A 57,671-nucleotide genomic window follows, 5' to 3' on the forward strand; every position below is an offset into this window, starting at 1 on the left:
ATGGGCGAGGCTAACCCCGTTGCCGACAACTCGACCGCTGCCGGCCGCCAGGAGAATCGCCGGGTAGAAGTATACCTCTACGCCAGCCAGCAGATGATTCAGCAGGCCGAAGCCGGAACGCTTTAAGCCGCACCTCTCACAGCACGAACCCGGCCCTCGAAAGCCGGGGCTTGTTTGCCCCACAGCATCGGCCATACCTACCGACGGGATGGCCGACAGGGTCTTGTGAGCCTCTATAAACCTATATTGACAATAAAAAAAATCGAAATAATGAAAACTGTTTATTTATTTCTCGCTACAGGATTTGAAGAAATGGAAGCCCTCACGGTTGTAGACATGCTGCGTCGTGCCGGAATCGACATCACCACGGTTTCCATCTCGCGCAATCTTCAAGTCGAGGGATCGCATGGAGTTACCGTAACCGCCGACTGTACCTGGGTAGAGCTGTCGGCCGATGATGTAGAATGGCTTGTCCTGCCCGGTGGAATGCCCGGCACCAAACACTTGAGCGAATGCAAGCCCCTCGTGTCGCTGCTGCAACGCCAGGCTGCCGCCAACAAACACATTGCCGCCATCTGTGCAGCCCCCTCGGTATTGGGTCAGGCCGGACTGCTCAACGGCTACAAAGCCACCTGCTACCCCGGTTTCGAACAATTCCTTACGGGTGCCACCGTCACCGGCGAACTCGTAACCATCGACCGCAACATCATCACGGGCAAGGGCCCGGCTGCTGCCATCCCCTTCGCTACGGCCATCATCGCCCAAATTGCCGGCGAAGAGAAGGCCAAAGAGGTGAGAGCCGCCATGCTGCTGTAATCGGCAGAAATAAATCACCGCATAAAAAAACTCCGGTCCTTTCGAGAACCGGAGTTTTTTTATATCGCGCGAATCGCAGGTTGCGGGAGATTTAACCCACAACCAGCGAAACCATCTTTTCCAACGCATCGGACAGGTGCTCGGCATTCTTACCGCCGGCCTGTGCGAAGTAAGGCTGTCCGCCACCGCCACCCTGTATCAGTTTGGCAGCTTCGCGCACGATAGCCGACGCATTCTTGCCATCGGCCACCACGTCGTTGCTAAACATCACCGTCAACAACGGTTTGTCGTTGTCCTTGGTAGCAGCTACAAAAGCCAATCCCTCGGCCACCTCATTGCGCAGCATGAAGGCGATGCCCTTCACGACATCGGCAGGCATAGGCCCGATGAAACGAATCAGCTTCATACCGTTGACATTCTCGGCCGTCTTGAGCATGCGCTCCTTCATATCTGCCATTTTCTCCTTCACATACTCCTCGGTCTGCTTGCGCAACTCGGCATTCTCGTCGATAGCCTTGTGGATAGCCTGCATCAGGTTGGGGGCATTGTTGAAGAGGACGGCAATCTCCTTGAGCGTATCTTGCAGCGAGTTCATCGACTCCTCGACGCGGGCTCCCGTGATGGCCTCGATACGGCGGATACCGGCCGCAATCGAACTCTCGGTCACAATCTTGATCATACCGATGTTACCGGTATTGGCCACGTGGGTACCGCCACACAACTCGACCGACGACCCGAAACGGATTACCCGCACCTCTTCGCCGTACTTCTCGCCGAAGAGAGCCATGGCTCCCATGGCCTTGGCCTCGGCAATAGGCACGTTGCGGCGCTCGTCCAGCGGAATGGCTTCGCGCACCTTGCGGTTGGCCAAAATCTCTACCTGGCGCAACTCCTCGTCGGTCACCTTCTTGAAGTGCGAGAAGTCGAAGCGCAGCGACTGGGGCGATACATACGAACCTTTTTGCTCGACATGCGTACCCAGCACCTCGCGCAGGGCCTCGTGCAGCAAGTGGGTGGCCGTGTGGTTGCAGGCCGTAGCCTGGCGGGCCTCCTTGTCGACAACGGCATGGAACTGAGCCGTCACCTCCTCGGGCATGTGCTCGGTAATGTGTATACCCAGGTTGTTTTCCCGTTTCGTCTGCAGAATCTCTACCGTCTCGTTGGCCGAAATCAGTTTGCCGGTATCGCCTACCTGGCCACCCATCTCGGCATAGAAGGGGGTGCGGTCGAGCACAATCTGGTAATATTCCTTGTTTTTCTGTTTTACCTTACGGTAGCGCAGGATGCGGCAGTCGCACTCCAGCATGTCGTAGCCCACAAACTCGGGCTCGCCCTCGCGCAGCACTACCCAGTCGCTCGTCTCTACGGCAGCGGCATTGCGGGCTCGCTCTTTCTGCTGCTGCATCTGGGCGTTGAATCCGTCGAGGTCTACCCCCATGCCCTTCTCCTTGAGGATGAGCTCGGTCAGGTCGATGGGGAATCCGTAGGTATCGTAGAGGGTAAAGGCATCTACCCCGCTTATCTCGTTCTTGCCGGCAGCCTTGGCATCGGCTACCACCTTGTCGAGCAGCTTGATACCGGTCTCGAGCGTACGCAAGAAGGCATCTTCCTCTTCCTTGATTACCTTGCCGATGAGCACCTTCTGCTCCTTCAGTTCGGGATAGGCATCGCCCATCGTCTCGATGAGAATATCGAGCAGCTTGTAGAGGAAGGCCTGTTTCTGACCCAGGAAGGTGTAACCGTAACGCACGGCCCGGCGCAAGATACGGCGGATTACATAGCCGGCCTTGGCATTCGAAGGCAACTGTCCGTCGGTAATCGAGAAGGCGATGGTGCGGATGTGGTCGGCAATCACACGCATGGCGATGTCGACCTTGGGGTCTTCGCCGTAGGTCTTGCCGCAGAGGCGGCCAATCTCCTTGATGATGGGCTGGAACACGTCGGTATCGTAGTTCGAGGTCTTGCCCTGCAAAGCCATACAGAGGCGTTCGAAACCCATACCCGTATCGATTACCCGGGCAGGCAGCGGCTCGAGCGAACCGTCGGCCTTGCGGTTGTATTGCATGAACACGAGGTTCCAGATCTCGATTACCTGCGGGTGGTTCTGGTTCACGAGCGTGAGGCCATCGACCTCGGCCCGCTCGGCATCGCTACGCAGGTCGATATGAATTTCGGAGCAGGGACCGCAGGGACCCGTATCGCCCATTTCCCAGAAGTTGTCGTGACGGTTACCGTTGATAATGTGCTCCTTGGGCAGATGAGCCTCCCAGTACGAGGCAGCCTCGTTGTCGCGCTCGAGCCCTTCGGGAGCATAGCCCTCGAACACCGTAGCATACAAGCGGTCGGGATCGATTTTGAGCACATCGACCAGATATTCCCAGGCCCAGTTGATGGCCTCTTTCTTGAAGTAGTCGCCAAACGACCAGTTGCCCAGCATCTCGAACATGGTATGGTGATAGGTATCGAGACCCACCTCTTCCAAATCGTTGTGCTTGCCGCTCACGCGCAGGCACTTCTGTGAATCCGCGACTCTCTTGTATTTGGCAGGAACATTGCCCAGGATAATATCCTTGAACTGGTTCATGCCCGCATTGGTAAACATCAATGTAGGGTCGTCTTTAATGACCATAGGAGCCGACGGCACAATCTGGTGGCCTCGTTCCCTAAAAAAATCCTTAAACGATTCACGAATCTCTTTTGCTGTAAGCATAACAATCTAAATTAAATTAAGTTCTTACGACGCTCCCGCTCCGTTACCGAAGCCGAAATCGCCTGTCTGGTATCTTAATATTACCAAAAACAATTTGCAAAAATAGCTCAATTTATTATTTTTGTGACCATGTGCAGATAAAAAAATGTTCAACAACATCTTTTTTTTGACAATTTACCCCGACGGGTGCCGATAGGACCGGCCTGTTAGTTATATCCATGAGTAAAAAGGTTTTCTACATATACAACCCCAAGACACTGACCTACGAACGGGTGTACCCCTCCCTGCGCCAACGTATCGCCGTGGTGCTGCGCCACCTGCTCGTCGGGGGAGTCATCAGTATCGCACTCGTGGCCGGCCTCTACTTTTGGCTGGGCTCGCCCAAAGAGGAGATTCTCAAGCTCGAAAACGAGCAGATGAAGACTCAATACAAACTCCTCTCCAAACGGGTAGATGCGGCACTGGCCGTGATGAGCGACCTGCAACAGCGCGACGACAACATGTACCGCGTGGTGCTGCAAGCCGAGCCCGTGAATGCCGAGGTGCGCGACAACGGCATCTACAACCCCAGCCGGTATGCCGACCTGCTGAAGATGAGCGATGCCCAGCTGGTTGTATCGACCAGCCAGAAGGTCGACAACCTCACCCGCCAGGTCTATGTGCAATGCAACTCGATGAACGAACTCGTGAAGCTGGCTCAGGGACAGGAGGAGCGCATCAAGCACCTGCCCGCCATACAGCCGGTAGCCAACAAAGACCTCAAGCGCACCGCCTCGGGCTACGGCTATCGGGTCGACCCGGTATACAAGACCACCAAGTTTCACGAAGGCATGGACTTCTCGGCCAACATAGGAACCCCCGTCTACGCCACTGGCAACGGCAAGGTGATCGAGACCGGCTGGCAACAGGGCTATGGCAATACGGTCGTCATCGACCACGGCTACGACTACAAGACCCGCTACGCCCACCTGAACAAGATTCTGGTACGACAAGGTCAAACGGTCGTTCGCGGCGAAGAGATTGCCGAGGTGGGCAACACCGGCAAATCGACCGGGCCTCACCTTCACTACGAGGTATTGTATAAGGGGAAGGCTCAGAACCCCATCAACTACTATTTCTTCGACCTATCGCCCGAAGACTACGACCGCATGATTCAACTGGCCGAAAATCAGGGCCGTGTCATGGACTAACCTAATACGCTATCGCATGAAAGAGACAGATCCCGAAAAACAAAAGCTCTACTACACCATCGGCGAGGTTTCCGAAATGCTCGATGTGAACCCCTCGCTCCTCCGTTTCTGGGAGTCGGAGTTCAAGACCATCAAGCCCAAACGCTCACCCAAGGGCACCCGATACTATTCGCAAAAAGACATCGAGGAGATCAAACTCATCCACTACCTGCTCAAGGAGCGCAAGCTGAAAATCGAAGGGGCCAGGCAAATCCTCAAAAACAAACGCGAAAGCGTGACCCGCACCCAGCAGGTGGTCGAGCGACTCAAAGCCTTGCGCAACGAACTTGCCGACATGATTGCCGACATGGATTAGCGGCGGGAGTGCCACCGCGTCCAGAGACGGGGCAACACATAGAGACTCAACAGAAATCCCAGCAGGGCTCCGCAACTGTTGGCGGCAAAGTCGAGCCAGTCGGCACTACGGCCCAGCCCCATCGCCCCTTGCAACAGCTCCATCACACCACCCCACATGACGGCCACAACCATCCACCCGAGACGGCCTCGTACCGACGGGCGCCCCACCCGATACAAATCGTAGCTACCCACCACGACCAAAGCCAGATACATGCAGCCATGCACTACCTTGTCGGCCCCCTCGAAGAGGTGCAGCCCCTGGGTATGCACCGGGTCTTGAGCCAACGACAGATAGGTAATGGCCACCAACACGACGATTGTGGGGACAAAAGCCCCGCGCTTGAATAGTTGCATAGATCTCGTTTTTCGTTTTTCCATATAACACCTGTGAGCCGGGAATATCTCAAACCCTCGGGCCGAAGTAGCCGGCGCGGCAACAAAGTTAACACTTGCTCCCGGTAAAACCAAATACCTCCGTTGCGGCTTATCTGCCTCAAAGCCATGCGACTCGGTGCAGCCTCGAAGACTACACTTTTATACCAAAATCGTCAAATCTCCTTTTTATCATTACTTTTGCAGTCGAATAGATTAAAAATTTATATTTTTGCAATCATATTCCGAAAATGTCATAACGATGGGAGAACAAGCAAAATTTGCAACAAAACTGGGGATTATCGCCACCACAGTGGGCTCGGCGGTAGGATTGGGAAACATCTGGCGATTCCCCTACGAAGCCGGTATGAACGGCGGCGGAGCCTTCCTGATGGTTTATATTCTGTGTGTACTGATACTGGGCATACCGGTCATGTGTGCCGAGTTCATCATAGGCCGGCGCTCCAAGAGCGACACGGTCGACGCCTTCCGCAAACTGGCACCGGGCAGCCGCTGGCACTACATCGGCTACATGGGCATATTGGCCTCAGTCCTCATTCTGGGCTACTACATAGTCATCTCGGGGTGGACCCTCGAGTACCTCTTCCGCGCCCTCGGCAACGACCTGGCCGGGAAAACGGCCGCCGAGTTCAAAGCCGAACAGAATGCCTTTATCCAGAGCGATTTCCGCCCGCTGCTGTGGACCTATCTGTTCTTGATAATCAACTACGTGATTCTGTCGCGAGGGGTACAGAAGGGCATCGAAAAGATGTCGAACATACTCATGCCGCTGCTCTTCGTCATTCTCCTCGTCTTCTGCGTACGGTCGCTCACCCTGCCGGGCTCGAGCGAAGGGCTCGCCTTCTTCCTCCACCCCGACTTCTCCAAAATCACGCCGCAAGTCATCATCCGGGCCATGGGGCAAGCCTTCTTCTCGCTGAGTCTGGGCATGGGCATTCTGGTCACCTACTCCTCCTACTTCACCTCCAAGACTCATCTGATAAAGACCGCCTCGACGGTAGCCGTACTCGACACCACAGTGGCTATTCTGGCCGGGGTCATCATCTTCCCCGCCGTATTCTCCTGCGGTCTCGACCCCGTGGCCGGCCCCGACCTCGTGTTTGTCACCCTGCCCAATGTCTTCAACCAGATGCCGGTATCGGCGCTGTGGTCGGTGCTCTTCTTCCTGCTGCTCACGGTGGCGGCGCTCACCTCTACGGTTTCGCTCTTCGAGGTGGCAGTCGCTTTCCTCATCAACTACATGCACATGAGCCGTAAGAAAGCTACCCGGATAATGATACTCGTCATCGCCCTGCTGAGCACCGTCTGCTCGCTCTCCATCGGGTCGTGGAGCCACATCCGGATTTTCGGGAAGACCATCTTCGATGCCTTCGACTACTTCTCGGCCATCATCCTGCTGCCCGTGAGCGGACTGCTCATCAGCATCTTCATCGGCTGGGTACTGAAGCGCAACATCTCGCGCGAGGAGCTCACCAACCGCAACAAGTTGCACGAGCCGCTGTTCAATGCCATCTTCTTCTCGATCAAATACATTGCGCCTGTCATTATCATACTTATCTTCCTGTCGGGATTCGGCATTCTGTAAATGGCACTCAGACGCGACAGCTTCTTCAACCTCTCGAGGGGCGAACGACGAGCCGCCCTGTGGCTGACAGGCATGCTGGCCGTGCTTGCCGTCGCCCGCATGGCCAAGTCATACCTGTTTCTGCACAAAGTTCCCGACACACCGGTACAGGTAGAGGCATTCCGGAATGACTTGAACGTGCTCGACAGCCTGCACCAGAGCCAGGTCGATGCTACCGATGCACCCGTTACGACCGACCCGAAACCCGGCCCGCCCAAAAAGCTGGATGCGGTTCCGCGCGAAGAGTAGCCAGCCGGACGAAGTTTTTCGTCCAATCATGCCGTGCCATTCAACAAAAAGCGTTATCTTCGCTTAGTTAATCGGCACCCTCGACAGGCCGGTGCCACAAACCGGCCGGGACCGAAACCCGACACCTGCAAGAGATTGTCTATATGATATTTCGCAACGTACCGAACAAACCGCTATCGCTGAATCTGGGAGGAGAACTGGTCTCCCTCTCGAGACCTCTGGTCATGGGTATACTCAACGTCACCCCCGACTCGTTCTACGCCGGGAGCCGCACCCCCGCCCCCGAACAAATTGAGGCACGGGTGCGCCAGATTGTCGACGAAGGGGCCGACATCATTGACATCGGGGCCTACTCGTCGCGGCCTCAAGCCGACGACATCGCCCCCGACGAAGAGATGCGCCGCCTCGCTTCGGGGCTCGAAATCATACGCAAGCTCTACCCGCAGGCTCACGTATCGGTCGACACCTTCCGGGCCGACGTTGCCTCACGCTGCGTGCGGGAATACGGGGTGCAGATGGTCAACGACATCTCGGGCGGCGAGCTCGACCCCCGCATGTTCGAAACCGTGGCCGACCTCAAGGTGCCCTACATCCTCATGCACATGAAGGGCACGCCGCAGACGATGATGCAACAGACCCACTACGACCACCTCATCGCCGAGATGCTCTACTACTTTGCCGAGCGCATCGCCCGGCTCGAGAGCCTCGGCGTGAACGACATCATCATCGACCCGGGATTCGGGTTCAGCAAGACCCTCGACGACAACTACCGCCTGATGAACCGGCTCGACGAGTTTGCCCACATGGGCCGCCCGCTGCTGGTGGGCATATCGCGCAAGTCGATGATATATAAACTGCTGGGCACATCGCCCGACGAGAGTCTGAACGGCACCTCGGTACTCAACACGCTGGCCCTGCTGGGGGGCGCCCATATCCTGCGGGTACACGACGTGAAAGAGGCCGTAGAGACGGTAAAAATAGTTTCAAAAACCTTACAATCTGGAGATTAACATGTTTTCATTCGGCATAAAAGATATTATCGACATACTCATCGTAGCCCTGCTGCTCTACACCCTCTACAAGATGATGAAGGAGTCGGGCACGATAAGCATCTTTACCGGTGTACTGGCCTTCGTGGGCGTGTGGATTGTGGTGAAGCAGATACTCGACATGCGGCTCATCGGCTCGATTATGGACAAGTTCATGAGCGTGGGCCTGCTCATCCTCGTCATTCTGTTTCAGGACGAAATCAAGCGATTCCTCGTGCAGCTGGGCTCGCACAAGCGGTGGCGATTCTTTTTCAACTTCTTCCTCAAGCACAAGGACCAGGGCGAAAAGCCCTATATCATCCCCGTCGTGTATGCCTGCATGAACATGGCCAAGACCAAGACCGGCGCCCTCATCGTCATCGAACAAGGGGTGTCGCTCGACAACTACAAAAACACCGGCGACACCATCAATGCCAACGTGAACGCCCGCCTCATCGAAAACATCTTTTTCAAGAACAGCCCCCTGCACGACGGTGCCCTCATCATCGCCGACAACCGCCTGGCCGCAGCGGCCTGCATTCTGCCGGTATCGCACAACAACAAGATTCCCAAGTCGATGGGGCTTCGCCACCGCTCGGCGCTGGGCATCACCGAGGTGACCGACGCGCTGGCCATTGTCGTGTCGGAAGAGACGGGCAACATTTCGCTTGCCCACAACGGCAAAATCACCACCAAGATTTCGGGTAAAGACCTGGAGCGCATGTTGGTACAGGAGTCTATCGACTAATACGAAAACACTGCGAACGGGCCCGATGCAAGAGACTCGTACCCCACGGTTCCCATCCGCCGGCTGCAATCGAAATCGTCTTACCAATATCTGCAAATAAAAGTCAGGTAACCGAACTGCCCCGATGCAAGGCAGTTCAATCTTTGTCGTGCGGTGTCGCCGGGCGCGACTTCTGCACGGCCAGCGTATTGCGCTCCCAGAATACCCCGTCGGCATAACCCTGTATCGACGGGTCGCTCTCGGCCAGACACAACCGCTTGGCCGCCCACAGGCAATACTCCTCGTTCACCTCCACCCCCAGATAGCGGCGATTCAGCTTCCTGGCCACCACGGCCGAGGTGCCGCTCCCCAGGAAGGGGTCGAACACGAGGTCGCCCTCGCGCGACGAGGCCAGAATGAGCTTGGCATAGAGTTTCTCGGGTTTCTGGGTGGGATGGTCGGTATTCTCGGGCATCGACCAGAAGGGGATGCTGATATCGTCCCAGAAGTTAGAGGGGCAGGTGAGGCGGAAGTTTCCGGCACTCGTCTCCTGCCAGTCCTTGGGCTTGCCGTCCTTCCGATAGGGGGCTATCACCCGCCGTTTCTGCTTGACCGCCTCCACATCGAAATAGTAGTGCCGGGCATCCTTCACGCCGAACCAAATATCCTCCATCGCATTCTTCCAGTTGTGCAGGGCCCCTTTGCCCTTCTCGCGCTGCCAGGTGATGCGGTTGAGCACCGTAAGCTCCTCGTCCATCACCGTCTGTAAGGCCGCCGTACAACGCCAGTCGCCGCACAGGTAGAGCGACCCGGTGGACTTCAGCTTCTCGCACACCCGGTGGAACCAGCTGCGCAGATAATCCAGATAAGCCTCGTGCGAACGGGCCTGAAAGCTCATACCGTGAAAGTTTTTCGACAGATTATAGGGCGGGTCTACGATAATAAGGTCGGCCACACGGTCGGGGATACGGTCGAGCACGGCCAGCAGGTCGCCTTGGATGATGCGGTTGTCGAAGTCGAAATCCGCCGTCACCCGCCCGGCCGGGGTGATGAGCGGGCGCAACCGCTCCACCTCGTCGGGTTCGACGGTCAGGGTCCTGTTGTTTTTGGCTCGTCTCTTTTCCATACGACAGAAACAGGCAGCGTCCATATCGCCGCCCCGAAAGATGCGTGAAGATACGCAATTTTCTGCAGAAAGCCCCGCCCCACCCCCAAAAAAAACGGGATGCGAAACAAATCCGCACCCCGCTATATCATACAAAGTTTTATGGCTCTTACGAACGGTTGGCCCGCTTGCGCTCGGTCTCGTCGAGAATAATCTTGCGCAGGCGCAGGTGGTGAGGCGTCACCTCTACATACTCATCTTCCTTGATGTATTCGAGGGCCTCCTCGAGGCTGAAGATAACCGGCGGCACGATACGGGCCTTGTCGTCGGCACCCGACGCACGCATGTTGGTCAGCTTCTTCGATTTGGTCACATTCACCACAATATCGTTCTCCTTGGCATTCTCGCCCACTACCTGACCGGCATAGACCTCCTCTTGCGGGAAGATGAAGAAGCGGCCGCGGTCTTGCAGCTTGTCGATGGCATAGGCATAGGCCGTGCCCGACTCCATGGCGATGAGCGAGCCGTTGGTACGGCGCTCGATATTCCCCTTCCAGGGTTGATATTCGAGGAACCGGTGCGCCATGATGGCCTCGCCGGCCGAAGCCGTCAGCACATTGGTACGCAGACCAATGATACCGCGCGAAGGTATCTGGAACTCGATGTGGATGCGGTCGTTCTGGGTCGTCATCGACACCATCTCGCCCTTGCGGCGGGTAACCATATCGATAATCTTGCTGGCATACTCCTCGGGCAGGTTGATGGTGAGCAGCTCGATGGGCTCGCACTTCTGCCCGTCGATCTCCTTGATGATAACCTGCGGCTGACCTACCTGCAACTCGTAGCCCTCGCGACGCATGGTCTCGATCAGGACCGACAAGTGCAGCACGCCACGGCCATAGACTGTCCAGGCATCGTCGCTGTCGCCACGCTCTACACGCAGGGCCAGGTTCTTGTCGAGCTCGCGTTTCAGACGGTCGGCAATGTGGCGCGAAGTCACATACTTACCATCCTTACCAAAGAAGGGCGAGTCGTTGATGGTGAAGAGCATCGACATCGTAGGCTCGTCGATGGCGATACGCGGCAGCGGCTCGGGCTCGGCAGCATCGGCAATGGTGTCGCCAATCTCGAAATTCTCGATACCCACGAGGGCGCAAATGTCGCCCGAAGCTACCGACTGCACCTTGGTACGGCCCATACCCTCGAACACGTCGAGCTCCTTGATGCGTTGCTTTACGGTCGAACCGTCTTTCTTGCACAACGAAACCTCCATGCCCTCTTTCAACACGCCCCGGTGCACACGGCCCACGGCGATACGGCCTACATACGACGAGTAGTCGAGCGAGGTGATAAGCATCTGGGGAGTACCCTCGAGATACTGAGGTTCGGGGATGTATTCGATAATGGCATCGAGCAGCGCCGTAATGTTGTCGGTAGGTTTACGCCAGTCGGTCGAGAACCACCCCTGCTTGGCCGAACCGTATATGGTGGGGAAGTCGAGCTGGTCTTCGGTTGCATCGAGGCTGCACATCAGGTCGAAGACCATCTCCTGCACCTCGTCGGGGCGACAGTTGGGCTTGTCGACCTTGTTGATAACCACAATCGGCTTCAGCCCTATCTCGATAGCCTTCTGCAAGACAAACCGGGTCTGGGGCATCGGGCCCTCGAAAGCGTCGACCAGCAGCAGACAGCCGTCGGCCATGTTGAGCACACGCTCCACCTCGCCACCGAAATCGGCGTGCCCCGGAGTATCTATAATATTGATTTTGTAATCCTTGTAACGAATAGAAACATTCTTGGAGAGAATCGTGATACCTCGTTCACGCTCCAAATCATTGTTATCCAATATCAACTCTCCGGAGTTCTGGTTCTCGCGAAAAAGATGTCCGGCCAAAAGCATTTTGTCTACCAGCGTCGTCTTGCCGTGGTCGACGTGAGCGATAATCGCAATGTTTCTGATTTTCTGCATATAACCTATTTTAACCAAGTAGAGAGACCCAACCGCCACGCGAGTTGCGCATGCGCTTGCCTCTACGTTTCAAGGTGCAAAGTTACTATATTTTTTTGAAATGATACATCACTCTATTACTTTTAGTAATGACTTACCCCACTCTTCACGCCTCAGATACACCTCACTACCCCTGCACAACCACCCGGATGGACCACCTTTCAAAAAAAGAACAGCCAAATGTTTGTATACTCAAAAACAAATAACTACCTTTGTGCGCTCAATAATTTATTAACAACAAAACTCAAAGAAATGTACTTAGATTCTGAGAAAAAGAAAGAGATCTTTGGGAAATACGGAAAGTCCAATACTGATACTGGCTCACCCGAAGCGCAGATTGCATTATTTTCCTACCGTATAGCCCATTTGACTGAGCACTTGAAGTCAAATCACAAAGATCATAGCACCGAACGCGCTCTTAAAATGCTGGTAGGTAAACGTCGTCGTTTGCTCGACTACCTCATCAAGGTCGACATCAACCGCTACCGTGCCATCATCGCACAAAAAGAGCTGGGTATCAGAAAGTAATTCTTTACGCTACACAGCAAAAAGAAAAGCGATTCGAAAACGAATCGCTTTTTTTGTATCCTTACCGAAGGTGCCGGCCCGCTCAATCGTCATAACGCTCCATTTCATAGCCATAGCTGGACGAGCTATAACTGTCGCTGTAAAGAATCAGCGTAGTGGCATAATCCTCGTCCCGACCATAGGCCCACAAATTGGCCCGATAGTGGAACATCTCGCCATCGCCACTAAGATCGACCCACTCTTTGTAGAACTCGTGATAAGCGCTGCCTTCTTCCGACTCAAAACCAAACACGAAGCCGACGAAGCCGTCGCCATCGAGGTCGCACGGGCAAGTATAATCGGTAATCATCTCCGACGGGAGGGTGCCCCCACCCAGACTTTGACGGTTCAAAACCACCTCACTCGAGAAATGGAAATGTGCCTGGCCGTTGGAAAACTCAATCCACTCAATCGAACAGGGCAGTTCTTCACCCACATAGGCCATCTCGCCCGACGGGTTCTCGACATAACCGGCTTTTACTACCCGCCACTTACCGGCCAGAGCCGTGGTATAATTCCTTTGTATGGGTTCGTCGTCGCCCCCGAAAAGGTCGTCCATCAACTCGCTGCACGAGGTCAGAGAGACTACCGTCAGGGAGACCAGCAGCATCCGCAATATACTATCTTTCAGTCTCATATTCTTCTTTTTATTAAACTCACAAACTCATAGCTTGTACAATCAGTCGTCGTAACGCTTCATCTCATAGCCAAAGTCGACACACTCGGCATTGGTGCCATAGAGCACAAGCGTGGTGGCATAGTTCTCGTCCTTGCCATAGGCCCACTGACGCACCGACGAGTAGAATATCTCTCCGGTATCGCCCATATCATACTCGGTATAGGTCTCGACATAGCTGTCCCGATCGCTGTCGTATCTGAACCCGAAGACGAAATTATGGAAACCACTCCCGTCGAGTTCACACGTACAAGTATAATCGGTCATGGTTGTCGAGGGTCTCTCACTCCCGCCAAAGACGAGGTAATCGAGGGTTACCGGCTGTGAAAAGTGAAAATGAGCCTGACCGTTGGAAAATTCGATCCACTCGAGCGAACAGGGCACTTCACCCCCTTCTCTCACATGAGCCATCTCTTCCGGTACATTTTCAATATCCCCGGCAGCTACGACCCTCCACTTCCCGGCGAGAGCCGTCGAGAAATTACACTGAATGGAGTCCTCCTCTCCATCTCCAAAAAGTTCCTCCATCAATTCGCCGCACGATGTAAAAGAAAGCAGCACACTCAGGCACAACAAGATACCTGTCAGATTCCTTAATATTTTCATTGCTATTATACGATAAGAGTTTATCTATTCAGTCCTGTATTTACGTATATTCAGTTTCTACGCCTCAAAGATAACACTTTTTTACAAGTTCAAGATTGATGAATGGACATTTTTTCTCGCCTCGCCCTCACCCGCCCCCTCTTGCGCCCTCCTATTAAGCCACAGGGCCGCGGCTGTCGAATACAGCCGCGGCCCTGCCTTTCTTTTATCCCGGGAAAGGGTCTATATGCGTTCCAGAACGGTCTGGATAAGATCCGAGACGGCCGTCTTGTAGTTGGGGTTGGCATGGTGAGCCACCCGGTTGGCGATGATGCTGCACACGGTCATGGCCTTGTGCCCCATCAACTTCGACAATCCGGCCAGAGCCGAACTCTCCATCTCGTAGTTGGTCACCACGTAGCGGCCATACTTGAAGGCCTCGATTTTCCTGTTCAGCTCGGGGTCGGCCAGAGGCAGACGCAACTCACGGCCCTGCGGCCCATAGAAACCGTTGGCCGATATGGTCACGCCACGCACCATGTCGTCACCCCCGATACGGGCCACCAGCTCGGGGTCGCTGTCGACTACATAGGGAGCGGCCCACAGCGGATTCCACTTGACCGACTCGCAAAAGGCCTTCTCAAACTCGAGGTCGCACACCTCGTTGCGACGGGCGTAGAAGTTGAGCACACCGTCGAAGCCGATAGACTTCTCGGCAATGACCGGCGTACCGATGGGCACATGGGGTTGCAACCCGCCCGAGGTTCCCACCCGCACAAGGGTCAACTGGCGGAACTGGGGCTTTTCGTAACGCGTCGTAAAGTCGATATTGGCCAGGGCATCGAGTTCGTTGACCACGATGTCGATATTGTCGGTACCGATGCCGTGCGAGAGGCACATCAGCGGTTTCCCCTTATAGGTACCGCCTATGGTATGAAACTCCCGGCTCGAAACCTCGAAATCGCGGGTGTCGAAAAACGAAGCGACCAGATTGACCCGACCGGGGTCACCGACCAGGATTACCTTGTCTCTCAACTGCTCGGGGAGCAAATGCAGATGGAACGCACTGCCATCGGCATTGATAATAAATTCAGACTCTGGGAAATGTTTCATATTGCTAAAAATTTTACCACGCCGCCCGATTGGGGACGGCGTGGTACGAATATACGGATTGTGAGTGAATCGGCGAAATTGTTTCCTCTAATTTTGTCTAAAAGGCTCTGATTCGCCCTGGCAGATGTCCGTTGTACTCCGAGGAGAGAACCTCGGCGGCACCACCCCCATCACTCTTGCTTCTCGGCAGTCTTCTTGGGAGTCTCGGCCTTAGCCTCTTTCTCCTTCTTGGCCTCGGCTCGTTTGGAGTGGCGCTCGGTGCGTGCCGACTTCAACTCTTTCTGCAACATCTCAATCTCGGCAGCCTGGTTCTTGATGGTTGTCAACAAGGCGTTCAACTCCTCGTTTTCAATCGACTCGGGATACTGGGCCTCGACGCGTACGATAAAGTCGCTCAACACATTCATGTAGTTGGTGAATGCCTCGTAAGGACTGTCGTAGGGGCTGTAATGGCTGTGCACGGCACCGTCGGAGAGATACTTCGTGCACATGTAGTAGAAGTGGTCGCTGGCCTGCAGATAGTTCCAGTCTTGTTTCAGGCGGCGGTCGTCGCACAGGCGCACCCGCTCGGCTACCGAATAGAGTTTCTTGAAGGCTTCGTTTTGCAACGTGTTACCCAACCAGGCACTGGTATCGCGAGCCTCGTCGGCCCACGACATGGGATAGGGAACCGACAGTGCGTCGACCGGTTTGAGTTTGCTGATGGCTTCGGTAGGCGTGCAGAAACCTATGCCCTCTTGCTCGGCAAAGCGAGGCAAAGCCTTCATAAACTCGAAGATGCCCGACTCGCGCGGTTGCAACTCGCCCAGCGTCTCGTAGTTCATAAAGAGGTTGACGATAGGCTCCTCGGCCGGGGTATTCTTGATCCACGAGATAAACTTGTCGGCAGTGAGAGGATAGTCACTCCACTCGTAGTTGGAGAAGCGGAACGAAATGTCGTCGCTCATCTTGTAGTTCTTCAGCAACATTTTCAGTTTGGGAGCCGCAGCCGAGCAGTAAAGGTAGTTGGGACTCTTCCAACCCAGGATGTGCTTGGCCCCCTCGGTGATAACACCCTTGAAGCCCATCGAGGCAATCATCGAGGCGATGTCGTCGGAGAAGATGAGCTCGGTATTGCGGAACACCTTGGGTTTCACGCCGAAGAGCTGCTCGATTTTCTCGTCGTGGTGCTTTACCTGAATCTTGAACTCCTCGGGGTCGGCCAACGAAGCAAGCGAGTGGGCGTATGTCTCCGAGAGAATCTCCACGCAATCGGTCTTGACCAACTCTTTCATGCTGTCGATAAACTCGGGCACATAAATCTCGAGTTGCTCGAGAGCTACACCCGATATCGAGAAAGCCACCTTGAACTTGCCGTTGGCATTCTTGATCATCTCGAGCAGCGTGGCATTGGCCGGCAGATACGACCGTTGAGCAATGCGGGTGATAATATCGTCGTTGGCAAAGTCGTCGTAGTAGTAGTGGTCGTTACCTATGTCAAAGAAACGATAGCGTTTCAATCGAAACGGTTGATGAATTTGAAAATAGAAACAAATTGTTTTCATATAAGGTTGTGTTTTTTCATTTATTTATAATTGCGCAGCACATTGTGGTAGATGTCGAGTACCTTCTGGCCGGCATACTTCCACTTAATCTCGTTTACTTCACGCTCGCCCTCTTCGCGCAACTGTTTATAGATGGCGGGATAGGTGATGATCGAATAGATAGCGTCGGCCATAGCGTCGATGTCCCAATAGTCGATTTTGATGACATTGGTCAAAATCTCGGCACAGCCCGACTGTTTCGAAATGATCGAAGGCACGCCCACCTGCATGGCCTCGAGCGGCGAGATACCGAACGGCTCCGATACCGACGGCATCACATACACGTCGCTGGCCTTCAACATCTCGTAGACCTGACGTCCCCGCAAGAATCCGGTGAAGTGGAAGCGGTCCGATATGTTGCGTTGTGCCGACAACATAATCATCTTGTTCATCATGTCGCCGCTACCAGCCATTACAAACCGCACGTTGTTGGTCTTGCGCAATACCCGGGCAGCCGCCTCGACAAAGTATTCGGGTCCTTTCTGCATGGTGATGCGGCCCAGGAAGGTAACCACCTTTTCCTTCGGATTGTGCGGCACCTCTATCGACTTGATTTCGTCGCTCAACGGCTCCACGGCATTATGTACCGTAGTCACCTTGGCCGGGTCGATGTGATACTTGTCGATAACCGTCTGGCGCGTGAGGTTGCTCACCGTGATGATGTGGTCGGCATGCAACATACCGTCGCGCTCGATGTTGTAGACCGTAGGGTTCACATTACCCCGGCTGCGGTCGAAGTCGGTCGCATGCACATGAATCACCAACGGCTTGCCGCTCACCTGCTTGGCATGAATGCCGGCCGGATAGGTGAGCCAGTCGTGCGAGTGAATGATGTCGAACTGCTCGGTGCGGGCAATCACACCGGCTACGATAGAATAGTTGTTGATCTCTTCCATGAGGTTGTCGGGATAGCGCCCCGAAAACTCGATACAACCCAGGTCATTGGTCTTCAGATAATTGAAATCTGCATAGATATGACTGCGAAGGTCGAAATACTCCTGCGGGTCCATGCAGTAGCCGTAGCGTTGCTGCACGTAATCCCAACTTACATCGCGCCAGGCGACAGGGGTATTGGCGGCCCCGATTATATGAGCAAAAGTTTTATCCTCATCTCCGTAGGGTTTAGGTATGACAAAGGTGATTTCAATATCGCCACACTCGGCCATGCCTTTGGTCAGGCCATAACTGGCCGTGCCCAAACCTCCCAGAATATGAGGGGGAAATTCCCAACCAAACATTAGCGCTTTCATAGATATAGGAATTAGGCTTTACATGTTATACTTCTTCAATAATTTCAACACTCTCAATATTTCACCGACGTTGGCGGCATAGCTGATGGCTCCACGACCGGCGAAGGGCGGGTTGCCGTCGAACAGCTCGGAGATGGACCCGATACAGGTTTGCGACATCTCGTCTTCAAACCCGATGAGCATCCGCTCCAGGAACGAGACACCACTGATGCCGAACACCTTCAGATAGGCCTCGGCATAGGCGCCCATCAGCCACGGACGTGCGGGCCCCTGGTGATAGGCATACTCCCGCTCGGTCTGCGAACCTACATAGGTGGGGTTATAGCCGTAGCTCTTGGGGCTGAGCGTGCGGATACCCTTGGGGGTAAGCAACTCGCGCGTAACCACCTCGAGAGCCCGCTTGCGCTGACGCTTGTCGAGCGGCGAGTAGTCGAGCCCCAATGCTATGAGCATGTTGGGCCGTACACTCCAGTCTGACATCGAGCCGTCGACATAGTCGATCAGGTAACCATAATCGTTCAGGAAGGTAGCTACAAACGTCTCGCCCGCCTTATCGGCAATGGCATTCCACTGTTCTACCCTCGAAGCCAATTCCATATCTTCGGCAAAAAGGGCGGCGGCAAACTTCAAAGCATTGTACCACAACGCATTGAACTCTACCAAATAACCGCTACGCGGGTTCACGGGGCGACCGTCGACCACGGCATTCATCCACGAGATCACCCGGTCTTTGCCATTGGAGTAGAGCAGCCCGTTGTCGTGCAGGAAAAGGTTGGGATGCTTGCCTTTGACAATGTAGTCGAGAATATCGCACAGGAAACGGCCATACTTCTCGCGACAAGTCTCCATACCCTTCTCCTTGGCATACTGATAGATAGTCCAGGTAGCCCACAGCGGAATATCGGGCAGGTCGAGTTCGCCGATGTTTTCGTCGAGTTCGCCGGTAGTCATAAAGTGGCGCAGGGCCTTCTCGGCCGAAGCCATCACGTCTTCAAACGTCTGGTCGTCGCCAATGGCCAGCGTACACCCCGGCAGGGCAATAAACTGGTCGCGGGCCCGTACCCTGAACCAGGGATAACCGGCCAACAGATAGTGCCCCTTCTTCTGCTTGAAGTAGAACTGCTGAGCCGAGTTTTTCAGGCAGTTGTAGAAACTCGAGCGGCACATGTGGCGATTGGCCAACTCTACTTCGTAAGTGTGAGCCAACGAGCGGGGTTTGGCCTCGACGGTTCCCGCCGAGAAGATGATGCTTTCGCCCTTCTTGATAGGTATCTCGAAGTAGCCCGGCACATAGAGGTCCTCCTGATAGGGATAGCCTCGCTCCTGGTCTTTGATATACTCGATGCCCTTGTACCAATGGGGGTCAAATACAAACTTGGGGGCCTTGTTGAACTGCATGTACAACCGGGGATAGCCCTGGTACAGACAGCAGCTTATGCCGTTGGCCGCCTCTTCGTAACGCTGGTCGAGCGCATAGTTTTCCACACACAGATCGTTGGCATTGCGGAAGGCAAGAAACGGACGGAATTGCAGAATCGTCGGGGAGTGAGCATCGACGAGCGTATACTTGATAAGGATACGGTTCTCGTGCGAGATAAACACTTTTTCTTTCGTCAGAATCACACCGCCCACCCGATACATCGTCTGGGGCACCGACTCGCAATTAAACTCTCGAATGTACTTGTGTCCGTTCGGGCTGAAACAGTCGCCCTTGTACTTGTGCAAACCCAAGTTAAACGCAGCGCCGTGCTGAATCACTGTCTCGTCCAGCGACGACAACATCACGTGATTGTCCTTATCCAGCTCGGGGATAGGAATTACCAACAACCCGTGTTGCTTGCGGGTGTTGCAATCGACGATAGTCGTACAATGATACGCGCCCGACTTGTTGGTACGCAGCATCTCCTTGGGCAGCGACCACTCGAGGTTTATCATCAGGTTCTTGTCAAATTTCAGATAACTCATATCTCAATTAATTTCTCTTACTTGTGTCTTTTTCATAATTTTTTCAGACTCTTCGGTCTATTGCAAATCATCCGATCCCTTGCCCTATTCCAAAGATTCCGAAATGCGCCATTCATATTTGTTTCGAATTTAACATAAACCGAAATAAAATGCAAACATTTTATCGGCGAAAAAGGCATGTTCTTCAACATACCTCCACAAACAACAATATATCAACGCATTAGAACGATTATAAAATCAAAAAGGTTCCGGCCGAAACCGGAACCTTTTCTGATTTATCGCTTGATGATTCGTTCTACCCGATCGCCACAGCGCACCAGGTAGAGCCCCTGAGTCAACTGCGACATCTCTACGACGGTCAATCCTTCGGCAGGCTCGACAATCGAGACCGTGTGGCCCGACAAATCGTAGAGATAGATTGTCTGCTCGGCCCCGCTCACATAGAGCTGATGGTCTACTACCGTAGGATAGATGCGTACCTGGGCCGACATCGTCGACTCGATTGCCGAATAGCCGGGGTCCTCCTCGGTCAGCACGGGATAGCCCTCGTTTTGTGCGGCATCGACCATCCAGTAGAAGGCCTTATGCTCTGGATCGGCCGCGTTATATGTGCGGGTCCAGTTGTTCAAGCCGGCGGCAAACGTGCGGGTCTTCATTTCGTCGGAACCCAATGTACTGCCCAGATAATCGCCGGCAACCACGCAACCCGACTCATAGTAACTATTCTCTACATTGGTACCCTGTGGAGCAATCGGGGCAACGATTCCACCCGTCGTCGACACAGCACCCACATTGTAACAGTTGGCTACCCGAACCGCTATAATCCAGTGACCCGATATACCACCCACGTACGCCAACTCATCAGCAGATATTCGCCCGGTATTGTAACAGTTTACTACACTCGATTCTTGACTGGAATAACCCAGAATACCTCCGGCTGAAGAGTAGTCGTGCGTTGAACCCTCGACTGTTACATCAGCGCTATTGGCACAATTCAGAATCGTCGAACTGTCCAAATATCCTCCTATACCCCCCGTGTAGGCTATATAGACCGAGTAATTGCCCGTTATCTGTACCTGGCCTGCTACCGGGCCCCTGTTTTCACACTGGTCAACGACCGAACCAGTCGCATAACCCACAATGCCACCCACATAGCCATAGGGAGCCTCGAGTTCGACCGAAGCCCGGTTGATGCACGAGACAATCGTCGAGTTGTAGGCATACGCGGCAATACCACCGCCATAGGTCGAACTCTTTACGGTACAGTCGTCGGCCAGCACCACGTGGGAGATGTGAGCTTGCGCAATCTGCCCGAAGAGTCCCGCAACGGCGGTATAGGCCGAAATTACCTCGCTGTGCAGATTGTGAATCTCGTAACCGCCACCGTCAAAGGTACCACTAAAGGCATCGGTTACCGAACCTATCGGTTCCCACTTGAGACCGTCCAAATCGATATTGCCGGCCAGTGTCACCGTCTTCCCTTCGAAGGTAGTACCTGTCTTGACCAGGTAGGACAAACCGGCCAACTGGGCCGGGGTCGAGAGGGTGAACTCGGCTTGCGACTCGTCGTACCACGAAGCATCGTAGTTACCTTCCGAGGTCCACCAGCCACCTACCTCGATATTCCCACCCAATACGGGATAGCCGTTATTCTCACCGGCCTGGATTCTCCAGGCGGAAAGAGTGGGCGAATAGGGATCGCTATCCATAATGGCCGTAGCATTGGCGGTAAGCAATTCGGCAAATTCGGCACGCTTCATTTCGTCGGGTTGCATGGCCACACCTTTGATATTCAAGCCGGTCGTATCGGCCATGCACGTCACATCGTAGTACCCGTTTTCCAAAGCGAACTCTGTCGGGTTACCCAGAGGCGAAATCTCTACGGTGGCCGGATTGCCATCCACCTCTACACCCGTGGCCGATAATTTGCCTGCATGATATACATTCGTCTGATTGGAATAGGAAGCACAAATTCCACCCACATGCACATCGGGTCCGGTTCCCGATATGTCGCCTACATGGAAACAATTTATGATACGGGCATTTACACCTGCCAAACCAGATACCCAGATAGTTGCATGATCAGACACGGCAACGATACGGCCACTGCTCGACGAGTTGTAGATGGGGTTGTAGGATATGTCGAATCCCACCAGTCCTCCTACGAACGACTCGGTATAACCCACATGGTTTACCTCTATCGAGGCCTGGCTGTGACAGTTATTCATACTTACTCCGTCAAATACACCGGAGACCGCACTTACCATTCCCTGCAACGCAGCGACTATCTTCACGCGCACCGAGCAGTCATCGGCCAAGGTAATATTCCTGACTTCGCCAAAAGTATACCCTATAAATCCAACCAGTACCGCACTTCCTACTCGACCGCTGGAATAAGACTCTACATCCACATCCATGTGATGAATCGCATGGCCATTGCCATCGATGTTACCCCGGAAGATTCGGTAATTGCAACCGATAGGCACCCAACGGTGGCCGCTCAGGTCTATATCGTTGGCCAGCTTCACCGTTTTACCCGTGAAATCATAAGAGTGATAGGCCAGATAAGAGAGGCCGGCCAACTGTGCCGGGGTCGAGAGGGTAAACTCGGTTTGCGACTCGTCGTACCACGAGATGTCGTAGTTCCCTTCCGAGATCCACCAGCCGGTAGCCTTCTGTTGCTCGGTACTCAACTCGGGGCCATTTGCACCCTGGCGCCACTGCGACAACGATTCGACCCACGGGTCTTTCTCCAAAATGGTCATGGCAGCCTCGTTCATCGTGGCCACCTGAGCCTGGGAGAGCAACTCCCCTTGCGAGAGGGCATACTCGTTATCGCTCACTCCCTCGGGCAAGCAACCGGCCCGGTAGTAGCCATGTTCTACAAATTCGTTTTCAAAAGTACCGGCTAAACCGCCAAACCGGGGAGCCTCAGCCACTCTGTCGGCAGTAATCGGCAATCGCCACCCATCCAGATACCCCACAGATTCTCCATTTTCATAAGCAGAGATGAGTATCACTAAATTTTCGTCCGTGAAAGTAATTGCATTCCCATCCGTCGAAAGCGTTACCACAAATTCACCACTTGCACCCGTCTCATTTTCCAAGGTCAACGAATAGCGGTTGGAATACATTCCTACCATCTGTCCCAGGGGAATATGCAGCTTTCCATCACTTTCCAGACTTCCGGTCATCGAATAGCTCATCTCGGCACGAGTAGAATATAACGACAAAATATATTCATCGGCCGAATCAATCGAAGGCGAAATCGTCACGTCTAACGGAATTTCAAGATCCTCTTCTCCCTGGAAAGGCGACAAAGCCGAGGCGTGATACGTGCCCACCCATTCACTGTCGGCACCTTGTGCGGCTACCCGGCCATTAAATATCGACGACAACAGCATGGCATTCATGCAGTTGCCTGCCAAACCGCCGGCCGTATTGCCATATACCGTAGCATCGGAGCGACAATTCGTAATCGAACCTGTGCTTATCAAGCCCGCTATCGAACCGGCCGTCAAGCCCGATACCATACACGTAGAGGAGAGCATAAGGTTACAGATATCGGCACCCTCAGCATATCCAAACAACCCGGCATAAGCAGCGCCGTCGACCCGCATTCCCGAGATGGTATGGCCACAGCCGTCGAACAGTCCCACGAAAGAGCGAGCCCCATCCTGGGTTTTATTGCCAATCGGTATCCACCGATAGGCCGACAAGTCTATATCGGCTCCCAAACGAACCGTTACACCATTCGCAAGGCCTATGTGATAGACCAAATAGGACAAGCCCGCCAACTGTGCCGGAGTCGAGAGGGTAAACTCGGTTTTCGTATTGTCGTACCACGAGGTATCGTAATTACCCTCGTCCCACCACGAGGAGGTGGGGCACACCTCGGTACTCAAGGCAGGGCCTGAAGCCCCCGATGTCCACATGTTCATACTCTTCTCGGCTTGTGTCGGAGCCACCTCACGCACATACTCATTCAGGTCGTCGACCAACTGCGACGATTGCATCTCCTCATCGGTAAGTGCCGTACCCACTACCTGATTGGCATTGGTTACACTGTTTTCGGAGTAGTAGCAATACGCCCAGTCATATCCGCCGCTACCGACAAGCGCTCCACTCACGTCATCGCTCAGTAACCGGGCCGAAAGGGGCATCAACAAACTTTCACAAAGATATAAAGACTCTCCGTCTTCGGTCATCAAAACAGCAAACGTATTACCCTGCGATGTGGTCAAGGTCACCGTCCTTCTATCGTCGGAGAGCGTTCCCAAAAATTCACCCTCGACAAAGGCCGTATTTCCATCCAAAGCACACAAATAGAGCTGCCAGGTATCGCTCGAGCCTACATATTGGCCCAATGGAATGTGCAGCAGGCCATCGCTCCCGACCTTTCCACCAAACTGATACGACAAAGCTTGTACCCCGGCAAACGAAATATCCAGGCTGTCGGGATAATCGGTACGCGGTACAAATCCTATCTGAAAGCCTTGCGAAACCGAGCTGTCGGATCCACTGGGTGCATATCCAAGATAATTACCCGACCATTTCTCGGGGAGGAACTTCGAAACCCGGCCATTGAATACACACAGGCGAACCCGCGTACCATTGCAGGCCCCGACCAGTCCGCCTACCGTATGGCCCGAAACAGTAGCTTCGGAGTAGCAATTCTCTATCACTCCCTCGTCGTCTATCGAACCAATTATGGAACCGGCGGTATTGCCACTTATCTGACAATCGGAGGCCAACATCACATTGCGTATCTCGCCCCCTCGCACATACCCGAAGAGTCCGGCATACTCCTGACCGGTCACATGCAGGCCCGAAATCGTATGCCCGCCACCGTCGAATGTACCTCTAAACGAGATTTGAGAGGTGCCAATCGGTATCCACTCGTGGGCCGACATATCCAAATCGGCCTCCAATCGTATGGTTACATTCCCAAAAGAATAACCCGAAGAGAGCCTATAGGCCAAACCGGCCAACTGCTCGGGAGTGGTCAGCCGATACAGTCTGACCGAACCATCGAACCACGATATATCGTAGTTTCCCTCATCGATCCAGGTCGTAGTCTGGGCCTGTTGCCGCCGGGCCATAACCTGCTCCCGACTGGACTGCAGCCGAGACCAGTCGCGCCCTGTAACCTGAACGGGAACCGACCACGACGGAATCGTCACCTTCGAGAGTCGCTTGCCGGAGAGCGACATAACCGACTCTCCCTTCGACAACTTTGCCTGTACAGACTTCTGTCCGGGGAGGGCCTGCGAACGGTTCGGAGCAGAAGCCTCGTTCAAACCCTTCAGCCGCATCTGAGCCAGCTGTACGGGCGAGAGCCGCTTCAACGGCTGTTCGGTAGCCCCTACGATTCCCACAGCCAAGCAACTCAATACCAATAATGTAAGAATTCTTTTCATATATATTTCGATTAAAGTTTGTCCCTGTCTCCAAAATATAGCGAAGTAAATAAGCAGTCCCAGAGTCCTCCTTTTGATTTCAGCCCATCGTTTATAAATGCAAAGAAAATAAAAAATATAATACTCGAGCTGTTTTTCCTTTCTTTTTTTTACATACCGACCCACAGAGTCAACAATTTATATAACAGCAGCGAGGCGGAGCACCCCAATCGGGTACTCCGCCTCGACGATATATCGCTATAAAAAAGTTACTACTACGAGAACGACTCGAGCGCTACGGCCAGATTCTGCAAGAACATGCGCACCGAGAGGGCCAGCAGAATGATACCGAAGAACTTGCGCAGCACATATACACCGGTCTTGCCCAGCACTCGTTCCAAGATGTGCACGTTGCGTATCACGATGTAGATGACAATGATGTTGAGCACCAAAGCCGCCAATATACTGCCCAGGCCATAGAGTGCCCGCAGCGAGAGCAGCGTGGTGAACGAACCGGCTCCGGCAATGAGCGGGAATACGATGGGTACAATCGAGGCGGCACCCTCGGGCCCGTCGTTTCTGAAAATTTCAATACCCAACAGCATCTCGATAGCCATCACGAAAATGACCAGAGCTCCGGCGATGGCAAACGACGAGATGTCGACCTGGAACAACTCGAGAATCATGTTTCCCATGAAGAGGAAGGCCAGGAAGGTAATGAGCGAATAGACGGCAGCCTTCCACGCCACAATGTTATGACCCTTTTGCTTCATGTCGATAATAATCGGGGTAAGACCCGTAATATCGATTACCGCAAACAAAATAATAAAAGCACTCAGGAAATCCTGAAATTTAAACGACAGTATATCCATATTCCATATAGTTTAGGCGTGTGTGACAACAATTCAAAACCGGCTGTGCAAAGGGCTATACACCCGTCGGTATCACTCCGAACAGACCTTCGTGGCCGCCGCAAAGTTAATGAAAAAAAAAGAAATCAATACTTTCTAAACAAAGAAGATGTTTTAGCATTTCAAACGAAACATAGTGAAAAAAATTTGTTAGTTTTGAGAATCCTAATTGAGACACTATATGGACAGCATGTATGATGTTTTATTACAACTCCCTATTTTCCAAGGAGTAAGCCGGAATAAAATATCGGAGTTGATCGAGAAAATGAAATTCCATTTCCTCAAATATCCCAATGGCGAGAAAATCGTCACAAGTGGTGAAGAATGTAATCATCTGAAATTTCTCATTTCGGGCGAAATCAGGTCGGAACTGATTACGCAAAACGAGAAGATGAAAATTACCGAAAAAATACAGGCGCCTAATGTCATAGCTCCCGAACATCTGTTCGGCCGCGATACCTATTTCCCGGCCAACCTGTATGCCGAAGGCACCGTAGGAATCATGCAAATCGAGAAGAGTTCGGTCGTACAAATGTTGCAAGAAGAACCTATATTCCTCATCAACCTGCTCAACATTCTGTCGCGACGCTCGCAAAAGGCTCTCGAAAGCTTCACCGCCCTCTCGTCGAACGACTTGAAAGAACGGTTGGCATTCTGGGTGCTGAGCCTTACGCAACAAAAATCGAGCGACATCCACATCATCTGCAAGCAAAAAGACCTCTATGCCTTCTTCGGGGTACAGCGGTCGGTATTCCTTTCGACACTCGACAGTCTGAAAGAGAGCGGCATCATCGACTACACGGCCAAAGAGATTGTCATCCTCGACCGCTCCCGATTGAAAGACCTGTTGCTCGACTCGACCGATAAAGAGGACTTCTAACCCAAACATTCCACCTCATCGAACGAGGTACCCAAATGGTCACCTCGCACCATGAGTGTCCGTATAAAATCATAAGAGAGAGAACCGCGCTCAGCCACCACGACACGGTTCTCTCTCTTTTTTCTACCCTCTTCCACACAAAAACGAGAGGTCTGCCGAATCCGGCAAACCTCCCGTTTTATCTCCGCTTCCCGTCAAACGGGAAACAGCAGCACATCACTTCTTCTTACTTTTTCACTACACGGAAGCTCTTCGAACCCTCGTCGGTAGTCACAACCAGAATCATGCTACCGGCAGGAAGCGTATTGGCTTCTATTCTGTTTTCACCTTCGCTCACGGCTACACGTTTCAGCAAACGACCGGCCAAATCGTATACACAGGCTTCGCCGGCGGCTGTCGAGTTGAGGTTGATCTCACTCGTAAACATCGTGGGATAAACCGTCATTTGGGCAGCCCGATTGCCATCGATTGCCGAAGGAATATCTTCGAACTCAGCTTCAATATCGAGGCTTTCGGCCGGTACATCAACGGTGAGTTTGTTGTCCACCACGTCGGCCGTTCTATCGACCGAGTTTACCATGAGGCTGGCTACCTGGTAATTCTCGTCGGGAATCAAGGTAATCTCTACTTGTTCACCCACGATTATCTCGTCGTTGTTGTTGAGCAAAGCATCTTCACCGGCATAGCGAACCTCGATGGTACCGTTGGCGGGCGAGTTGAGAGTCAACACGGCCAAGTCTACGGGAGCAGGCTCCACGATATTCATCACGAAGTCGTAGCAACCACCCTTGTCGATAGCATCCATAGCCGTGTGGGTATGGCCTTGGTCATCTTTCTTATGCCATGCATCCGTAAACTGAATTCTCAAACGAGTCTCGGCAATCTTGGCATCGGCAGGAACGGTGATATCGACCGAGAAATCTTTCATCATGGTATTACCATTGGAGGACAGATTGCTGTCTTCAAACGGCTCTTTACCTACTCGCTCGATCATCTCGCCCTCGTCGTTGAAGTCGTAGTCGCGGTTCCAGTCGGCAAAGAGAACGGCATGACACCAGATCATCTGAGCCGTACATTGTACACGCAGAGTAAAGGTCTGACCGGCCTCTACCGTAAAGGGAGCCTGCGTATCGATAAACACGGTCGAAGGTTTGCTCGACTGGGTGTAATCGAGATTTTCAACGGCATCGGTCGTAGTGGCCGAAGTTACATAACGATTCTCGGTCGCATGAATCGTACCGGTAGGTTGTTCCCATCCGGTCAGGAAAGTATAGGTAGCCGAGGCCATCACACTGTTCGACATGCCCTCTTTCACGGCAATGGCTTTGACGGTAACCGTCTCGTTCAACGTAATCGGGCCTTCATAGAGGGTCGATTCGGTAGTCGGAGTCGTATCGTCGAGCGTATAGTAGATTTGAGCATCTTCGGTCTCGGTCGTAATCGTGAGGGTTTGTTCCTCGGTATAGTATCCACTCTCCAGCGAGAATACGGGAGTAGCGACAGCTTCCATACCCGAAGGTTCGGTATAGGTATCGGCGTTGTCGGTGAGCCAGTCGAGCGAAACATTCAGGAAATAGGTGCTGTAATCTGTCGTGTTGTAGTTCTCTTCGACATATACACCTATCGTACCATCCTCGAGAATAGCGATTGACGAGTAGGCCGAACCGGTAGCGCAAAGCGTCTTCTTCACGGGCCAGGTTTCACCTTCGTCGTAGCTGAGGAAGAGCGATACGTTTTGTCTTTCGGTAGCGTGGTTGGGAACCGTGTGCAGAATGCGGTCCTTGTCATAGCCGTCGAGTGTAGAGGTATATCTGACGATGTCGCCGTTGCAGTTACAACATATTCATGAAATGTATTGCATCTCCCCGTACCTCAGTCCTCAGACATAACACTATTCATACATAAAGCCTCTAAACACCCTATCGATACAATGCCCCTGCCTCATCACATATCGCCCCGTTACAGATACACGACCAGGATAAAGAGCCCCGATAAATAAATATCTTTATTTTATAGACCGGAATTTTCGAGACGACACCCATTAGGCATCTACCCGCATGCGCCTCGATTTATAAACGAAAAAGTCTTAAAAAAAGAGGTCCGAGACCTTTACAGGCCCCGGACCTCCCGGTTTTTATGGTGCGACTAAACGCGTCTTGTGTTTTTAGTCTTCCTGTTCAACACCCCATTGCTGTTTGGCCAGACGACGGTAGTTGTTGTAACGCCATCTTGCATTGTCTTCGGCAGCCTTGAACAGTTCGGCAGCCTCGTTGGGATATTGTTTCATCACCGAAGCGAAACGAACCTCGCCTTTGAGGAAGTCTTGGAACTTCGACCAGTCGGGCTCTTTGCTGTCGAGCGTGAAGGGGTTCTTGCCCTCGGCTTCCAACTCGGGGTTGTAACGCCACAGGTGCCAGTAACCGCAAGCTACGGCAGCAGCCTCTTCGGCCTGCGATTTACCCATACCGGCCTTCAGACCGTGGTTGATACAGGGAGCGTAAGCGATGATAATCGAAGGACCGTTGTAAGCCTCGGCTTCGCGGATAGCCTTCAAGGTTTGAGCCTGGTCGGCCCCCATGGCTACCTGAGCACAGTATACATAGCCGTAGGTCGAGGCGATAAGGCCGAGGTCTTTCTTACGTACGCGTTTGCCGGCTGCGGCAAATTTGGCGATGGCGCCGACAGGGGTAGCTTTCGAAGCCTGACCGCCGGTGTTGGAGTAAACCTCGGTATCGAGTACCAGCACGTTGACATTCTTGCCCGAAGCCAATACGTGGTCGAGACCACCGAAACCGATGTCGTACGAAGCACCGTCGCCACCGATAATCCATTGCGATTTCTTGATGAGGTACTGGCTGAGCGATGCAATCTCCTTGCAGATTTCGCACTTGTCGGCGTTAGCCTTCACGATGGGCGTGATTTTGGCCTCGAGCTCGACGGTGCGGTCGGTATCCTCACGGTTGGCAATCCAGTCGGCAAAGAGCTCTTTGGTCTCGGCCGGACAGCTGTCGCTTTCGATAGCCTGGTTCATGAGTTTGGCCAGACGGTCGCGCATCTTCTCTACGGCGAGCGTCATACCCAGACCGAACTCGCAGAAGTCTTCGAACAACGAGTTGGCCCAAGCCACACCTTTACCTTTTTCGTTGGTGGTATAGGGAGTCGAAGGAATCGAACCCGAATAGATCGACGAGCAACCCGTGGCGTTGGATACCATCTCACGGTCGCCGAAGAGTTGCGAAATGAGTTTCACATACGGAGTCTCGCCGCAACCCGAGCAAGCGCCCGAGAATTCGAACAACGGCGTAGCGAACTGCGAGTTCTTCACATTCGACTTGATGTCTACCAGGTGTTGTTTGCTCTTCACGTGGTCGGCACAATATTCCCAGCGGGGAGCTTCGCTCAACTGGCTTTCCAGATCGGCCATCGAGAGAGCCTTGCCGTTCTTGTTGCCCGGACATACATCGACACAGTTGCCGCAACCCAGACAGTCGAGCACATCGACCTGCATGCGGAAGTGCATGCCCTTCATCGTGGCAGGTACCTTCATCTCGAGCGTCTCACCCTCTTTGAAAGGCGAAGCGGCGAGCTCGTCTGCATCGAGAACGAACGGACGAATCGAAGCGTGAGGACAAACGTAGGCACACTTGTTACATTGGATACAGTTGGCGTTGTTCCATACGGGAACGAAAGTAGATACACCGCGTTTTTCGTATTTGGCGGTGCCGGCAGGCCAAGTACCGTCCTCGATACCCGAGAAGGCCGAAACGGGCAGGTCGTCACCGGCTTGTGCGTTGATGACTTTCACCACCTTCTCTACAAATTCGGGAGCCTTGCTTTCAACGGCCTCGTCGTCGGGAAGGTTGGCCCATGCGGGATCAACGGTAACTTTTTCGTATTCACCACCACGGTCTACGGCAGCGTAGTTCTTGTTGACTACATCTTCACCCTTCTTGCCATACGACTTCACGATGAATTTCTTCATCTGCTCGATAGCCAGGTCGACCGGGATAACCTCGGTGATACGGAAGAAGGCCGATTGCAGGATGGTGTTGGTGCGGTTGCCCAAACCGATTTCCTGAGCAATCTTCGTAGCGTTGATGGTATAGAACGAGATGTTCTTCTGAGCCAACGTACGTTTTACGTTGTTGGGCAGGTGTTTTACCAGTTCGTCGGCCGTCCAGATGGTATTGAGCAGGAAGGTACCGTTGGGACGGATACCGCGCAATACATCGTACATGTGCAGGTAGGCCTGAACGTGGCAAGCCACGAAGTTAGGCGTATTTACCAGGTAGGTCGAGCGGATGGGGGTATCGCCGAAACGCAGGTGCGAGCAGGTGAAACCACCCGACTTCTTCGAGTCGTAGGAGAAGTAAGCCTGGCAATATTTGTCGGTGTTGTCGCCGATGATTTTTACCGAGTTCTTGTTGGCACCTACCGTACCGTCGGCACCCAAACCGTAGAACTTGGCCTCGAACATGCCTTCGCCACCGAGAGCCAGCTCCTCTTTCGGGGGCAGCGAGGTAAAGGTAACGTCGTCGACGATACCGATGGTGAAGTGATCTTTAGGCTCGGGCAATGCGAGGTTTTCGTAAACCGACAGGATTTGAGTCGGGGTAGTATCTTTCGAAGCCAAACCGTAGCGGCCGCCTACGATCAGCGGGGCATCGGCCTTGCCGTAGAATACGTCTCTTACATCGAGGTAGAGGGGCTCACCGTTCGAACCGGGCTCTTTGGTACGGTCGAGTACGGCAATGCGTTTTGCCGTCTTGGGCACAGCAGCCAGGAAGTGCTCGGCCGAGAAGGGACGATACAGGTGAACGGCTACCAAACCTACCTTCTCGCCCTTGACCATGAGGTAGTCGATAGCTTCGCGGGCAGCCTCGGTTACCGAACCCATGGCGATGATTACGCGGTCGGCATCCTCGGCACCGTAGTAGTTGAACAGGTGGTAGTCACGGCCCGTGATTTCGTTGATTTTCTGCATGTAGTCCTCTACGATAGCCGGTACAGCCTCGTAATATTTGTTGGAAGCCTCACGATGCTGGAAGAAGGTATCGGGGTTCTCGGCCATACCGCGCATAACCGGTTTCTCGGGGTTCAAAGCGCGGGCGCGGAACTCGGCCAAAGCCTCTTGGTCGATGAGCGGAGCCAGGTCTTCGTTGTCGAGAGCTTCGATTTTCTGAATCTCGTGCGAAGTACGGAAACCGTCGAAGAAGTTGATAAACGGTACACGCGAACGAATCGTAGACAAGTGAGCGACACCGGCCAGGTCCATCACCTCTTGAACCGAACCTTCGCACAACATGGCGAAACCGGTCTGACGAGTCGACATCACATCCTGGTGGTCACCGAAAATAGAGAGTGAGTGAGAGGCCAATGTACGAGCCGATACATGGAACACGCAGGGGAGCAACTCACCGGCAATCTTGTACATGTTGGGGATCATCAGCAAAAGACCTTGCGATGCCGTGTAGGTAGTCGTCAAGGCACCGGCCTGCAACGAACCGTGAACGGCTCCGGCAGCACCGCCCTCCGACTGCATCTCTTGTACGAGAACCGTCTCGCCGAAGATGTTTTTACGACCGGCAGCAGCCCATTCGTCTACATACTCGGCCATCGTCGAAGAGGGAGTGATAGGATAGATGGCAGCCACCTCGGAAAACATATACGAGATATGTGCAGCGGCTTGGTTACCATCACAAGTTAAGAATTTTTTCTGTTTACTCATCTTTACTGTTATTAAGTAATTAGTATTGTTTTTTCATCTCTATATCAATATACAAACCCAAACAGCCACAAAGGTATCAAGTTTTCGCTTCCAATCTTCATATTGTCTATGGCATAATAGAAATTGGGATTGATGCGGCTGCGGGGCACATTGCCCTGAACACGGAACAACTGCTCGCGATTGACCAGGAACTGAGCGTTCTTGCTGCCCATGTTCAACCGGTGATCCTTGTGCAACGTATTGTAGAAAAAGGTCTCGCGCACAGCCTGATCGTCGGCCTCGACCGAGCGGTTGGAGTATATGATGTTGGTATTGTGCATATAGACCATGGCCGGCTTCTTGGGAAACTCTTCGCCATCGCGATAGAGCATGTTGATGAGCCGGGCATCCTTCAGGCTCTTGATGTAGTTCATCACCGTGGCCCGCGAAATCTGTATGTCCTTGCTCAACTGACTCACATTGGTGGGCGCCGGCGACTGCACCGAGAGCAGGTACATGAGCCGCCGCACCTTGGGCAGATACGACAACTCTATCTGCTTGATCAGGAGTATATCGACCTCCATAATCATGTTGATGTTCTTCACCAGATTTTCCGAGAAGTTGGTCTTATCGAGGAAGAACGGATAGTAACCGTGGTGCAGATAGCCGGGGAAGTAATCGAGCGGATTGACCTGACTGCAAATCTCTTGAGCTATCGTCTTGTGATGGGCCATGATGTCGTCGAGCGTGTAGGCGGGGAACCGGGTCGAAGCCATCAGATTCAGATACTCTCTGAACGAGAAGCCCCGCAGGTTGTACGAGTCGACCAGGCCGGCCAGCACGGGATTCTCCTCTTTCAACCGCATCACCGACGAACCGGAGAAGATAATCTTCAACTCGGGGAAAGTATCGTAGCAGTATTTCAGCTCTTCGGACCATCCGGGATACTTGAACACCTGGTCGATGAGCAGCACCCGGCCGCCCTGACTGTAAAAGCGCTCGGCAAACTCCCTCAACGTATGCTCCGTAAAGTATAGGTTATTGAGATTGATATACAGGCACGACCGGTCCAAGCCGTAATTTTCCTTGGCATACTGCAACAGAAAGGTGGTCTTGCCCACTCCCCGACTGCCCTTGATGCCTACCAGACGGCTGTTTTTGTTGATTTGATACATCAAGTCGCGTTTGACCGGCGACTCGACATGCTCAACGAGATACTTGTGTGTTCTATAAAACGATTCCACGGCTTCTCTCTTAAACAGGGGGCAAAGATAATAAAACCCGACTATTTTGGCAAGCCGACTTTGCAATTTATAGTGAGATTGTGGAGTTTACATCCGATTTTAACATTCTTTCAACTCTCTCTGTTCTCTCGATTTTCATCCCCTTCTCCCACCCGACGGGGCTTTGCGAGACACTCCATTCAACCGGGAGAGCCTCTCTCAAGGAGAAACAAAAAAAGAGAGAGGCTGCCATTCAGCAACCTCTCCCCCTATTGTGTTTTGTTCTCTTGTGCAGTAATTACTCAGCCGGCGAAATAGTAGCGGCACGGTCGAGGATATAAGAACCGAAGCGATCGAGTTTGGCATCGCTGGTCTTTTGCTCCAGTTGGTCGGGATTTACACCGTAAGAAACCAAAGCATCGTAAACTCTTTCGGCACGAGCCTTGCGCAGTTTGGCATTGAAGGCAGCCGTACCCGTTTCGCTGTCGGCATAACCGGTGATGACATATTTCTTGCCTTCGTTAGCCTTGATGGCTTTCGCTACGGCTCTCAACACTACGCGGTCTTTCGATTGCAGTTCCGAGCTGTTGATGTTGTAGTAAACCGTAACTACGGGAGCAGGTTCTTCAACCACTTTCTCGGCCGGACGATTCTTGCACTCGGCCAATTGTTGCTCGAGGTTGGCAATCTTGCGGTTGGCATCGCGCAACTGAGCTACCAGAGCATCGCCTTCGGCATCGCTATATTTGCCTGCAACCGGTGCTACAACAGGAATCTCGGGCGACTTCCATCCACGATTTTTGAATTTGTAGGTTACACCTACCAAAGCCGAAAACGCTTTGCCGTGATTTCCTTCATTAGAAACGGTCGTTTCCAATACGTCGAAACGCAAATCGAGGTTGATGGCCCAAGCATCGCTCAAGCGGAAGCGGTTGAGCAAACCACCACGCATACCCATGTTGGCCCAACTGGGAATATCACCTTCGCCCGATATGCCTACAGGGACACTCATACCGACGTACAGGATAGGCGAATAAACGCGTTCGCGATAACCACAGAACAGACTCGCCAAGTCACCCATCACATCGAGACCGGGAACAATAAGGCCATACGATTGTTTATAATAGGTGTTGTCGAGCATCTCTCCACTGAGACCATTACCCCACAAAGCAGCACCTTTGATTCCGTAATAATCGGCGCCCAAACGCAAACCGATAATAGGTGAGAACCATTTCTCAACATTCAGTCCAAACACAGGGGCGATACGTTTGCCAAAAGAGGCATTACTATCAAAACGTCCCAAGCTAAAATCGGCTCCGCCCTCAAGCGAAATCATCCAATTGTCCTTAAAGCTATTCAAGACAATCTCTTTGGAAGATTCTGTTTTAGCTTCCTCCTGGGGAGCTGCTGCAAGCATTGCCGGCGTTGCTACTCCAGTAGCCATAAGCAAAACCGCAAATACAGTCTTCTTCATACTTTTTCCTTTTTTTAATTAAAACTACTTTAATATCGGCAATCCGACCCTCTTCTTTCAAGGAATAGAGCAGATTGCGTCATAGACCCAACTAAATTTTCGGATAAAGGTACACGTTTTTTTTTACTCAGCAAACAATTTTTATTTAAATTTACAAGAAAATCGCTTCTCCGTATTCCAGAGAAGCGATTTCGGTCAAATATGGCAATAGTTTCAACCTTTATTTACCAATGTATGAAGCTATTTCGTGCGCAATATGATCGGGTGTAAAGCCCAATTTCTCGTCGAGCACCTTATAGGGAGCCGAATAACCGAAGCGGTCCAGCCCGTAAATCTTACCACCTGTACCCACAACCGGCAACAGCGTCGAGGGCAAACCGGCCGTCAACCCGAATACGGGCAAGCCGGCAGGGATTACAGCCTCGCGATACGACTGCGGCTGGTCGAGGAAGAGCCCGATCGAGGGCACCGATACGATTTGTACTCTTACTCCCTGACCGTGCAGTATCTCGCTCGCACCGACCAGAGTCGACACCTCTGAACCGTTGGCAACCAGCACCACATCGGGGTTCTCGTCGCGCATCAACACATAGGCGCCCTTCTCGGCCTGCAAGGCATCGGCATAACGGTTGCCCGTAGCCGAAGGCAGGTCGGGCACATCCTGCCGCGACAGAATCAAGGCCGTAGGCGTATCGTTGTTCTCCATCGCCAGCTTCCAGGCGACCAACGTCTCGGCACTGTCGGCCGGGCGCAACACCAATACGCTGTTCTTTCCGCTGTGGTTTTTCAGCTGTTCCAAAAGCCGGATTTGTGCCTCTTGCTCTACGGGCTCGTGAGTAGGCCCGTCTTCGCCCACCCGGAATGCGTCGTGTGTCCACACATACTTCACCGGCAGCTCCATCAGGGCAGCCATGCGCACGGCAGGTTTCATATAGTCCGAGAATACAAAGAAGGTACCGCAAGCGGCCTGCATGCCGCCGTGCAGCAAAATGCCGTTCATAATCGAAGCCATGGTGAGCTCGGCTACACCGGCGTGCAGGAAGGCACCTTTGAAATTTCCTTTCGAGAAAGCACCGGTCTTCTTCAAGAAGGCCTCGGTCTTGTCTGAATTGGCCAGGTCGGCCGACGAAACCACCATATTTTTCACCCGCTCGCCCAGATACGAGAGCACGTTGGCCGAAGCCGTACGGGTAGCCACATTGGGCTTGTACTCAATCGAAGCGAAATCGAGTTCGGGCAATTTGCCGGCATAGAAGTCGTGCAGCTCGGCAGCCAGTTCGGGATTCTCCTTCTCCCAGGCGGCCTGCACGGCCTTGCGCTCGGCCACAATCTTTTTCAGTTCCTCGGCCCGACGGGCATACAGGTCGGCTACCTCGGGGAATATCACGAACGGATTCTCTACGTTTCCGCCCAAATTTTCAACCGTCTTTTCGTACGAAGCGCCCGATTTGCTCAAGGGTTGCCCGTGCGTAGAATATTTACCTTCGAACTTCTCGCCTGTAGCCGTCACGCAGCCACGGCCCATGATGGTCTTGCCAATGATGAGCGTGGGGCGTTCGGTCTCGCGGTTGGCCAGAGCCAAGGCATCGCGAATGGCCGCAGGGTCGCACCCGTCTATCTCGATGACATTCCAGTTCCACGCCCGATATTTGGCAGCCGTATCTTCGTCGGTCACCGCATCGGTATCGGTCGAGAGCTGCACGTCGTTGCTGTCGAAAAACATAATCAGGTTGTGCAACCCCAGGAACCCGGCTACACGACCGGCTCCCTGCGAAATCTCTTCCTGTATACCACCGTCGGAGATAAACGCATAGATCTTATGGCTGCACCACTCGCCGAAACGAGCAGCCATGAAGCGCTCGGCAATCGCTGCGCCCACAGCCATCGTGTGCCCCTGCCCCAGCGGACCCGAGGTATTTTCGATACCATGTTTCACATCGACTTCGGGGTGCCCCGGCGTAATGCTGCCCCACTGGCGGAACGATTTCAAATCGTCCATCGTATAGAAACCCGCCATCGCCAGCACGCTGTACAACATAGGGGACATGTGCCCGGGATCCAGGAAGAAACGGTCCCGATTGATCCATTGCGGATCCTCAGGATCATACACCAGAAACTCGGAATACAACACATTGGTAAAATCGGCACCACCCATGGCTCCGCCGGGGTGTCCCGATTTGGCCTTTTCAACCATTGCTGCCGTCAATACTCTTATATTGTCAGCCGCTCTGTTCAACAAGCTCGTATCGTTCATGGAATTTTTTTTACAAAAATAATACAATTCGCGAGTATAAACCTACAAAAACAGACAAAAGTTCTCAAAAAGAAAAAGAGAGCGAGGCTCCGGCCCCACTCTCTTTTATCTATATATTTATGCGATAGACAAATAGTCGATCAATCTTCGGTAGGAATATCGGTATTGACATTCTTGCAACCGATCAGGCCATAGTACAGCAGGTATGCCAACATGGCAATTACCAGCCAATAGCTGGCCAGATAGCCGAAGCTACCCGAGAGCATGTTCTGGATAAACGGCATCACACCGCCACCCACTACCATGGCCATGAAGATACCCGAAGCCTTGGCCGTGTATTTGCCCAGACCTTCGACTGCGAGGTTGAAGATACCACCCCACATCACCGAGGTGCACAGACCGCAGAGTACCAGGAAGAGGGCACTCAGGGGAACCTTGGGCGTTTCGAGCGATTTCATCACCGACTCGGGAGTCATCTTCTCCGTAGCCAAGGCTGCGGCATTTTGCTCCAGGAATTCGGCAGAGGGATTGGCCACGAAAGCCTCGGCCTCGGCAGCCGGGATACCGGCATTCTCCAGAAGCTCGACGGTCTTTTTGGCCGGGTCGTATACAAACTTCGGTACATCGAAACCTACGGTTTTGGGCGTGAAGATGGCAATCAACGTGAGGACAATGGCTACCGACGAAACGGCTATCAACTGAGCGCGGGTCGAAACCTTGCCGCTGATCAAGCTACTCAAGAAACGGCCTACCAGCATCAGCAACCAGTAGATGGCCACGATGGCACCACCGATGGCGGCCCCGTTCACCAGAATACCGGCACCCTTGGCACTCGTATCGGCCATGAAGAAGTTCAACTGAGCGGGGATACCTACCTCGATACCTACATAGAGGAAGATGGCAATCACACCCAGCAACGTGTGACGGAAGGCCAGCGGGCTATGCTCGAATTTCTCTTGGGGCTCACCCTTCTTGGCCAGGTGAGGTTCAGGGATGGCAATCGCCGAGATGATAATGAACGAAACGGCAAACACGGCCATGGCGATGAAGAGCAGCGGAGTCACGTCGCTCATGGCGGTCTTGTCGGTTACCGAACCGATGAGCACACCCACGAAGAGCGGGGTAAGCGTAGCGGCCAGCGAGTTGAGGGTACCACCGGTTTGAATCAACTGGTTACCTTTGTTACCGCCACCACCGAGCAGGTTCAGCATGGGGTTTACCACGGTGTTGAGCATACATACGCAGAAACCGCAGATGAAGGCACCCAACAGATAGATAATCAGGTTCAGATACACCTCTTGTCCCCCTACGGAGAAGAGAGCCGTATCGGCACCGACAACACTCGACAAATACTGAATAAAGAGGCCCACGAAACCTACGGCCATAGCCGTAAGAGCTGTTTTCTTGTAACCGATTTTCACCAGCATCGTACCCGCAGGTACACCCATAAACAGATAGGCCAAAAAGTTCATCATGTTACCCATCATGCCGGCCCACGAATACTGGTTACCCCAGATAAGTCCAAACGGTGCCGCCAGATTAGTGACGAAAGCAATCATTGCAAACAGGAACATCATTGCGATAATGGCAATAATTTTCCCCTTGTTTTTCTGATCTGTACTCATTTTATAAGATTTTAATTTTAATGTATTTAGAATAATATAAATGTCTCTATTGATATATGTGTGTGTCTATTCACGTGAATTCTTTTTCGGCCTTCTGTTTTTCTGGAAAACTTAAAATTAAGGACAAAAGTAATGCTTATTATTCAGCTACGAACACAACAAATATATGTTCTTAAACATAAATTTCATGGTCAAACACTCTTTCAAGCAGACGAGCGGGCCTGCTCAATAGACCCGCTCGCCGAATATCGAAGTACCTATGCGCACCAGCGTACTGCCATGCCGCAGAGCCAGCCGGTAGTCGTGCGACATACCCATCGACAACTCGGTAAAGGCTGCAGCGTCGACCGTACCCGAGGCCCTCAGTTCGTCAAACAGACTCTTCAGCTCGCCGAACTCCCGGTCTACCTCGGCCTCGTCGTCGGTGAGCGTGGCCATACCCATGAGACCGCACACCCGCACATGCGGATACCGCTCCAGGGGCTTCCCGCTCAGCCACTCGCGGCACGACTCGGGGGTGAATCCATACTTGCTCTCCTCGCGGGCCACATGTATCTCGAGCAGACAATCGACCACCCGGCCGCACTTGGTTGCCTCGCTGTCGATCACGCCCAGCAGCTTCTCGCTGTCGACACTGTGAATGAGGGAGATGAAGGGGACGATATATTTCACCTTGTTGGTTTGCAGGTGGCCTATGAAGTGCCACTCGATATCCTTGGGCAGCGCCTCGTACTTGCCCACGAGCTCCTGCACCCGGCTCTCGCCAAAGATGCGTTGTCCCGACTCGTAGGCCTCCATCAGGGCCTCGGCGGGGTGAAACTTCGACACGGCCACCAGGCGGGTACCCGCCGGCAGCTCCTGTCGTATGTTGGCTATATGTTGCGCGATTTCGTTCATCACTCTTTCGGTCGGTCCTCCTCCTGCGTCTTGCCTTCGGGATTAAACGGATAGACATCCATGAGCGGGGTCTCGGCAATCGACACGATTACCCAGTCGGCCATGGTGCCCTTCATGCCGGCATTCAGATTCTTGAGTGCGGTCTCAAAGTCGGCAGCCTGCACCAGCATGTACGATGCGGTGCGTTTCTCCATGCCGCTCTTCTCGTCGAGGGTGATGAAATTGATTTTACACTTGTACCAGCGGTCGCCCGTCTCGTCGAAGAAGAGCTCGCTGAAGTTGGCCCGCTTCACGGCCGACACCGAAAACTCGCCCGAGATAAAGGGCGACACCTCTTCGATGATGCGCGCCTCGGCCTCGGTAAAGGAGAGGGCATCGACCAGATAGGGTTCCGTTACTTTCTTCTGCATGCCGTTTTCCAGCATCTTGTCATATTTGACTCTGCATTCAAACCAGTTTGCCATACGTTTCTATTCAAAAAAAGGAGGTGCTGCGCACCCCCGGTGGTTCGTTATATCGGTTAATATTCTATTTTGTCGCTTTTGTTCTCCCACTTCTCGAAAGCCTTGATGGCCTCGTCGTGCATGAGGGGGATGGCCTTCAAGTGCCGCTCATCCATCGGCAGAGCCAACTCGTCGTAAATAAACGAGTCGTCGAACCCGATAGCCTTGGCATCGGCCTTGGTGTTGCCGTAATAGACCTTGTCGAGGTGCGCCCAATAGATGGCCCCCAGACACATGGGGCAGGGCTCGCACGAGGTGTATATCTCGCACCCGCTCAGGTCGAAGGTACCCAGCACGCGGGCCGCCTCGCGAATGGCATTCACCTCGGCATGAGCCGTAGGGTCGTTCGAGGCCGTCACCCGGTTGGCTCCCCGGGCGATTATCCGGCCATCCTTCACGATTACGGCTCCGAAGGGACCGCCGCCGTGGTCGATATTGTCGAGCGAAAGGGCTATGGCCTCGCGCATAAAGGTATCTTTTTTACACATATCTTCTCTATTAAAAACTCAAACATGCGGTGCCGGTTGCCCGACAGTCCGCCTCAAGGGTACATCTTCCCTCTTGGGTATACAAAGATACGAATCAAATCGGGAGAAACAAAAGAACTCCCGCCGAAAAAGAGCCGCCCGCCTCCGATTTCAATCGGCATCGGCCGCCTCCTTCAGACTACGGTTCACCTGGTCGATATAGTCGAGCAGCTCGTCGCGCCCGCTCCCCCGCTCCGACGAGGTGGCGAAGACCGGGGGCAACTCCTCCCACGTCTCGAGCAGTACCTGTTTGTAGTGCTCGATGGCCGACTTGAGGGCCACGGGCCCCACCTTGTCGGTCTTGGTGAAGACCAGGGCAAAGGGCACGCCGTTCTCGCCCAACCAGTGTATGAAGTCGAGGTCTATCTGTTGCGGCTTGTGGCGGCAGTCGAGCAGCACAAACAGGCAGGTGAGTTCCTGACGATGGAGGGCATACCCCTCGATCATCTTGCGCAGTGCCTCGCGGCTCTCCTTGCCCCGGCGGGCATAGCCGTAGCCGGGCAGGTCGACCAGATACCAGCTGTTGTCGATGAGAAAGTGGTTGATGAGCATCGTCTTTCCCGGCGTGGCCGAGGTCATGGCCAACCCCTTCTGCCGGGTGAGCATGTTGATGAGCGACGACTTCCCCACATTGGAGCGCCCGATAAAGGCATACTCGGGCAACCGATGCGACGGGCAATCCTGCACCCGACTGCTGCTCACCACAAACTTGGCGTTTTTTATCTCCATATCAATCTCTTTTTTCAGATGTTCAGGGAGGACAAATATACTGACTTTTTCCGGATTTCCTACTTTCGTCCCCGGTTTGTACGTTGAGAACGACCGGCAACACGCTCAATCTCAACCCGTCGCACAGCATACCGGGTGGATACCGCATCGAGGTGCGGTATGACCAGTACGTCACCCTGCGCTGCGACGCGGGGCCCAGAGTGGGACGTAAAAGGAATGGATTTGGCGGACACTCCTGCCTGATCTTTTCATGGATTCCGCATCGGGGTGCGGTATGACCGCGTGTCACCCCGCGCTGCGACGCGGGGTCCAGTAGAAAGGATCGATAAAGTTGAAAAACAACTTTTCTCGTTTGCCTTTCCCCCTCACCTTTCACTATCTTTACATAAGACAGGATGCGTCTCGGGATAAAAAATATCTGAAACAAGTTTCGATATTTTATTCTCCCCTCACCTTTCACTATCTTTTCAGAAGAAAGGATACGTCTCAGCATAAAAATCAAGCGAGCTTGTTTTTCTGCTTTCGACTTTCACTATCTTTGCATACTGCGAAAATAGGAGTCGGTTCGGCAAAAAGCTCAAGTAAACTTGGCTTTCTGCTCTCACCTTTCACTATCTTTGCACCACGGCTTTGCGGAGGGGCGGAAGTGCCGCACCTCGTCGGGAGCCGCGAAAGGGAAACTATTCGTATGGATCAACAATACTCTTCGGTTCTGCTCGAAAATGCAGTGAGCGAGTTTGCCAAGCTGCCGGGCATCGGCCGCAAAACGGCGCTGCGCCTGGTGCTCTACCTGCTGCGGCAGGAGGAGGGCGAGGCCGAGAAATTCGGGAATACCATCATCAAGCTGTGCAAGGAGATCAAGCACTGCCACGTGTGCCACAACATATCGGACACCGACACCTGCGCCATCTGCAGCGACCCGTCGCGCGACGCCTCGACGATATGCGTGGTCGAGAATGTAAAGGAGGTGATGGTGGTCGAAAATACCCGTCAGTTCCACGGGCTATACCATGTGCTGGGGGGTGTCATCTCGCCCATGGACGGCATCGGGCCGGCCGACCTCGAAATAGAGAGTCTCGTCGACCGTGTGGCGGCCGGCGGTATCAAGGAGGTGATTCTGGCCCTGAGCGCCACGATGGAGGGCGACACGACCAACTTCTACATCTTCCGCAAACTGGCTCCCTTCGACGTGAAAATCACCATCATCGCCCGGGGCGTATCGGTGGGCGGCGAGCTGGAGTATACCGACGAAATCACACTGGGCCGCTCCATTCTCAACCGCACGCTCTTCAGCGAAAGTTTCAAGGGATAGCGCACACTATTTCGGGCGGGGTATCGTTATACATTATATAAAATAGAGGAGTCGCATTCTGTGGTAAAAATCAGCATCGTCATCGTCAACTACCGGGTGAAATACTTTCTGGAGCAGGCGCTCCGGTCGGTACGGGCTGCCCTGACGGCTCACCCCATGGAGGCCGAAATCTTCGTGGTCGACAACCACTCGCAGGACGACTCGCTCGACTACCTCGCCCCCCGATTCCCCGAGGTGCGATTCATCGCCAATACCGAAAACGTGGGATTCGCCCGAGCCAACAACCAGGCCATGGAGCTGGCTACGGGGCAGTACGTCCTGCTGCTCAACCCCGATACCGTCGTTGCCGAAGATACGCTGCACGAGGTGTGCCAGTTCATGGACTCGCACCCCGATGCCGGCGGTGTGGGGGTGAAGATGCTCGACGGCAACGGCCGTTTCTTGCCCGAGTCGAAACGGGGATTCCCCACGCCGTGGGTCTCGTTCTGCAAGATTTTCGGGCTGTCGGCCCTCTTCCCCCATTCGCGCCTCTTCGGCCGCTATCACCTGAAATACCTCTCGCCCGACGAGTGTCACCAAATCGACATCCTGTCGGGGGCCTTCATGTTCATGCGCCGGGCCACGCTCGACAAGAGCGGTCTGCTCGACGAGAGCTTCTTCATGTATGGCGAGGACATCGACCTCTCCTACCGGCTGGTACTGGCGGGGTACCACAACTACTACCTGCCCACGCCCATCATCCACTACAAAGGCGAGAGCACCAAGAAGGGGAGCCTGCGCTACGTGCGCATCTTCTACGAGGCGATGCTCATCTTCTTCGAGAAGCACTACCCGCATTACAGCAAGGGGTACTACCTGGCGGTGAAGTTCTCGATCTTCTTCCGGGCCCTGCTGGCCGCCGCCCACCGTATTGTGCTCCGCCCCTTCCGTCGCAGGCAGGGCGAGGGCGACAAGCGCGAACGGGGCGAATGGTATATCCTCTCCCGTGAGTCCGATCGTGTAGCCGGCCTCATACCCGGCACTCCCCGCGCCACAACCATAGAGTCGATGCAACAACTGCCGGCCCCCCGCAAAGGGTCGCCCCTGCGCTACATCGTGCTCGACTCGGGGCTGCTCACCTATCGCCAGATTATCGACATCGTGCAACAGGGGTGCCACGACCGCAACCGATTCCTCATCTACAACCCGCAAGCGCAAGTCATTGTCTCACCCAAAGAAATTCATTCCCGGCCATGAACTACCTCACAGGAAAACAGATTGCCCTACGGGCTCTCGAACCCGAAGACCTCGACATCCTCTACCGCTGGGAAAACGATACCACGCTGTGGCAGCATGGCTGCACCGTAGCGCCGTTGTCGCGCTACCTGCTCAAATGCTATATTGAGAATTACACGGCCGACATCGCCCGCGACAACCAGCTGCGACTGATGATTGTACGGCGCGACAGCCTCGAGCGGGTGGGACTCATCGACTGCTTCGACTACGACGCCTCCAACCGGCGGGCCGCCATCGGACTGCTCGTCGACCCGGCCTGCACCCGCCAGGGGTTGGGCCGCGATGCGCTCGAAACCTTCATGGAGTATGCCTTCCGATTTCTGCATCTGCACCAGCTCTATGTGCATATTGCCGTGTGCAACACGGCCAGCCTGGGGCTCTTCCGCGCCTGCGGATTCAGGGAGTGCGGCCACCTGGCCGACTGGGTGCGGCTGCCTCACGGCTATACCGATGCCCTCGTATTCCAGAAAATCAATCCCGCAGAAAACGACTAATTGAGCGACGGCTCTTGCGGCGAGTTGAGCCACAACAGATACCCCTCGCCCATGCTGCGCACCGTCTCGCGCCAGAAAGTATCGTCGGTCGCCGCCAGACAACTGGCTGCCGACTGCATGGTAGTGACCGCCCACGACTCTTGCCGCAGCTCGCCGTCGAGCTGGCCGGGCGACCAACCGCTGTAACCGATGAGGAATTTCACGTGGCGGCACACACTCTCGTCGCTGCGCATGAAGTCGAGCAGCATGTCGAAATCGCCATTGGCAAACAACCCCGGCGCCACCTCGACCGCCCCGGGCAGCGAGGCGATGTCGTGCAGGAAAAACAGGTGGTCGGTACCCACCGGACCACCGCAATAGACCGGTATCGAAGGGATGTGTCCCACCCCCTCGAGCAATTCGTCCAAATGGTATTGTGTAGGGCTGTTGAGCACGAATCCCACGGCCCCCTTTTCGGAATATTCGGCCAGACAGATGACAGCCCGGCGGAAACACCCCTCGTCGAGAAAGGGCTCGGCTACCAGCAGAGCTCCCCGATGAGGCTCAATCAGCTGTCGGCGTATATGTAACGACTCGATGTGCATATCTCCTCCTGTTTGTATCTCTACAAACTTACAAAAAAGTGGCGGAATTTGAAACACCCGAGACGATTTTCGTCTCCTCATCGGACAAAACGCTATGTAGAACAGGTATAAATTAAAGATTATGACACCCAAAACGATATAACCTAACTCAAAACACTCTATATTTGCACTGTTTTTATCACACTTTGTAATGAACGAGACCGAACAAATAAGCGACATCGACCGGGAGAAAAAAGCGGCCCGGGTCACTTGGGTGGGATTCTTTACCAACCTCATACTCTCGGCTGCCAAAATCGTGGCCGGCGTAGTGGGCCGAAGCAGCGCCATGGTGGCCGACGGTATCCACTCGCTCTCCGACTTTGTGACCGACTTTATCGTCATCATCTTCATCAAGATTTCGGCCAAGAACGAAGACAGCGACCACCCCTACGGCCACGGCAAGTTCGAGACCTTTGCCACCATGCTCATCAGCTTTGCCCTCTTCATCGTGGCCATCGGCATCTTCTACTCGGGCAGTGTGAAGATATACGAGGTGCTCAACGGGCGCACCATCGAACGGCCCACCTACCTGGCCCTCGTCATGGCTGCCGTATCGATTGTGGTGAAAGAGGGGCTCTACTGGTATACCATCATCATCGGGCGCAAAATCGAGAACCCGGCCGTCATTGCCAACGGCTGGCACCACCGGTCCGACGCCTTTTCGTCGATAGGTACCCTCATCGGCATCTCGGGCGCCATGTTCCTGGGCGAACGCTGGCGCATACTCGACCCCATCACCTCGGTTATCGTGGGCATATTCATCATTGGCGTGGCCTACAAGCTGGCCCGTCCCAGCATACAGGAGCTGCTCGAAATGTCGCTTCCCCAGGAGATCGAGCAAAACATCGAGCAGAAGATACAGGCAACCCCCGGGGTCATCACCTTCCACCACCTGCGCACCCGCAAGAACGGCAACGCCTTCATCATCGACATGCACATCAAGGTCGATGCCCGTTCGTCGATTGTCGAGGCTCACGACATCGCCACCCACGTAGAGAACAACCTCAAGGCCGCCTTTGGCAAACACACCCAGGTAAACGTGCACATCGAGCCCTACCAGCCTAAAGCCTGAGCAGCCCCCTGTGGTTACCACCGCAAGCGGGGAGGCACACAGCCGCCACACGCCACACGGTCAGAGCAGCCCCAGGTCCTTGGCCACGCGGCACGCTTCGATTGAGTTGCGCACCTGCAACTTGGCCAGAATCTCCTGCCGATGCCGGCTCACGGTGTGGATGCTGATTGAGAGTGTATCGGCTATCTGCTTACTTATCAACCCCTTGTCAATCAGCCGAAGTACCTGAATCTCGCGGTCGGACAAAATCTTGGACTCGCCGCGCGCCCCCAGCTCGACCACGGCCCCCGTGACCGTATCGACCAGATGGCCCCCGCCCGGCCAGTCGAACGACAGCGGACCATACAGGCACAACGCCAGCCACAGCGAGTTGTTGAACGGGTCGGACACATAAAACATGCGGTGGCACACCCACAGACAATCGCCCGAGGGCGACCGCATGCGCAACTTGCTCACCAGGCAACAGTGCTGGCGCCTCTCCCTGGGCAGGCGCTTCACGAAGTTGAAGAAACGCAACTCCTGCAAATACTTGTCATACAAGTCCTCGCGAGGAATCAACCCCAATATGTTCTCCTCCCAAATCGAGGCTATCGACTCTTCGGTGCCGGGGCGCTTCAGATTGAGCGTCCTGGCGAATCCGCCATAATAGAGGTAGCTCACGTTGGCGTGCATGTCGCTCAAAACCGACACCGTCCCCTCCATCAGGCTGTAGCTGCGAGCCACCCTCTTGTAGCGCTCCAGCTCGTCGAGGTAACGGCGCCCCTTGGCACTGTCCTGCTTCAGAAACAGACTGTTAAGTTTACCGACTATATCCACGATAGAAAATGGTTATTTATAATCATTGTATATTCTATTTCAGCTCTATACATTTGCAAATATAAAAAAAGTAATGGTTATTTACTACTTATAGACATATACAAATGAAACGCTCAATTCTGTTAACCCTTGCCGTGCTGCTGGCAGCCGCCACGGGCATGGCCCAATCGTTAGAAAAAATGCAATGGTTCAACGAACCCGAACAATGGGAAATCAAAGACAACACCCTCGCCATGTTTGTAACCCCCAAGACCGACTACTGGCGCATCTCGCACTACGGCTTCACCGTCGACGATGCCCCCTTCTACTACGCCACCTACGGCGGTGAGTTCGAAGTGAAAGTCAAAGTCACCGGCGACTACAAGACCCGATTCGACCAGGCCGGCATCATGCTGCGCATCGACCACGAAAACTACATCAAGGCCGGCATCGAGTTCGTCGACGGCAAATTCAACCTCAGCACCGTGGTTACCCACCACACCTCCGACTGGAGCGTTATCACCCTCGACAAGGCCGTGCCCTACATCTGGATCAAGGCCGTGCGCCGTCTCGATGCCGTCGAGGTGTTCTACTCGTTCGACGACAAGGAGTACACCCTCATGCGCAACGCCTGGCTGCAAGACAACACCCCCGTTCAGGTGGGCGTGATGGGCGCCAGCCCCGACGGCGACGGATTCCGCGCCACCTTCGAGCACTTCAAGGTAAAACACCTGCCCGACATGCGCCGCCTCGAATGGCTGAAAAAGAACAGTGCCCAATAAGGGACAAGTTGCTATACGTCCCAATCCCGCGATGCTCTCACCCTCCCTCCCGACGAGCTCGCGGGATTTTCTTTTTCCGTCCCTTCCCCGCCGGCATGCCGCGCCACAACGTGGTGGCGTTCGTCATGCCACGCCACGATGCGGAATCCAGAGAGAATCTAACTCAACAGGTTTTATTCTCGATAATTAAAAATCAAATATATATAGATTTTTTCATCAGAATTTTGTATCTTTGTATCATACAGATAAAAACAACCATAGAAACGATTTTTTAATACCTAATAAGAAAGGAGAAATACTTGTAAATAGAAAAATATTTTTATCGAAATAATTGAGCTTTTAGCTCTTGTTCTCTTTACGTTGAATACCGCCAATCATTCATTCCACGAGAACAAGCGTCTGAAGGTTCACGTTGTAACGGCGTGGACTGTTCTGTGCTTGTTGTGGAATATGGTCACTTGGCGGTAACCAAACGTAAAAGCAAGCGAAGAATAGTTACACGCCATTTTCATATTTAAACCACAAAGAACATGAAAAAAATTATCGTCTTGTTAAGCGTTTTATTAACGCTGTTAACATTTTCTTCTTGTACTAATGAAGAACCCTCTCCATCAAACACGCAACAGGGGACCGAAACCGATGCGAACTACTATGTAAAATACACAGCACTCGCCTATGGAGGTGTAGGCTATGAAAATGCCAGAATAGAATCAGTTACCGTCGAAACCGAAACAGGCTCAAAAACGATTGAACCAAATGTAAAATCCTGGGAGGAAACCTATGGTCCTGTATCTAAAGGATTCAAGGCAAAAATTCAAGCTACTGGGGCAAGCAAGACTGTTCGCATCTACGTTTGCCGTGGAGAAGAGCCATTCGTTATCAAAGGCGAAGGTTCATCATCAGCTTCTTACACAATAGATTTCTAATTACTAATACGCTAAAATCATGAAAAGACTATTAACACTCTCGATGCTGTTCGTTTGCGTAACGGCACTATTTGCACAGAACGATGTCACTAAATTTTTGGGAATTCCTGTAGACGGAAGCAAAAGCGAAATGATTCAAAAGCTCAAGGCAAAAGGATTTCGATACGACAGCGAATTAGATTGCTTGAAAGGAGAGTTCAATGGCCGAGACTCCTACATCTCCGTCGTAACAAACAGCGATAAAGTGTATCGCATCATGGTAAGAGATGCCATAAGTTCAAGTGAAAGCAACATCAGAATACGGTTCAATGCCCTCTGTCGACAATTTGAAAACAATAAGAAATATCAATCTGTATCTTCCGAGTCCTACATCATACCAGAAGATGACAACATCTCTTATGAGATGTCCGTGAATAAAAAACGATACCAAGCATCTTATTTTCAAGTCCCGGAAGGAGGAATAGATTCGACTGCCATTGCGCAAGAAACCCAAGCATTCATTTTTTCCAAATATTCACAGGAACAATTATCATCCCTTACCGAAGAGCAAGGACAAGAGCTTATGACGGAATTGCTGCAATACATGACTGACAAGCTTTATAAAAAATCCGTTTGGTTTATGATTGCCGAACAATACGGCGAATACTATATCCTTCTATACTACGACAACGGTTACAACCAAGCCAACGGCGAAGACTTATAAATCTTACCCTTAAAAGAATATCGGCAGAGATGAAGATTTTCAAGCCTCTTCATCTCTGCTGTATTTACACCTCACTCATACACATTACCCACACCCAGTGCGGGGGGGGATTTCCACGTCATACCGCACCATGATGCGGTATCCAGAGATACCGGCAAAATTACCCGCAAAATACATTTTCCTTTGTGACACTTGCCTGGACCCCGCATCGGGGTGCGGGGTGACACGGTGCGCATCGGGTGCGGGGGTATCCTCGCAACGGGGTGACTCCCTCTTTTTATCAACAGGCCACGGCGGGGCGGGGCGGGCGACCGAAATTTGCAGCAGAACCACTTAAATGCAAATTCCGACATGAACGAACGCAACGTAATCAACGGCACCCTGGCGTCGTATCTGGCTTGGGCGGCCGACCTGGTCTCCCCCATCCGCTGGTTTCTGCTGGCGGCGCTGGCTCTGGTGCTGGCCGACCTGAAGTTCGGCATCGATGCGGCCCGCCACCGGGGCGAGGTCATCCGCAAGAGCCGGGCCGTGCGACGCAGCATCAACAAGATTATCGACTACATCTGCTGGATACTGGTAGCCACGAGCTTCGGCCAGGCATTCGGCACCCCCTTCGGCATACCGGTGCTGCCGGCCATCGTGCTGCTGGTGGTCTACGGCTGCGAAATCAACTCGTGTTTCAACAACTACTTCGAGGCCCACGGCAGCCGGTTGCGCATCAACATTTTCAAGTGGTTCAAGGGCAAGAGCGACATCATCGCCCCCGAAGAGGGCGACGACAAGCCGGACGACAGACTCAAGCCCCCGCACGAGACAACGCCCTGAATGACCGTTCGATAACAATAATTTACGCCAAATCGTAGACGTTTTCGCCTAAAGTTTTGTATTTTTGCGAAAATTTACAAACTTACGTCTATGAATATTCTCGATCTGAGCGAACAAGAGATCATTCGCCGCAACAGTCTGGACGAGTTGCGCAAAATGGGCATCGAGCCCTATCCCGCAGCCGAATATCCGGTAAATGCTTACTCTCAGGAAATAAAAGATAATTTTGTCGACGGTGCCGAAGAGCCCCGTCAGGTATCTATCGCCGGCCGCATCATGAGCCGCCGCATCATGGGCAAGGCCTCGTTTATCGAGTTGAAGGACTCGGTGGGCCGCATCCAGGTATATATCTCGCGCGACGACCTTTGCCCCGGCGAAGACAAGGAGCTGTACAACACGGTATTCAAGAAGCTGCTCGATATTGGCGACTTCGTGGGTATCCGCGGTTTCGTATTCCGCACACAGACGGGCGAAATCACCGTACACGCCCAGGAACTGACGGTACTCTCCAAATCGCTGCGCCCGCTGCCTATCGTCAAGATGAAAGACGGCGTGGCCTACGACTCGTTCGAAGACCCCGAACTGCGTTACCGCCAGCGCTACGTCGACCTGGTAGTAAACGAGGGAGTAAAAGATATTTTCATCAAACGTACGAAGGTCTACACCTCGATGCGCGAGTATTTCAACGCCCGCGGCTATCTGGAGGTCGAGACCCCTATTCTGCAATCGATTCCCGGCGGTGCCGCCGCCCGGCCCTTCATCACGCACCACAACGCCCTCGACATTCCGCTCTACCTGCGCATTGCCGATGAGCTCTACCTCAAACGCCTCATCGTGGGCGGCTTCGAGGGGGTATACGAGTTCTCCAAGAACTTCCGCAACGAGGGTATGGACCGCACCCACAACCCCGAGTTTACCTGTATGGAGATTTACGTCTCGTACAAGGACTATAACTGGATGATGGACTTCACCGAGAAGATGCTCGAGAAGATTTGCATCGACGTGAACGGTACCGACCAGATCAAGGTGGGCGACAACGTCATCAGCTTCAAGCCGCCCTTCAAGCGCATCACCATGCTCGACGCCATCAAGGAGCACACCGGCATCGACATCAGCGGCATGAACGAAGCACAACTGCGCGAGGTGTGCAAGCAGATAGGCGTAGAGATCGACGAGACCATGGGCAAGGGCAAGATCATCGACGAAATCTTCGGCGAAAAATGCGAAGGCCACTACATACAACCTACCTTCATCACCGACTATCCCATCGAGATGTCGCCCCTCACCAAGCGTCACCGCCACAACCCCGAGCTGACCGAGCGCTTCGAGCTCATGGTCAACGGCAAGGAGCTGTGCAACGCCTACTCCGAGCTGAACGACCCCATCGACCAGCGCCTGCGCTTCGAAGAGCAGCTGCGTCTCTCGGAGAAAGGTGACGACGAGGCCATGTTTATCGACAACGACTTCATCCGCGCCCTCGAATACGGCATGCCCCCCACGTCGGGCATGGGTATCGGCATGGACCGCCTCGTGATGCTGATGACCGGCCAGACCACCATACAAGAGGTGCTCTTCTTCCCGCAGATGCGTCCCGAGAAGGTACAGAAACGCGACAAAGAGGCCGCCTATACTGCCATAGGTGTACCGGCTCAATGGGTAGCCCCCATCCAGAAAGCCGGCTACCTCACCGTAGCCGACCTGGCCGAGGCCAACCCCAACAAGATGCACCAGGAGATTTGCGGCATCAACAAGAAATATAAACTCGACCTGGCTAACCCCACGGTCGACGACGTAAAAAATTGGGTAGAAAACGCAAATAAATAATCCTCCAAAAAGCCCTATCCTATCACATGACCATTCCCGGTAAAATAGCGATCATGGGGGGCGGCAGTTGGGCTACGGCGCTGGCCAAGCTGACGCTGAACAATGCCGACAGCATCCTGTGGTACATGCGGCGCGACGACCGTATTGCCGATTTCAAGCAAACCGGCCACAACCCGGTGTACCTGTCGGATGTCGCCTTCGACACCTCGCGCATCCACTTCAGCTCCGACATCAACGAAATTGCCGAAGCGGCCGACACCCTGATACTGGTGACGCCCTCGCCCTACATGAAGGCCCACCTCAAGAAGCTGGACACCGACATCAGCGGCAAATTCGTAGTGACGGCCATCAAGGGCATCGTACCCGACGAGAACATGATTGTCACCGAGTATCTGCAAACCTTCTATCACGTGCCCGAATCGCAGTTGGCCGTCATCGGCGGCCCCTGCCACGCCGAGGAGGTGGCCCTCGAACGACTCTCCTACCTCACCGTGGGATGCAACGACCTGGAGCGGGCCCATGCGCTGGCCAACGCCCTCAACGGAGCCAAACTGAAAACCATCGTCTCGACCGACGTCAGAGGCATCGAATACTCGGCCGTGCTGAAAAACGTCTACGCCATTGCCGCCGGCATCTGCCACGGCATGAAGAGCGGCGACAACTTCCAGGCCATGCTTGTCTCCAACGCCCTCAACGAGATGAACCGCTTCTTGCGGGCCGTATCGCCCTGCGAACATCGAAACATCAGCGACTCGGTGTACCTGGGCGACCTGCTGGTGACCGCCTACTCCCGCTTCAGCCGCAACCACAATTTCGGATCCATGATCGGGCGCGGTTATTCGGTCAACGCCGCCAAGATGGAGATGGAGATGATTGCCGAGGGATACTACGGCACCAAGTGCATCTACGAGATAAACGAGCGCTACCACGTGAACATGCCTATCCTGCAATGCGTTTATGATATACTTTACAAAAAGGTATTGCCCCGGCATGCCATCGAAAATATTTACGATACATTTCTATAATCAACAAATAGAGTCAAAGCTATGAAATCAATCGAATTGAACATCGAAAAAGCTTTAGGAACCGTATCCAAGAGCGACGTCTTCGCTTTGCAAGACAAAGCTGCAAACGGCATCGAAATGCTTCACAAAGGTACCGGCAAGGGTAACGACTTTCTGGGTTGGCTGCACCTGCCCTCCGAAATAACCGAAGCCCATCTGGCCGACCTCGAAGCCACAGCCAAACAGATGAAAGAGCGCTGCGACATCGTAGTCGTTATCGGTATCGGCGGCAGCTACCTGGGTGCCAAAGCCGTAATCGAGGCCCTCTCGGATACCTTCGAGTTCCTGCACCACGAACATAAAAACCCCATTGTCCTCTTTGCCGGACAGAACATCGGCGAGGACTACCTGTATGAACTGCAAACCTTGCTGAAGGGGAAATCGTTCGGCATCGTCGTTATCTCCAAATCGGGAACGACTACCGAGCCGGCCATCGCCTTCCGTCTGCTCAAGGAGCAACTCGAGGCTCAAGTGGGCAAAGAGGAGGCCAAGCACCGCATCGTGGCCATCACCGACGCCCACAAGGGTGCCCTGCGCAAACTGGCCGACACCGAGGGTTACAAGACTTTCATCATCGCCGACAACGTAGGCGGCCGCTTCTCGGTACTCACCCCCGTAGGTCTGCTGCCCATCGCCATCGCGGGCTTCGACATCCGCGCCCTCGTGGCCGGTGCCGTTGCCATGGAGAAGGCTTGTGGCGAAGAGGTTCCCTTCGAGCAGAACCCCGCCGCCATCTATGCCGCTACCCGCAACGCCCTCTACCAGAGCGGCAAGAAGGTCGAGATTCTCGTCAACTTCAACCCCAAACTGCACTACTTTGCCGAGTGGTGGAAACAACTCTACGGCGAGAGCGAAGGTAAGGACCACCTGGGCATCTTCCCCGCTTCGGTCGACTTCACGACCGACCTGCACTCGATGGGTCAATGGATTCAAGAGGGCGAACGCATCATCTTCGAGACCGTTCTCTCGGTAGCCCAGATGAAGCACACGGTTACCATCCCCTCGGACCACGAGAACCTCGACGGACTCAACTACCTGGCCGGCAAACGCGTAGACGAGGTGAACAAGATGGCCGAGCTCGGTACGCAAATCGCCCACGTCGACGGCGGTGTGCCCAACCTCAAAATCGTGGTTCCCGAACTCACCGAAACCTATCTGGGCCAACTCATCTACTTCTTCGAGAAGGCTTGCGGTATCAGCGGCTACATCTTGGGCGTGAACCCCTTCAACCAACCGGGCGTAGAGGCTTACAAGCGCAACATGTTCGCCCTGCTCAACAAACCCGGCTACGAAGAGGAGAGCAAAGCCATCCAGGCTCGCATCTGACCATCGCACTTCTGGTGACAATTATAAAGCAAAAGCCTGCCGATTTTCGGCGGGCTTTTACTTTATATAACTTTTCAATAACATTTTTCCATATATTTACCTATCTTTACGGGGTAAACTTTATTCGTTCGAGCTATGAAAAAACTGATTGCTCTCCTGTGGGCGCTTTATGGCCTGCAAGCGACACAAGCCGCCATCGAATCTCCCGTCGCTCTCCCGGCTACCGATGTGACCACCACCTCGTTCACAGCCAACTGGCAGCCCGTCGAAGCGGCATCGGGCTATCAACTGAATGTTTTTGCCTACACAATGGCCGATTCGGGTACCCCCGAGACCTCGATTACCGAAAGTTTCGAGGGGCTGGTCCCCACCACGCTGGGATCGAAGCGCAACAAATACATCGACTTCGACCGGTCGACCCTGTCCGAGGGGTGGAGCCTCGACGTGACCGGCGGCTCGGTGCGCCAGCTCTACACCACGACGGTCGCCACCGACACCACCTCGGTACACTCGGGCACGATAGCCCTCGCCTTCGATTCCGAGCGCGACTCGATAGTCACCCCCATCCTGCCGGCTCCCGCTTCACGGTTTTCGTTCTGGGTCAAGAATGCCAACGGCAACGGCACCGTAGCCGCCTACGGTTACGACGGCAACCGGTGGAGCCTGCTGGGCGAAACCTCGACCATCTACTACCCGGCCGGCGGCATCGTGGAGTATAGCCGCGAAATTCCCGTGGGGTGCATCCGGTTCAAAATCACCTACACCGACGAGGCTCCCGACATGAACAGCCCCACCGCCATCGACGACATCGCCATCACCTACGGCGGAATGGTCAAGACACGCGACTATCTGATAGAAGGGTTGGAGACCACAAACACTTCGGTCCCCGTAAGCGGTCTGCAACCCGATACCGACTACTTCTATACGGTACAGAGCATCCAAGGCAGCGAACGCTCGGCCGAGTCGAACATCGTCGATGTCTTCGGCTTTGCCGGCTCCCTCGAAACGCCCCGCCTCAACGACTTTACCGAAGTGCACGGCGGGCAGTATACCGCCAACTGGAGCACCGTAATCGGGGCCGACGGCTATGTGCTCTACAACGTCTATACCCACACGGCCCAACGCGACGAGCCGGGACAGACGATTCTCTATGAGAACTTCGACGCCTTCACCGGCGGCACCGTAGAGCTACCGGTCGACGACATGGGCGGCACCAACTACGATGACTACACCACCGTGCCCGACTGGTCGGCTTTCTACGGCTGCTGGACCGGCGGCATGCTCGGCGGTATCAGCATCTCCACCCCCACCATCGCCATGAGCAACACCAGCGGATACACAGCCAAGGCCCGCATCTACGGAGCCATGGGCGACCAGGTCGACTTCAACAACTACTACCAGACGGGGAATGCCGAGAAAAAGAGCGTCACACTCTCCCACCCCGGCTACAACGAGGTCACGATTACCTTCGACCACAGCAGTCCGACGACCAGTCTCGAAATCTACTTCCGACAGAGAGACTATACGCAAGAGATGTATCTCGACGAACTCACCCTCACCCAGGACCTCTCCACGGGCGACAGCTTCAGCTACAACTACGACTACCGGCTCGTCGAGGGACGACGCATCAACAGCTATACCTTCACCGACCTGCCCCAGGCGTGGGGCGACCGCTTCGCCTTCCGCATGAGTGCCTATGCCGAATCGGACGGCAAGCTCTACCAGTCGTCGTGGACCGCGCTGACCGAGGTTCCCCTCCCGGCCAGTGTCGAGAATCTCGAAAGCGACCCCGCCGGAGTGAAGGTGATGACCCGTCCCGGCGGCCTCGTCGTACGCCTGCAAGCCTCGTGCCCCTTGACGGTCTATAACCTGCAAGGGCAACTGGTACGGCAACAGCCGGGCCTCGAAGGCGACAATACCCTCGACCTGCAACCCGGCCTCTACCTGCTGCGCTGCGGCAACCACACCCTCAAGGTGGTGGTACCGTAACCCGCCGGCCGGCCAATTCTACACACTGACAGACACATACCTGACAGAAAAATCGAAGGGGCACCGACCGATACCGTTGTATCGTGCAGTGCCCCTCTCGTTTACAGGTCGCACAGATTAGCGTACCAGCACTTTAAGATTAGCATAATTCAATCCTTTTTCGTCGCGCAACACGACCACATAACAACCACGCGCCAAGGTTATATCGGTACTCCCGACAAAATTGCGCTGGGCAACCAGTCGCCCGTCAAGGGCAAATATATGGGTCTGCAAAGCCACTGCAGTCGTGGTGTGCAGCGACAGCGTATGGTTCCACGCATACCAGGTGAGGCCGCCCAACTCCTCGACGGGAGCGATGCCGCTGCCCCCGATGGTCTCCTCGGTATCGACGCGCATCTTCATCCGATTGAGGTCGAGCGTGATGATACACGGGTCGGTGGCAGCCACGGTAAACTTGTAGTCGTTGCCCTCGACAAACGAGTTGTACTCATAGACTACGTCGTGCTCCTCACCGGGGTGAACCGGCTCGTCGCGGGTCGTGGCCACA

47 protein-coding genes (2 of these 47 cut by a window edge) are annotated in these 57,671 nt (G+C 53.8%); 22 read left to right on the top strand and 25 right to left on the bottom strand.

Going from position 1 to position 57,671, the window contains the following annotated elements; genetic code table 11:
- Positions 1-126, top strand: the end of a protein-coding gene (locus NW211_RS01085; protein WP_258326628.1) for an OmpA family protein. Its footprint begins 588 nt before the window's first position; 126 of the gene's 714 nt are visible here — the last part of the coding sequence; the start codon falls outside the window, past its left edge; it ends in the stop codon at positions 124-126.
- A gap of 144 nt (positions 127-270) precedes the next feature.
- Positions 271-816 carry a DJ-1 family glyoxalase III gene (locus NW211_RS01090; protein WP_087408249.1) on the top strand — a complete coding sequence of 182 codons (546 nt, stop codon included), beginning with the start codon at positions 271-273 and terminating at the stop codon, positions 814-816.
- Between the two features lie 91 nt (positions 817-907).
- On the opposite strand, the gene alaS is transcribed toward NW211_RS01090, so the two are convergent.
- Positions 908-3,526 (bottom strand): alanine--tRNA ligase, encoded by a 2,619-nt coding sequence (alaS, locus tag NW211_RS01095; protein ID WP_258326629.1) that lies wholly within the window; start codon positions 3,524-3,526, stop codon positions 908-910.
- A gap of 218 nt (positions 3,527-3,744) precedes the next feature.
- Between alaS and NW211_RS01100 the strand changes: the two genes are divergently transcribed.
- Both NW211_RS01100 and NW211_RS01105 read left to right on the top strand, forming a co-directional pair.
- Entirely contained in the window at positions 3,745-4,716 is a 972-nt protein-coding gene (locus NW211_RS01100) for a M23 family metallopeptidase (RefSeq protein WP_087408251.1), read from the top strand.
- A gap of 16 nt (positions 4,717-4,732) precedes the next feature.
- Positions 4,733-5,071, top strand: a complete 339-nt coding sequence (locus NW211_RS01105) for a MerR family transcriptional regulator (RefSeq protein WP_087408252.1) — start codon at positions 4,733-4,735, stop codon at positions 5,069-5,071.
- Here NW211_RS01105 and NW211_RS01110 read toward each other — a convergent pair.
- Positions 5,068-5,466, bottom strand: coding sequence for a hypothetical protein (locus tag NW211_RS01110; protein ID WP_087408253.1), 399 nt, complete (start codon positions 5,464-5,466; stop codon positions 5,068-5,070). The genes NW211_RS01105 and NW211_RS01110 overlap by 4 nt on opposite strands.
- Before the next feature lie 274 nt (positions 5,467-5,740).
- On the opposite strand from NW211_RS01110, the gene NW211_RS01115 reads away from it, so the two are divergent.
- The 4 genes from NW211_RS01115 to cdaA all read left to right on the top strand — a co-directional run bounded on the left by NW211_RS01115 (position 5,741) and on the right by cdaA (position 9,154).
- The gene (locus NW211_RS01115) at positions 5,741-7,090 is read left to right on the top strand and encodes a sodium-dependent transporter (RefSeq protein ID WP_162611674.1); all 1,350 of its coding nucleotides are present in this window, start codon (positions 5,741-5,743) and stop codon (positions 7,088-7,090) included.
- A complete protein-coding gene (locus tag NW211_RS01120) occupies positions 7,091-7,378 on the top strand; it encodes a hypothetical protein (RefSeq protein WP_258326630.1) in 288 nt (95 codons plus the stop codon).
- A gap of 143 nt (positions 7,379-7,521) precedes the next feature.
- The gene (gene folP / locus NW211_RS01125; RefSeq protein ID WP_258326631.1) at positions 7,522-8,388 is read left to right on the top strand and encodes a dihydropteroate synthase; all 867 of its coding nucleotides are present in this window, start codon (positions 7,522-7,524) and stop codon (positions 8,386-8,388) included.
- A 1-nt stretch (position 8,389) separates the two neighbouring features.
- Positions 8,390-9,154, top strand: coding sequence for a diadenylate cyclase CdaA (gene cdaA / locus NW211_RS01130; RefSeq protein ID WP_087408257.1), 765 nt, complete (start codon positions 8,390-8,392; stop codon positions 9,152-9,154).
- Between the two features lie 136 nt (positions 9,155-9,290).
- Here the strand turns inward: cdaA and NW211_RS01135 are convergent, their stop codons facing one another.
- Together NW211_RS01135 and typA are read right to left on the bottom strand one after the other, a co-directional pair.
- Complete coding sequence (locus NW211_RS01135; protein ID WP_258326632.1) at positions 9,291-10,259, bottom strand: DNA methyltransferase; 969 nt, start codon at positions 10,257-10,259, stop codon at positions 9,291-9,293.
- Between the two features lie 148 nt (positions 10,260-10,407).
- On the bottom strand, positions 10,408-12,207 hold the full coding sequence (gene typA / locus NW211_RS01140) for a translational GTPase TypA (RefSeq protein ID WP_087408258.1): 1,800 nt from the start codon (positions 12,205-12,207) through the stop codon (positions 10,408-10,410).
- Between the two features lie 291 nt (positions 12,208-12,498).
- Between typA and rpsO the strand changes: the two genes are divergently transcribed.
- Positions 12,499-12,774: a 30S ribosomal protein S15 gene (gene rpsO, locus NW211_RS01145; protein WP_025278228.1), complete on the top strand. Its 276-nt coding sequence runs from the start codon at positions 12,499-12,501 to the stop codon at positions 12,772-12,774.
- A gap of 82 nt (positions 12,775-12,856) precedes the next feature.
- On the opposite strand, the gene NW211_RS01150 is transcribed toward rpsO, so the two are convergent.
- The 8 genes from NW211_RS01150 to NW211_RS01185 form a co-directional block, all read right to left on the bottom strand.
- A complete protein-coding gene (locus tag NW211_RS01150; RefSeq protein ID WP_258326634.1) occupies positions 12,857-13,450 on the bottom strand; it encodes a hypothetical protein in 594 nt (197 codons plus the stop codon).
- 42 nt (positions 13,451-13,492) lie between these two features.
- On the bottom strand, positions 13,493-14,095 hold the full coding sequence (locus NW211_RS01155) for a hypothetical protein (protein ID WP_258326636.1): 603 nt from the start codon (positions 14,093-14,095) through the stop codon (positions 13,493-13,495).
- 222 nt (positions 14,096-14,317) lie between these two features.
- Positions 14,318-15,187, bottom strand: a complete 870-nt coding sequence (locus NW211_RS01160) for a nucleoside phosphorylase (RefSeq protein WP_258326637.1) — start codon at positions 15,185-15,187, stop codon at positions 14,318-14,320.
- 170 nt (positions 15,188-15,357) lie between these two features.
- Positions 15,358-16,731: a glycoside hydrolase family 57 protein gene (locus NW211_RS01165; RefSeq protein WP_258326638.1), complete on the bottom strand. Its 1,374-nt coding sequence runs from the start codon at positions 16,729-16,731 to the stop codon at positions 15,358-15,360.
- A 20-nt stretch (positions 16,732-16,751) separates the two neighbouring features.
- A complete protein-coding gene (locus tag NW211_RS01170) occupies positions 16,752-18,020 on the bottom strand; it encodes a glycosyltransferase family 4 protein (RefSeq protein ID WP_087408263.1) in 1,269 nt (422 codons plus the stop codon).
- A gap of 18 nt (positions 18,021-18,038) precedes the next feature.
- Entirely contained in the window at positions 18,039-19,985 is a 1,947-nt protein-coding gene (locus tag NW211_RS01175) for a glycogen debranching enzyme N-terminal domain-containing protein (protein ID WP_087408264.1), read from the bottom strand.
- Between the two features lie 275 nt (positions 19,986-20,260).
- Positions 20,261-25,405 carry a hypothetical protein gene (locus tag NW211_RS01180; RefSeq protein ID WP_258326639.1) on the bottom strand — a complete coding sequence of 1,715 codons (5,145 nt, stop codon included), beginning with the start codon at positions 25,403-25,405 and terminating at the stop codon, positions 20,261-20,263.
- Positions 25,406-25,659: 254 nt separating this feature from the next.
- The gene (locus tag NW211_RS01185) at positions 25,660-26,256 is read right to left on the bottom strand and encodes a MarC family protein (protein ID WP_258326640.1); all 597 of its coding nucleotides are present in this window, start codon (positions 26,254-26,256) and stop codon (positions 25,660-25,662) included.
- A gap of 304 nt (positions 26,257-26,560) precedes the next feature.
- Here NW211_RS01185 and NW211_RS01190 point away from each other — a divergent pair, with 304 nt between their 5' ends.
- The gene (locus NW211_RS01190; RefSeq protein WP_258326641.1) at positions 26,561-27,175 is read left to right on the top strand and encodes a Crp/Fnr family transcriptional regulator; all 615 of its coding nucleotides are present in this window, start codon (positions 26,561-26,563) and stop codon (positions 27,173-27,175) included.
- 226 nt (positions 27,176-27,401) lie between these two features.
- Here NW211_RS01190 and NW211_RS01195 read toward each other — a convergent pair whose 3' ends face one another.
- The 10 genes from NW211_RS01195 to yihA all read right to left on the bottom strand — a co-directional run bounded on the left by NW211_RS01195 (position 27,402) and on the right by yihA (position 42,114).
- Positions 27,402-28,865, bottom strand: coding sequence for a chitobiase/beta-hexosaminidase C-terminal domain-containing protein (locus tag NW211_RS01195; RefSeq protein WP_258326642.1), 1,464 nt, complete (start codon positions 28,863-28,865; stop codon positions 27,402-27,404).
- A gap of 474 nt (positions 28,866-29,339) precedes the next feature.
- A complete protein-coding gene (gene nifJ / locus NW211_RS01200; RefSeq protein ID WP_258326643.1) occupies positions 29,340-32,903 on the bottom strand; it encodes a pyruvate:ferredoxin (flavodoxin) oxidoreductase in 3,564 nt (1,187 codons plus the stop codon).
- Positions 32,904-32,947: 44 nt separating this feature from the next.
- On the bottom strand, positions 32,948-34,126 hold the full coding sequence (locus NW211_RS01205) for an ATP-binding protein (RefSeq protein WP_162611671.1): 1,179 nt from the start codon (positions 34,124-34,126) through the stop codon (positions 32,948-32,950).
- Between the two features lie 277 nt (positions 34,127-34,403).
- The gene (locus NW211_RS01210; RefSeq protein WP_258326644.1) at positions 34,404-35,579 is read right to left on the bottom strand and encodes an OmpA family protein; all 1,176 of its coding nucleotides are present in this window, start codon (positions 35,577-35,579) and stop codon (positions 34,404-34,406) included.
- 220 nt (positions 35,580-35,799) lie between these two features.
- Entirely contained in the window at positions 35,800-37,833 is a 2,034-nt protein-coding gene (locus NW211_RS01215) for a transketolase (RefSeq protein ID WP_258326645.1), read from the bottom strand.
- 140 nt (positions 37,834-37,973) lie between these two features.
- Positions 37,974-39,458: an MFS transporter gene (locus NW211_RS01220; protein ID WP_087408272.1), complete on the bottom strand. Its 1,485-nt coding sequence runs from the start codon at positions 39,456-39,458 to the stop codon at positions 37,974-37,976.
- Between the two features lie 225 nt (positions 39,459-39,683).
- On the bottom strand, positions 39,684-40,355 hold the full coding sequence (locus tag NW211_RS01225; protein WP_258326646.1) for a YggS family pyridoxal phosphate-dependent enzyme: 672 nt from the start codon (positions 40,353-40,355) through the stop codon (positions 39,684-39,686).
- Positions 40,355-40,819: a DUF4494 domain-containing protein gene (locus NW211_RS01230; RefSeq protein ID WP_087408274.1), complete on the bottom strand. Its 465-nt coding sequence runs from the start codon at positions 40,817-40,819 to the stop codon at positions 40,355-40,357. The genes NW211_RS01225 and NW211_RS01230 overlap by 1 nt, the downstream gene beginning before the upstream one ends.
- Positions 40,820-40,875: 56 nt before the next feature.
- Positions 40,876-41,346: a nucleoside deaminase gene (locus NW211_RS01235; protein WP_258326647.1), complete on the bottom strand. Its 471-nt coding sequence runs from the start codon at positions 41,344-41,346 to the stop codon at positions 40,876-40,878.
- Positions 41,347-41,496: 150 nt separating this feature from the next.
- Positions 41,497-42,114: a ribosome biogenesis GTP-binding protein YihA/YsxC gene (yihA, locus tag NW211_RS01240; RefSeq protein ID WP_258326648.1), complete on the bottom strand. Its 618-nt coding sequence runs from the start codon at positions 42,112-42,114 to the stop codon at positions 41,497-41,499.
- A 688-nt stretch (positions 42,115-42,802) separates the two neighbouring features.
- Between yihA and recR the strand changes: the two genes are divergently transcribed.
- Genes recR through NW211_RS01255 form a run of 3 tightly spaced genes read left to right on the top strand, consistent with a single transcriptional unit; the run spans position 42,803 to position 45,195 of the window.
- Positions 42,803-43,426 carry a recombination mediator RecR gene (recR, locus tag NW211_RS01245; protein WP_087409033.1) on the top strand — a complete coding sequence of 208 codons (624 nt, stop codon included), beginning with the start codon at positions 42,803-42,805 and terminating at the stop codon, positions 43,424-43,426.
- Positions 43,427-43,486: 60 nt separating this feature from the next.
- Positions 43,487-44,662 carry a glycosyltransferase family 2 protein gene (locus NW211_RS01250; RefSeq protein WP_258326649.1) on the top strand — a complete coding sequence of 392 codons (1,176 nt, stop codon included), beginning with the start codon at positions 43,487-43,489 and terminating at the stop codon, positions 44,660-44,662.
- A complete protein-coding gene (locus NW211_RS01255; protein ID WP_087409031.1) occupies positions 44,659-45,195 on the top strand; it encodes a GNAT family N-acetyltransferase in 537 nt (178 codons plus the stop codon). Before NW211_RS01250 ends, NW211_RS01255 begins: the two co-directional genes overlap by 4 nt.
- Here NW211_RS01255 and NW211_RS01260 read toward each other — a convergent pair.
- Positions 45,192-45,779, bottom strand: a complete 588-nt coding sequence (locus NW211_RS01260; protein WP_158096865.1) for a YqgE/AlgH family protein — start codon at positions 45,777-45,779, stop codon at positions 45,192-45,194. The genes NW211_RS01255 and NW211_RS01260 overlap by 4 nt on opposite strands.
- A 190-nt stretch (positions 45,780-45,969) precedes the next feature.
- Here NW211_RS01260 and NW211_RS01265 point away from each other — a divergent pair, with 190 nt between their 5' ends.
- Positions 45,970-46,890, top strand: a complete 921-nt coding sequence (locus NW211_RS01265; protein WP_258326650.1) for a cation diffusion facilitator family transporter — start codon at positions 45,970-45,972, stop codon at positions 46,888-46,890.
- 60 nt (positions 46,891-46,950) lie between these two features.
- Here NW211_RS01265 and NW211_RS01270 read toward each other — a convergent pair whose 3' ends face one another.
- Positions 46,951-47,706 (bottom strand): response regulator transcription factor, encoded by a 756-nt coding sequence (locus NW211_RS01270; RefSeq protein ID WP_258326651.1) that lies wholly within the window; start codon positions 47,704-47,706, stop codon positions 46,951-46,953.
- A gap of 104 nt (positions 47,707-47,810) precedes the next feature.
- On the opposite strand from NW211_RS01270, the gene NW211_RS01275 reads away from it, so the two are divergent.
- From NW211_RS01275 to NW211_RS01310, 8 genes are all read left to right on the top strand, one after another.
- Positions 47,811-48,467, top strand: coding sequence for a DUF1349 domain-containing protein (locus tag NW211_RS01275; RefSeq protein ID WP_258326652.1), 657 nt, complete (start codon positions 47,811-47,813; stop codon positions 48,465-48,467).
- Positions 48,468-48,997: 530 nt separating this feature from the next.
- A complete protein-coding gene (locus NW211_RS01280; protein ID WP_258326653.1) occupies positions 48,998-49,393 on the top strand; it encodes a hypothetical protein in 396 nt (131 codons plus the stop codon).
- A 19-nt stretch (positions 49,394-49,412) separates the two neighbouring features.
- Entirely contained in the window at positions 49,413-50,096 is a 684-nt protein-coding gene (locus NW211_RS01285) for a hypothetical protein (RefSeq protein ID WP_258326654.1), read from the top strand.
- A 351-nt stretch (positions 50,097-50,447) separates the two neighbouring features.
- Positions 50,448-50,921, top strand: a complete 474-nt coding sequence (locus NW211_RS01290) for a phage holin family protein (protein ID WP_258326655.1) — start codon at positions 50,448-50,450, stop codon at positions 50,919-50,921.
- 90 nt (positions 50,922-51,011) lie between these two features.
- Positions 51,012-52,745 (top strand): lysine--tRNA ligase, encoded by a 1,734-nt coding sequence (lysS, locus tag NW211_RS01295; RefSeq protein ID WP_087409025.1) that lies wholly within the window; start codon positions 51,012-51,014, stop codon positions 52,743-52,745.
- Positions 52,746-52,771: 26 nt separating this feature from the next.
- Entirely contained in the window at positions 52,772-53,770 is a 999-nt protein-coding gene (locus NW211_RS01300; RefSeq protein WP_087409024.1) for an NAD(P)H-dependent glycerol-3-phosphate dehydrogenase, read from the top strand.
- 21 nt (positions 53,771-53,791) lie between these two features.
- Positions 53,792-55,135, top strand: coding sequence for a glucose-6-phosphate isomerase (locus tag NW211_RS01305; RefSeq protein ID WP_258326656.1), 1,344 nt, complete (start codon positions 53,792-53,794; stop codon positions 55,133-55,135).
- A gap of 135 nt (positions 55,136-55,270) precedes the next feature.
- Entirely contained in the window at positions 55,271-57,124 is a 1,854-nt protein-coding gene (locus NW211_RS01310; RefSeq protein ID WP_258326657.1) for a T9SS type A sorting domain-containing protein, read from the top strand.
- A 117-nt stretch (positions 57,125-57,241) separates the two neighbouring features.
- Here the strand turns inward: NW211_RS01310 and NW211_RS01315 are convergent, their stop codons facing one another.
- Positions 57,242-57,671: the 3' end of a hypothetical protein gene (locus NW211_RS01315; RefSeq protein WP_258326658.1), read on the bottom strand. Its footprint extends 941 nt past the window's final position; the window shows 430 of its 1,371 coding nt (coding positions 942-1,371); its start codon lies off the right edge, out of view — the gene reads right to left on this strand; it ends in the stop codon at positions 57,242-57,244.

The organism is Barnesiella sp. ET7 (assembly GCF_024733785.1).
Taxonomy (GTDB): Bacteria; Bacteroidota; Bacteroidia; order Bacteroidales; family Barnesiellaceae; genus Barnesiella; species Barnesiella merdigallinarum.

What these genes read in the sequence shown, in the direction of transcription:
- NW211_RS01180 (WP_258326639.1), bottom strand. Translation starts at nt 25,405, where the DNA reads ATGAAAAGAATTCTTACATTATTGGTATTGAGTTGCTTGGCTGTGGGA.
- NW211_RS01170 (WP_087408263.1), bottom strand. Translation starts at nt 18,020, where the DNA reads ATGAAAGCGCTAATGTTTGGTTGGGAATTTCCCCCTCATATTCTGGGA.
- NW211_RS01185 (WP_258326640.1), bottom strand. Translation starts at nt 26,256, where the DNA reads ATGGATATACTGTCGTTTAAATTTCAGGATTTCCTGAGTGCTTTTATT.
- folP (WP_258326631.1), top strand. Translation starts at nt 7,522, where the DNA reads ATGATATTTCGCAACGTACCGAACAAACCGCTATCGCTGAATCTGGGA.
- NW211_RS01310 (WP_258326657.1), top strand. Translation starts at nt 55,271, where the DNA reads ATGAAAAAACTGATTGCTCTCCTGTGGGCGCTTTATGGCCTGCAAGCG.
- NW211_RS01285 (WP_258326654.1), top strand. Translation starts at nt 49,413, where the DNA reads ATGAAAAGACTATTAACACTCTCGATGCTGTTCGTTTGCGTAACGGCA.
- NW211_RS01305 (WP_258326656.1), top strand. Translation starts at nt 53,792, where the DNA reads ATGAAATCAATCGAATTGAACATCGAAAAAGCTTTAGGAACCGTATCC.
- rpsO (WP_025278228.1), top strand. Translation starts at nt 12,499, where the DNA reads ATGTACTTAGATTCTGAGAAAAAGAAAGAGATCTTTGGGAAATACGGA.
- recR (WP_087409033.1), top strand. Translation starts at nt 42,803, where the DNA reads ATGGATCAACAATACTCTTCGGTTCTGCTCGAAAATGCAGTGAGCGAG.
- lysS (WP_087409025.1), top strand. Translation starts at nt 51,012, where the DNA reads ATGAATATTCTCGATCTGAGCGAACAAGAGATCATTCGCCGCAACAGT.
- NW211_RS01160 (WP_258326637.1), bottom strand. Translation starts at nt 15,187, where the DNA reads ATGAAACATTTCCCAGAGTCTGAATTTATTATCAATGCCGATGGCAGT.
- NW211_RS01100 (WP_087408251.1), top strand. Translation starts at nt 3,745, where the DNA reads ATGAGTAAAAAGGTTTTCTACATATACAACCCCAAGACACTGACCTAC.
- NW211_RS01150 (WP_258326634.1), bottom strand. Translation starts at nt 13,450, where the DNA reads ATGAGACTGAAAGATAGTATATTGCGGATGCTGCTGGTCTCCCTGACG.
- NW211_RS01275 (WP_258326652.1), top strand. Translation starts at nt 47,811, where the DNA reads ATGAAACGCTCAATTCTGTTAACCCTTGCCGTGCTGCTGGCAGCCGCC.
- NW211_RS01215 (WP_258326645.1), bottom strand. Translation starts at nt 37,833, where the DNA reads ATGAACGATACGAGCTTGTTGAACAGAGCGGCTGACAATATAAGAGTA.
- NW211_RS01155 (WP_258326636.1), bottom strand. Translation starts at nt 14,095, where the DNA reads ATGAAAATATTAAGGAATCTGACAGGTATCTTGTTGTGCCTGAGTGTG.
- cdaA (WP_087408257.1), top strand. Translation starts at nt 8,390, where the DNA reads ATGTTTTCATTCGGCATAAAAGATATTATCGACATACTCATCGTAGCC.
- alaS (WP_258326629.1), bottom strand. Translation starts at nt 3,526, where the DNA reads ATGCTTACAGCAAAAGAGATTCGTGAATCGTTTAAGGATTTTTTTAGG.
- NW211_RS01265 (WP_258326650.1), top strand. Translation starts at nt 45,970, where the DNA reads ATGAACGAGACCGAACAAATAAGCGACATCGACCGGGAGAAAAAAGCG.
- NW211_RS01280 (WP_258326653.1), top strand. Translation starts at nt 48,998, where the DNA reads ATGAAAAAAATTATCGTCTTGTTAAGCGTTTTATTAACGCTGTTAACA.
- NW211_RS01225 (WP_258326646.1), bottom strand. Translation starts at nt 40,355, where the DNA reads ATGAACGAAATCGCGCAACATATAGCCAACATACGACAGGAGCTGCCG.
- NW211_RS01190 (WP_258326641.1), top strand. Translation starts at nt 26,561, where the DNA reads ATGAAATTCCATTTCCTCAAATATCCCAATGGCGAGAAAATCGTCACA.
- NW211_RS01110 (WP_087408253.1), bottom strand. Translation starts at nt 5,466, where the DNA reads ATGCAACTATTCAAGCGCGGGGCTTTTGTCCCCACAATCGTCGTGTTG.
- NW211_RS01290 (WP_258326655.1), top strand. Translation starts at nt 50,448, where the DNA reads ATGAACGAACGCAACGTAATCAACGGCACCCTGGCGTCGTATCTGGCT.
- NW211_RS01120 (WP_258326630.1), top strand. Translation starts at nt 7,091, where the DNA reads ATGGCACTCAGACGCGACAGCTTCTTCAACCTCTCGAGGGGCGAACGA.
- NW211_RS01230 (WP_087408274.1), bottom strand. Translation starts at nt 40,819, where the DNA reads ATGGCAAACTGGTTTGAATGCAGAGTCAAATATGACAAGATGCTGGAA.
- nifJ (WP_258326643.1), bottom strand. Translation starts at nt 32,903, where the DNA reads ATGAGTAAACAGAAAAAATTCTTAACTTGTGATGGTAACCAAGCCGCT.
- NW211_RS01235 (WP_258326647.1), bottom strand. Translation starts at nt 41,346, where the DNA reads ATGTGTAAAAAAGATACCTTTATGCGCGAGGCCATAGCCCTTTCGCTC.
- NW211_RS01260 (WP_158096865.1), bottom strand. Translation starts at nt 45,779, where the DNA reads ATGCACATCGAGTCGTTACATATACGCCGACAGCTGATTGAGCCTCAT.
- NW211_RS01165 (WP_258326638.1), bottom strand. Translation starts at nt 16,731, where the DNA reads ATGAAAACAATTTGTTTCTATTTTCAAATTCATCAACCGTTTCGATTG.
- yihA (WP_258326648.1), bottom strand. Translation starts at nt 42,114, where the DNA reads ATGGAGATAAAAAACGCCAAGTTTGTGGTGAGCAGCAGTCGGGTGCAG.
- NW211_RS01090 (WP_087408249.1), top strand. Translation starts at nt 271, where the DNA reads ATGAAAACTGTTTATTTATTTCTCGCTACAGGATTTGAAGAAATGGAA.
- NW211_RS01210 (WP_258326644.1), bottom strand. Translation starts at nt 35,579, where the DNA reads ATGAAGAAGACTGTATTTGCGGTTTTGCTTATGGCTACTGGAGTAGCA.
- NW211_RS01135 (WP_258326632.1), bottom strand. Translation starts at nt 10,259, where the DNA reads ATGGAAAAGAGACGAGCCAAAAACAACAGGACCCTGACCGTCGAACCC.
- NW211_RS01105 (WP_087408252.1), top strand. Translation starts at nt 4,733, where the DNA reads ATGAAAGAGACAGATCCCGAAAAACAAAAGCTCTACTACACCATCGGC.
- NW211_RS01255 (WP_087409031.1), top strand. Translation starts at nt 44,659, where the DNA reads ATGAACTACCTCACAGGAAAACAGATTGCCCTACGGGCTCTCGAACCC.
- NW211_RS01300 (WP_087409024.1), top strand. Translation starts at nt 52,772, where the DNA reads ATGACCATTCCCGGTAAAATAGCGATCATGGGGGGCGGCAGTTGGGCT.
- typA (WP_087408258.1), bottom strand. Translation starts at nt 12,207, where the DNA reads ATGCAGAAAATCAGAAACATTGCGATTATCGCTCACGTCGACCACGGC.
- NW211_RS01175 (WP_087408264.1), bottom strand. Translation starts at nt 19,985, where the DNA reads ATGAGTTATCTGAAATTTGACAAGAACCTGATGATAAACCTCGAGTGG.
- NW211_RS01220 (WP_087408272.1), bottom strand. Translation starts at nt 39,458, where the DNA reads ATGAGTACAGATCAGAAAAACAAGGGGAAAATTATTGCCATTATCGCA.